Genomic DNA, 57,671 nt, shown 5'->3' on the forward strand with positions numbered 1-57,671 from the left:
TTTTTTTATATTCTACATTTTGGTCACCTCATCCTATAGCTTGTTCTAAATCTGCAATTAAATCGGCTTCATCTTCAATACCAACACTTAATCGAATTAGGGAGTCTACAACCCCTGTTTTTTCACGTTCTTCTTTTGGAATACTCGCATGCGTCATACTTGCCGGATGACCAGCTAAAGACTCAACTCCTCCAAGCGATTCTGCTAATGTAAAAATCTTTAATTTTTCTACAATTCTAATCGCTTCTTCGTAGTTATTTCCTTTGGTTGTAAAAGACACCATACCACCATAATCACTCATCTGAACTTTTGCAATAGCATGATTAGGATGATTTTTAAATCCTGGCCAATACACGTTTTCAATTTTTGGGTGGCTTTCTAAATACTCAGCTACCGCTCTACCATTTTCGCAATGACGTTGCATACGCACATGCAATGTTTTTAGGCCTCTTATAGCTAAAAATGCATCTTGCGGACCACAAATAGCGCCACTCGCATTTTGAATAAAATACAAACGCTCCGCCAAATCCTTATCTTTTACGATTAACGCTCCCATTACCAAATCACTATGTCCACCAAGATATTTGGTTACTGAGTGCATTACAATATCTGCTCCCAAATCTAATGGTCGTTGTAAATACGGAGTTGCAAAGGTATTATCTACTGCAAGTAACACGTTATGCTTGTTTGCGATTTTGCCAGTCTTTACAATATCGATGATATTTAGCATTGGGTTGGTTGGTGTTTCTACCCAAATTAATTTTGTTTTATCATTTATATAGTCTTCAATCCGCTCTGCATTTTCCATACCTATAAAATGAAATCTAATACCAAAGTCTTCGTAGATCTTGGTGAATAAACGATAGGTTCCTCCATATAAATTATTTGTAGAAATAACCTCATCGCCTTGCTTTAGTAATTTCAGAATGGCATCTATAGCAGCTAGTCCAGATCCGAATGCTAAACCATGTGTTCCATTCTCGACACTTGCAAAAGCGTTCTCTAATGCATGACGTGTTGGATTTGCTGACCGCGCATATTCATAGCCTTTATGTCCACCTGGAGTTGATTGTGCAAAAGTCGAGGTTTGATAAATTGGAGGCATTACAGAACCATAAGCAGCATCTGGTTTTTGACCACCATGTATTGTTTTTGTATTAAATTTCATAATAAAAAAGTTAAACGAAACCCACGAAAAAATTAACAAAATTATCGCGTTTGTATCATAACAAATTTAACCGATAATTCGTTCTATTCAAATCTATACAATACCTTTATTGTTTATTAAACTTAACTCTAAATACTGTGAAACACATAATTCCATTTTTAATATTTGTGATCCTTTTAAATTCATGCAGTTCTGAATTTAAACCTGCAACATTTGACACTATTACAGTTGAAGAACCCTTTGAGGCTGAAATTTCAGCGGTTTATAGCAAGGCAACAGGAAATACGGATCTCAGTAATAGTATAAATACAAACGTCGAAAATGCAATTATTGCAACTTTAAATACATCTGAAAACAAAACCAATTTAAAAACTGTTTTAAAAGCATTTAATGAAGAATATCTTAGTTTTAAAACGGAATATTCTGAAATAGACGAACCTGCTTGGGAGCTTCATATTGAAACAGAACTCGTTTACCAGTCTGAAGCTATAATTACGATAGCCATTAGCACATATGAGTTTAAAGGTGGCGCTCATGGAAACGATAAAATAAAATTATTAAATCTTGATGCTAAAAGTGGAAAAACCCTAGAAATCAATGATTTTATCACAGACCTAACGGGCTTTACAGCATTGGCAGAAACTCAATTTATTCAATCTTTAGAAGAGAACGAAGACCAATTAACTATTGAAAATTTCTTCTTCGGAGAACCATTTCATTTGCCTGAAAACATTGGGTTCAGTGAAGAAGGTTTGGTTTTAATTTACAATGTTTATGAAGTGGCTTCTTACGATCTAGGTTATACAGAATTTATGATTCCTTTTAGTGAAGTACAACCTTATTTAAAGATGAACTAGACTATTTTTTTGGTTAATCGCTTTATAATTGGGCCAACTGTTAATCCTTGTCCAACAATAGAAACAACAACGACAACGTAGGTTATCACTAAGAATAATTCTCGATGCATATCTTTTGTTAGGCTCAATGCCAAAGCAATAGAGATACCGCCGCGTAAGCCACCCCAAGTCATTATTAAATTTGTTTTTGGCACAAAATCCAATCGCTTTTCAAAGAATTTAATGGGTAACCAAAGTGAAATGTAACGACAAACTAATATTAAAGGAATCGCCAATAAGCCGGCATAAATGTATTTTCCATCTAATGTTAACACTAGCATTTCCATACCAATCATTACAAACAAAATAGTGTTTAACAATACATCGACGAGCTCCCAAAATTTATCTACATACAATTCTGTGGTTTCAGACATGGCAGAATTCCTTACCGTATCATTTCCAACAATAAGTCCCGCTGTTACCATGGCTAAAGGTGCTGACAAATGGAACTTATGTGCCAACATGGTACCGCCCATAACGCTTGCTAAGGTTAATATCACTTCTATTTCGTAACTATCAATCGATCGCATCAAACGGTATGTAACCCACCCCAAAAAAAGTCCCAAAATAATACCACCAATCACTTCTTGTCCAAATAAAGTGGCAATATCAGAAAACTCAATAGCAGCATCTGGTTTCGCAGCAATCGCAAAAATGGTTAAGAAGACGACAACTCCTACTCCATCATTAAACAAGGATTCTCCAACAATTTTGGTTTCTAGCTTTTTTGGAGCTCCTGCTTTTTTCAAAATTCCTAAAACAGCAATAGGGTCTGTTGGAGAAATTAAAGCTCCGAATAACAAACAGTAGATAAAATCTACATTTAAACCCATTAACTTTAAGACATAAAACATTGCAATACCAACTAAAAATGTGGACACCAAAACACCGACTGTCGCAAAAGCCATTATTGGCCAGCGCTGCACTTTAAGCTGATTAAAATTGGTATGTAAAGCACCTGCAAATAGCAGAAAACTCAGCATAATATCTAAGAGAACCGTTTCAAAATCTATCAACGCTATAAATTCTCGTTCTTGTACTAATAAGGTATCATCAAATTGAGCAATTCCTACTAAAACCACTGTAAATACAATGGTAATAACCATTAAACCAATAGTGATTGGTAATTTTAAAAACTTCTCGTTTATATAACCAAAGCCCGCAGAAAGAACGATTAAAATAGTAGCAATTGAATAGTAATCCATAGTTATAGTGATTTTCTGAGTGCTAAAATATACCCTAAATGAATACCTTCATGAAAATTATTGAAATCAATGGCTTCTTCAACATTACTTAGCGTGCTTTTTGTAGTCACGGTGTATTGATTATAAGTTTGAAAAATTTTATTATCGTAGTCCTCCTTTGTCTTTTCAATTGTGGAAAACAATAAGCCTTTTATAGTATCTACTTCAGATTGCGACAGATCTCGCTCCGTTTTTGTTCCTTTTTAAAACCTTCTACCATCTCATCAGAAACAACCATTGGCAATCCTGATAATTTGTATACCAATAATTGTTGCGTAACAATAGTATGTGCAATATTCCAAATGATATTATTATGAAATCCTTTTGGCACTTTATTCAACTCTTCTAAAGTGTGATTTTCAATAAAACTTTTTAATAATTTTCTATTTTTCAGTGCGACGTCTAAAACAAAATCCATAAAATCATATTTTTTTTAAAAGTAATAAAATTCATCAGAAATACGGTTTCTTTGCATTTTGAAATTAAACCGTTTTGATTATGAACAAAATATACTATTTAAGTAGCTGTAATACTTGTACTCGTATCATTAATGAGCTTAATCTTCCTGAAGGCTTTCAACTTCAAGATATAAAGACAGAACCTATTACTGAGGAACAGATTGCACAAATGAGAGCACTAACAGATAGCTACGAAAGTCTGTTTAGTAAGCGTGCTAGACTTTATAATGAATTGGGTTTAAAAGAGAAATCACTAACTGAAGACGATTACAAAAACTATATTTTAGAACATTATACGTTTTTAAAACGTCCTGTAATTTTATATAACGATTCTATTTTTATTGGCAATTCTAAGAAAACAGTAGAAGCGGCCAAACTCGCGATACATGAATAGTAGAAAATTCGCCATTTTCGCATTGATTATGGTGCAACTATTATATGGTCTCAATTTCACTATTGCAAAAACGGTAATGAATGAAAACTTCATTAAACCCTTTGGATTTGTTCTAATAAGAGTTGCTGGTGCCACGGTTTTGTTTTGGATTATGAGTCTCTTTTTACCAAAGCAAAAAATTGACAAAAAAGACTATCTAAAACTCTTTGTAGCTGCCATTTTTGGAGTCATGATTAATATGCTTTTCTTTTTTAAAGGCCTAGAATACACCTCTCCAATCCATGCTTCAGCCATTACCATTACAGTACCTATTATCATTTTAATTTTGTCTGCTATAATTTTAAAGGAAAACGTTTCTAAGCTAAAAATAGTTGGAGTTACTTTGGGCTTAATAGGCGCATTGGTTTTAACTATTTATGGTAAATCTGCAAGAGCTGGCGATAATGTGCCATTAGGTAATTTACTCGTGTTTTTAAATGCAATTTCATACAGCATCTATGTGATAATGATTAAAAAACTCACATTAAAATACCATCCATTTACATTTATTAAATGGTTGTTTTTGTTTGGTCTCATTATGTTAATTCCGTTTGGTTATAATGATTTAAAAGCTGTAGAGTGGCACACATTTACACCTAACGCCATTTGGTCTGTTGTATTTGTTGTTGTCGGCGCGACTTTCGGAACGTATTTATTTAACCCATTAGCATTAAACAAACTAAAAGCATCTACTGTAGGCATATTTATTTACCTTCAACCTGTAGTTGCAGGACTCTTTGCTATTTCAATAGGTGCAGATTTTATAGACTCCGTAAAAATCGGAGCCATGTTACTCATATTTTTAGGAGTATTTCTTGTATCTAAAAAACCTAAAAACGCCATTTAATTTGCCTCTAACATCTAAAGTTTTTAAAAGCATTGATACTATTCCACAACCTTATTGGGATAGTGTTAATTGCTGCATAAATATTTATTATTCACCCGAATTCTTAAAAGCTTTTGAACTTGCCAATACAGACATAGAATTTAATTATATTTTTATCCTTAAAGACCAGGAAGCTGTTGCTTTTGCCAATACTCAAATCGTAACCATCGGTGTTGAAACCATTACAAAAAACATTAAAATGTCTGACAAAATAAGACATTGGGTTAATAACATGTTCTGCAACAATCATATTCGTGTGTTGTTCTGTGGAAATGTGTTTTTAAGTGGTGAATATGGTACATTTTTAAAAGATGGTGAAGATAAAATCGACACGTTTAAAGCCATCGCCGAAGGTGTAAAACAGTTATCTAAATCCACAAAAAAACTAAGTGCTATTTTTATAAAAGATTTTAAAAACGAATCCCTTCCTATTACCAATTATTTAGAATCTTACGATTACGCAGCCATGCAAGTTGAGCCTAATATGATAATTACGCTACAACCAGAATGGCATTCTTTTGACGATTATACAACGGCTTTAAAATCTAAATACCGTGTAAAAGCAAATAGAGCCGATGCTAAAAGTGCCGATTTAAATGCTAAATTATTTTCTGAAGACGATATAGAAATACACAAAGATGCACTTCAAGAATTATACCAAAATACGATTGATAATGCTGATTTTAATGCCCAAATATTAAACCTCGATACTTATATTCATCTTAAAAGAACCTTTAAAGATTTATTTATAGTAAAGGGCTATTTTCTAGAAGAAAAATTAGTTGGCTTTTTATCTGCCATGCAAAACGACTCACATCTCGATGCGCATTTTATTGGTATCGATTATTCTCAAAATAAAGAATTTGCTATCTATCCCAGAATACTAAATGATTACGTAAGACTCGGAATTGAAACACAATCAACACAGATTAACCTAGGTAGAACAGCTTCTGAAATTAAAAGCACACTCGGTGCAGAACCAGAAGCGCTAACCTGTTATTGTAAGCACAAACGATACATACCAAATCAGATTTTAAAGCCGTTTATAAAAAACGTGGAGATAAAATCTTTTAAGCAACACTCGGTTTTTAAGTAAAATTATAACTTCATAGGTTTTGGTCGCACGCCATGCTTACGCGTATCCTCTTTTGTCAATACCTTAAAACTTTCAGACTTCGGGAATTTATGAGCCAATTCTAATAATGGTTCTGGTAGACTCGTTAATTTTCTTGCTTTAAGATCTATCCAACCACCTTGCATTTCGCAATACGCTAAATTTTCACCTTTATGATTGTAAAAATTATGCTCAAACATAAACAACATACCATCTTCACTTAAGCCAGACACTTCAATAGTTACCGTAATTGGAGTTCCTAGAAATGATTCCTTAAAATAATACATGTGTTCGTAAAACACGACAGGACCAACATTGTATTTCATTATTTCTGGCATTGAAAAACCTTGCTCAGTAAAGAATGCCATACGTGCATGACTCATAAAATTGGTATAAGCAGAATTAGCTAAATGACCATTAGCATCCACATCACTCCAGCGAATTTCAAACTGTTTTTTATACATAAATTTTCTTTCATTTTAGGTTTACAAAGTTATAAAAGTCTGATTAGAGAACATGACGCTTTCTAAACTATTTAAAACCATTCAATTTTGTACCTTTGCGCAACTTTAATTGTAATGATTTAATGATACAATCCATGACAGGTTATGGGAAATCTGTGCTACAGCTCCCAACTAAAAAAATATCTATAGAATTAAAATCTCTAAATAGCAAAAGCTTAGACCTCAACGCTCGTATGCCTTCTATGTATAGAGCAAAGGAATTAGACATAAGAAAACTTATTGCTAGAAACCTTGTTAGAGGAAAAGTAGATTTCTCACTATTTGTAGAAATTACAGGAGAAGACACCAGTTCTAAAATTAACAAGACAGTCGTAAAAGAATACATTAAACAGCTTAAAGAGGTTGTAGATGGCGATGCTATTGAGTTATTAAAAATGGCGATTCGTATGCCAGATGCTATAACTACAGAACGTGATGATATCGATGAAGAAGAATGGTCATTAATCAGTGAGGAAATAGATAAAGCCATAGCAAATATTGTAATCTATAGAGAAGATGAAGGAGCGACACTAAAGCAAGATTTTGAAGATAGAATTAGCACTTTAAGGCGTTTATTAAACGAAGTTATTACGATGGATCCTGAACGTATTGACGGCGTAAGAGCGCGTTTAGAAAAGGGCATTTCTGATATTAAAGAAAAAGTAGATGAAAACCGTTTTGAGCAAGAATTGGTTTATTACATAGAGAAATTTGATATTACTGAAGAAAAAGTAAGACTAGAAAATCACTTAGATTATTTCACAAAAGCTTTAGATTCTGAAGATTCTAACGGAAAGAAATTAGGTTTTATTTCTCAGGAAATCGGAAGAGAAATCAATACTATTGGTTCAAAATCTAATTATGCACCAATGCAAAAATTAGTAGTTCAGATGAAGGATGAACTTGAAAAAATTAAGGAACAATTATTAAACGTACTTTAATTAGTAAGCAGTAAAACATACATTTTGTCAGAAATTAAAAACGAAGTCCAAGGCAAACTCATTGTGTTTTCAGCACCATCTGGTTCTGGAAAAACAACCATAGTTCGCCACCTATTAAAACAGCAAGAACTCAATCTAGAATTTTCTATCTCTGCAACATCGCGCGACAAACGTGGTAATGAGGTTAATGGAAGAGATTACTATTACCTATCGCTTAAAGAATTTAAAAACCGAATTAAAAACGATGAGTTTTTAGAATGGGAAGAGGTCTATAGAGATAATTTTTATGGGACGCTAAAAACTGAAATTGAACGTATTTGGGCAAAAGGAAAGCATGTTATTTTTGATATTGATGTATCAGGAGGCTTACGTATCAAACGAAAATTTCCAGAGCAAACTATCGCAATTTTTGTAAAACCACCAGATTTAAATGAGTTGGTAAGACGACTAAAAGATCGCGGTGAAGAAAGTCCCGAAAAAATAAGCATGCGTGTGGCAAAAGCACCAGCAGAACTAGCTACAGCTCCACTTTTTGATGAAATTGTAGTTAATTCTGACTTAGACAAAGCTTTAAATGATGCTTATAAATTGGTTTCAGATTTTATAAAAGAGTAGACACTGAAATAAATTCAGCATAAAATGAAAATAGGATTGTATTTTGGCACGTTTAACCCCATTCACGTTGGACATTTAACTATTGCCAATCATTTGGCTGAGCATAGTGATTTAGACCAGGTTTGGTTTGTGGTCACTCCGCTAAGTCCTTTTAAAAAGAAAAGCAGTTTACTAGACAATTATCACCGTTTAGAAATGGTTCATCTGGCGACAAAAGACTATGATAAACTGAGGCCAAGCGATATTGAATTCGGGTTAAAACAACCCAACTACACCATTGATACGCTAACTTATCTCTTTGAGAAATATCCAAATTATGAGTTTGCCTTAATTATGGGAGAAGACAATTTAAAAAGTCTCCATAAATGGAAAAACTATGAACTCATTCTAGAAAATCATAGTATTTATGTTTATCCTAGACTATCTGAAGGTAAAATAGACACTCAATTTAACGCTCATTCTAAAATTATAAAAATTGATGCACCAATTATGGAGCTCTCTTCAACCTTTATTAGAAAGGAAATTAAAGACGGAAAAAATGTGCGTCCGATCTTGCCAGAACATGTATGGCAATTTATTGATGAGATGAATTTTTATAGGTAACACATTCTTGTGAAGGCAGGAATCTCTTTTAGTAATCACTTAACAGTTTGAATGTATAGTTTTTTAAATTCATGAGATACCCACTTTCGTGAGTATTAAAAATGATAAAAAGCATTCTCATAATGAGTCAATTGCTCTGTCTTCTTATTTTTTAAAACAGCAATAATATCAAAACGAGTTTCTAAATCAATATCATTTTCAATTATAAAAGCATCCATAGCTTTCACTAATAATTTGATTTTATTAGGCGTAACAAACTCTTGCGGATCACCAAAAAAATCAGAATTTCGTGTTTTTACCTCTACACAAATCATTTCATTATTATGTTTGGCTATGATATCTATTTCAGCTTTTTGAAATATATAATTACGAACAATGATTTCATACCCTTTTTTTATGAGTAATTCTGTTGCGAGTTGCTCACCTAGTTTGCCAAGTTCGTTGTGTTGTGCCATTTTTCAGTCTTCAGTTTACCGTTTTCTCTCAAAAAAGTTAGAAATACTTTAGAGTTAACTTCAATATACAAAATTGCAGCATCTTAAAAGCAAAATGAAACAATCTGAGTCAAAGCATCTTTGTTTAAAGCACATAAAATCTTACAATTAGCCATATCTTTGTAATGCTTTAAAACACGCGAAATGGCTAGTCATATTAAATGCCCAAATTGTGGTCTCTATAATACAAATCAAGACTATTGCACCAATTGCAATACGCTATTATCTTATAAAAAAAGACGAGAATTAACGTTTGCTCAAGATGAAAAAGAGCGTCGTGAACGCGAGCGTATTCAAAAAGAAGCCTCTCCATCGTTTTATGAAAAGCATAAAGATCACCGGTTTTTAATAGTGCGTGTTTTTGTTAAAGTTATACACTCTATTTGGATGGGATTTGTAGCCATCGGAATGTTTATTGCTTGGCTAATAACTGCTATTGCAGCATGAGCATTTTAAAGCACCCTATTTTCTATATCAGTATATTAGTCGCTTCTGCATTATACATTGCAAATCGTTTTGAAGTACCACTTCCTAATTGGATGTATTTTTACATCAATGACTTTTTATGTATGCCTATTGTGTTAAGTACAAGTTTAGCAACTCTAAGAATCATCAAGAAAACTGAAACACTTTACGTACCAGTTACCGTCGTTTTAGCCTTAACGCTGTATTTTTCCTTATATTTTGAATGGCTAATGCCACAAATTAACACACGTTATACGAGTGATTTAATTGACGTTGGACTCTACTTTTTAGGAGCCATTTTGTTTTTCAAGTTTCAAAAGCAATTATTCTGAAAATTTTAAAGTCGATTGCGCTTTACCAACTTTTAACTCTATAGTTCGTCCCAAAACCAACGCACGGTTGTCTTTTTCGTGTCCTGCAGGCATATTGAAGGTAATTGGAAAATCGTAATCTTCTAATGCATCTAAAATCAATTGCTCTATCGAAGTACCCCAAAGTGTCGTATTCTTTCGCATTCTAGACATATCACCAACCACAAGCCCATTCAAATTATCAAAATAACCGGCGCGTTTCATACTTTGCAACATACGGTCAATATGATATTTATATTCACCAATTTCTTCAATAAAAAGAATTTTTCCAGAGGTATCTATACTCTCTCTAGAACCCAACATGGTATGTAACATCGTTAGATTTCCTCCGACTAATTCTCCTGAAGTTTCTCCTACTCTATTATAGTTTGAGCCTTTTAAAGTATAGTTTTCAGGATTTCCGAAAATAGCCGATTTAAACGTTTCAACAGATTCCTTTATATCATTCAAATCTTTGGTTAAACTCACACACATTATAGCATGTAAGGACTGAAACCCTTCATTATGAACCTGATTGTGCAATGCTGTAATATCGCTATAACCAATAATCCATTTCGGATTTTTCTTAAATTTAGTATAATTCAATTTATCCAAAATCCTAACCGTTCCGTAACCACCTCGCGCACACCAAATCGCGCTAATTTTAGGATCGTCCATAGCGTTTTGCAAATCTTCGCAACGTTCGGCATCTGTACCAGCAAAATGATTAGATTGGTTAAAAACATGTTTACCAACAATAGCATGCAAACCCCAACTTTCTAGAAGTTTTACAGCGTCTTGCACTTCTCCTACTCTACTTTTTAAAATCCCAGAAGGCGCAACAATAGCCACAGTATCTCCTGCTTTTAAATAGGGTGGTTGTATTAATTGTGAAGCCATTTTGGTAGGTTTATTAGTTTCTATCTGCGCTTGTACTTCGGATTGTGAAATAAAAATCAAAACGAAAACAAGATACATAAAGTGATGTCTAAAAGTCATAAATAGTGCTTTTGGTAAAAGTACATTTTTTTTCTAAATCCCTTATATATTACGTACTTTTGTGGCTTTCAAAAAAATGAAAACCATGTCGAAAAGATATACCATAACAGCAGCATTACCATATACAAACGGCCCAATTCATATTGGACATTTAGCTGGTGTTTATGTGCCTGCAGATATTTATTCTAGATACTTAAGATTAACGGGCAATGACGTTGCTTTTATTTGCGGAAGTGATGAGCACGGTGTGCCGATTACCATCAAAGCGAAAAAAGAAGGGGTCACTCCACAAGATATTGTGGATAAATATCATGCCATTATCAAACAGTCTTTTATTGACTTTGGTATTACTTTCGATAACTACTCACGTACTACAGCAAAAATCCATCACGATACGGCTCAAGAATTTTTCAAAACCCTTTACGACAAAAACGAGTTTGTAGAAGAGGTTACTGAACAATTATATGACGAAGAAGCGAATCAGTTTTTAGCTGACCGTTTTGTAACAGGAACCTGTCCTAAATGTGGCAACGAAGAAGCTTATGGAGATCAGTGTGAAAGCTGTGGATCGAGTTTAAATGCTACAGATTTAATAAACCCTAAATCGGCAATAACAGGAAATGTACCTTCTTTAAAAGAAACCAAACACTGGTTTTTACCTTTAAATAAACATGAAGATTTTCTACGCGAATGGATTTTAAAAGGCCACAAAAAAGATTGGAAACCTAATGTTTACGGTCAGGTGAAATCTTGGATTGATGATGGACTAAGACCAAGAGCGGTAACCAGAGATTTAGACTGGGGAATTCCGGTACCTGTTGAAGGTGGCGAAGGTAAAGTCCTTTACGTTTGGTTTGATGCCCCTATTGGTTATATCTCTTCTACAAAAGAATGGGCTGCACGCGAAGGTAAAAATTGGGAAGATTATTGGAAAGATGAAGACACTAAACTGGTTCATTTTATAGGAAAAGATAACATTGTCTTTCACTGTATCATTTTCCCATCGATGTTAAAAGCAGAAGGTTCTTATATTTTACCAGAAAACGTTCCTGCTAACGAATTTTTAAACTTAGAAGGTCAGAAATTATCGACTTCTAAAAACTGGGCCGTTTGGTTACCTGATTATTTAATAGACTTTCCTAATCAACAAGATGTGTTGCGTTACGCTTTAACGGCAAATGCACCAGAATCTAAGGATAACGATTTTACGTGGAAAGATTTTCAAGCGAGAAACAATAATGAATTGGTAGCTATCTTCGGAAACTTTATCAATCGTGTGGTGGTTTTAACGAATAAATATTACGACGGTATTATCCCGACACCATCGGACTATTCTACTATTGACGAAGAAACTTTAGCAGCTGTAAAAGCCTATCCTGCTGTGATTTCGAGCTCTATTGAACGTTACCGTTTTAGAGAAGCGAGTCAGGAATTGATGAACTTAGCACGACTAGGAAATAAGTATTTAGCTGATGAAGAGCCATGGAAAACGTTTAAAACAGATGAAGCACGTACTAAAACCGTAATGTTTGTGGCTTTACAAATTGCGTCTGCCTTAGCTGTTTTATCAGAACCGTTCTTACCATTTACCTCAACCAAGTTAAAAGGTATTTTAAATTCGAATGATAACGGATGGGAAGACGTTTCAACAAAAGACATTTTAATTCCCGCATCACATCAAATTGGAAAAGGAGAATTATTATTCTCTAAAATTGAAGATTCTGAAATTCAAATACAACTCGATAAATTAGAAGCAAGCAAAAAAGCTAATGAAGCTGAAAAGAAGGCAACAGAACCTCAAAAGGATGAAATTACGTTTGAAGATTTTACAAAATTAGACTTGCGTGTTGGTACTATTATAGAAGCTGAAAAAATGCCAAAAACCAAAAAGCTTTTAGTCTTAAAAGTAGATACTGGTATTGACACAAGAACGATTGTCTCTGGTATTGCCGAAAGCTTTTCTCCAGAAGACGTCATAGGCAAACGCGTTACCGTTTTAGTGAATTTAGCGCCAAGAGCTTTACGAGGAGTTGAGAGTCAAGGTATGATTTTAATGACGGAAGACGAAACTGGGAAATTGGTATTTGTTAATCCTGATACTTCGACTGCGCTCAGCACAGGTATTGAGGGAGTTAAAAATGGTTTACAGATTAGTTAAGCACTCAATCTTTTCATTTTATATTATACAAAATGGAGCCTATAGTAGGCTCCAATTTTTTTTTTGCTAATGCATCAATAATTTTTTCTTTACAAGCAAGCCACGGACTACCCTTTAAGTAATTTTGAATTCAAACATTACCTAAAGACAATGAAAAAAATAGCACTATTATGTTTAACGGTCTGCTTTTTAGCTTGTGGATCGTCAAAAACCGTTCGTCAATCTAAAAAAACGATAAAAGGAGATTGGACATTAACGTCCATAAAATCTTCAGCGATTGGAGATTTAAAAATTACACTTCTTAACGATGCAGAAAAAGCCTGTTTTGAAAATAGTACATGGCAATTTATACCTAATAACAATACAGGAAACTATACGCTTTCAGGAATGAGTTGTGACACAGAACAACGTTATTTCGCATTCACTATAGACGAAGTTAATGAAGACACTGGCTTATATAATTTCTTATTAAAACCTACAAATGAAAAAGGTAAATCTGAAACTAATGTAGGATTTAGATTAGAACTCACAGCACTTTCTGAAACTACCATGCAATGGCAACAACTAGTGACTTTAGAAGGAAGGCCCATCACCATTACTATGAACTTTACAAAATATTAAATTATGAAACGAGCATGTTCAAAATTTTATCACCTAAAGGGATGATTAAAAGCGAACAGCATGTGACCATTAAAAAACAATAAATAAAAACATATGAAACTATTAAATTATAAATCAAATTTAGCCATAACACTATCATTACTTTTAGTATTAATGACAAGTTGTAAGGCTGTAGACAATGCAAACAATAAACAAAAAGGAGCAGCCATTGGAGCTGCAGGTGGAGCACTACTTGGTGCTATCATTGGAAACAACGTAGGTAAAGGTGGCAAAGGTGAATTAGGAGCGGTTATCGGAGGAGTTGTTGGCGGTGGAGCTGGTGTACTCATTGGAAACAAAATGGATAAACAAGCTCAAGAAATTGAAAGTGAAATTCCTGGCGCAACTGTTGAGCGCGTTGATGATGGTATTGTACTGACCTTCGACGAGCAAAGTGGTGTTTATTTTGATACTGAAAAGTATAATATTAACGCTAAATCTCAAGAAACATTAAACAAATTAGCAAGTGTATTTACGGAATACCCAGACACAAATATTCTTGTTGTTGGCCATACAGATAGTTCTGGTAATGATGCTTACAACTTAACTTTGTCTAAAAACAGAGCAGAAGCTGTAACCAATTATTTAACAGGGAAAGGCTTAGGTACCGCACGCTTTACAACACATTGGTTTGGCGAAGAGCAACCGAAGTACGACAATACAACAGCAGACGGACGTTCTAAAAACAGACGTGTAAACATTGCGATTGTTCCTAATGAAACGATGGTAAATGATGCAAAAGTAGAAGCTGGCTCTAATTAATAACTTTTGCTGAAACTATTCGGCAATTACATCAGAGTTAGATATATTACAGACCTTATAATTTTAAATTTATAAGGTCTTTTTTTATGATGATAAAATATATAGTTCAACACACACAATTAGCAGAAAAAAATATAAAAAGTACGATTCAATTATTGAATGAAGACTGTACTATTCCTTTCATTTCACGCTACAGAAAAGAAGCTACAGGAAATCTAGATGAAGTACAAATTGGAGACATTGTTAAATACAAAGAATTATTTGAAGCTTTAGAGAAACGAAAAATAGCCATTATAAAAGCTTTGGAAGACCAAGACGTTTTAACCGAAGACCTAAAACAAAAGATTGAAAACACTCAAGACGTAACAACGCTTGAAGATCTCTATTTACCTTTCAAGAAAAACGAAAACAAAAGCCGAAACCGCTCGTAAAAATGGTTTGGAACCTTTGGCTAAAATCATAATGAGCCAAAAGGCAAGTGATATTGAATCTATTGCTCTAAAATATACCAAAGGCGATATCGCAACTGTAGAGGATGCTTTAGAAGGAGCCAGACATATCATTGCCGAATGGATTAATGAACGCACTGATATTAGGAATAGTTTACGGAACGAATTAGAACGACATGCTCAAATTACGACCAAAGTAATTAAGTCTAAATCTACAGACGAAAAAGCGCAAAAATTCCGAGACTACTTTGATTGGTCTGAATCTCTATCACGAATTCCTTCACATAGATTATTAGCCATTTTAAGAGCAGAAAGCGAAGGCTTTATCCGTGTGAAAATTGAAGTTGATGCTGTTAGAGTTTTAGAACGTATTGATAATAGAATCATACAAAGCCAAAATGCTTGCGCAGATCAAATAGAATTGGCCATTTCAGATGCCTATAAACGTTTATTATTTCCATCATTAAGTAATGAAGCCCTTCAAAAGGCAAAGGAAAAAGCCGATGAATCTGCGATTACTGTTTTTGCTAAAAATTTAAAGCAATTATTATTAGGCTCACCTATTGGTGAAAAACGGGTTTTAGCCATCGACCCTGGTTTTAGAAGTGGTTGTAAAGTCGTTTGCTTAGATGCACAAGGTGCTTTAAAGTACAATGAAAACATCTATCCACATGCCCCAAAAAATGATAGTATTGGTGCCATAAAAAAGATTTCTTCTTTAGTCGAAGCTTATAAAATTGAAGCGATTGCCATTGGAAATGGAACGGCATCACGAGAAACTGAAGCTTTAATTCGAAAAATTCAATTTAAAAACGATATCCAAGTGTTTGTGGTTAGTGAAGCTGGTGCGAGTATTTATTCGGCTTCAAAAATAGCTAGAGATGAATTTCCAAATTACGATGTTACGGTTCGTGGTTCGGTTTCTATTGGAAGACGTTTACAAGATCCCTTAGCCGAATTGGTAAAAATTGATGCAAAATCTATTGGAGTTGGACAATACCAGCATGATGTGGATCAAACAAAGCTTCAAAAACAACTCGATGTTGTGGTTGAAAATTGTGTGAATGCCGTCGGTGTTAACATTAACACTGCAAGTACACCGCTACTCAGTTCGGTTTCTGGAATTGGACCAAAATTAGCAGAAAATATTTTTAATTACCGAAACGAAAACGGCGCATTTAAATCGAGAAACGATATTAAAAAAGTACCCCGATTAGGTGGAAAAGCTTACGAACAAGCTGCTGGTTTCTTAAGAATTCGCGATGCCAAAAATCCTTTAGACAATTCATCTGTACATCCTGAAACTTATAAAATAGTTGAAAAAATGGCTAAAGATGAAGGAGTTTCACTTCAAGACTTAATTGGAAATAAAACCATTCTTCAAAATATAGATTTAAATAAATATTATACAGAAACGGTTGGTTTGCCCACGCTTCAAGATATTATTAAAGAACTAGAAAAACCTGGATTAGACATTAGAGAACAAGCTAAAGTTTTCACCTTTAATCAAAATATAAAAACCATAACTGATTTACACGAAGGGCAATTGTTACCTGGTATCGTTAATAATATAACCAATTTTGGGTGCTTTGTAGATGTTGGGATTAAAGAAAGTGGACTAATTCATGTTTCAAATTTATCAGATAGTTTTGTAAAGGACGTTAATAAACACGTACACTTACATCAGCAGATTATTGTTAAAGTTTTAGAGGTTGATGTGGCTCGAAAACGGATTCAGTTAAAGCTTCATAAATAAATGCTCAAAATAGCTTTTCATCCCATATATAAACATCCACTTCCTGTAGGACACCGGTTTCCTATGGAAAAATACGAATTATTACCACAGCAACTTTTGCACGAAGGCACCTGTACTCATGCTAATTTCTTTCAACCAGAAAAACCTAATGATAAGTATATTGTTGCCGTTCATGACCCTGAATATTATTATGATTTAATTAATATCACTCTAAATCAGCGCGCCGCCCGAAAAATAGGGTTTCCGTTAAGTAGAGCTTTAGTACACCGTGAAATATTAATTGCAGATGGCACAATTAAAGCTAGTGAATTTGCTTTACAACATGGCATTGCTATGAATATTGCAGGTGGCACACATCATGCATTTACCAATCGTGGTGAAGCATTTTGTTTGCTAAATGACCAAGCCATTGCTGCGCGATATCTTCAAAGTAAAGGGCTCGCTAAAAAGATTTTAATTGTAGATTTAGATGTACATCAAGGTAATGGAACGGCAGAAATTTTTCAGAATGATGATTCCGTTTTCACTTTTTCAATGCATGGTAAAAGCAATTATCCTTTTAAAAAGGAAACCAGTGATTTAGACATCGCTTTAGAAAATGATACTGACGATTCTACCTATTTAAACCTTTTAAAAAACACATTACCAAAACTCATTACACAACAACAGCCCGATTTTATCTATTATTTATGCGGAGTTGATGTGATTAAAACCGATAAATTAGGAAAATTAGGTTTAACCGTTGAAGGCTGTAAAGCTAGAGACCGTTTTGTTTTAGAACAATGTAAATTAAATGAAATTCCTGTAATGTGCAGTATGGGAGGTGGTTATTCTCCCGACATCAAAACAATAGTAAATGCACACGCTAACACGTTTAGACTAGCGCAAGAGGTTTACTTTTAGACCAAAATCAATTTCTCATAATTATTTTACCATCGGATTAACTATTCTTATATTTGTTTAAAACACCACAACTATGTTATCAAAAACTATTGAAGCCGCATTAAATAAGCAAATAAGAATCGAAGCAGAGTCATCTCAGGCCTATTTAGCCATGGCAATTTGGGCTGAAGTAAAAGGATTAGAAGGTATTTCTAACTTTATGTACGATCAGTCGGATGAAGAGCGCACACACATGCTAAAACTTGTGAAATTTGTAAACGAGCGCGGTGGACATGCACATATATCTGAACTAAACGCACCAAGTGTAACGTTTTCATCTTATAAAGAAATGTTTGAAAAACTTTTAGAACATGAAATCTTTGTATCCGAAAGCATTAACGATTTGGTTCACATCTCTCTCCAAGAAAAAGATTATGCTACACACAATTTCTTACAATGGTATGTTTCAGAACAAATAGAAGAAGAAGCTACTGCCAGAACCATCCTTGATAAAGTAAAAATGATTGGAGATGACAAAGGTGGTTTATATTTATTTGATAGAGATATCCAACAACTCACAGTAAACTCAGCAGCTCAAGGTCCTGCTATCTAAATTTTAAAAAGGTGTTTTTGCAAATTAAAACGGTACCGATGCATTATCAAAAACACTTTTTTTTACTTAATATTTTCATAGATTAAAAATATAGCCGAACAAATAATGTTGATTCTCAAAATCGGATTATAAATTAAATCAACTGCTATAAAGACCTATTTACTTACACTATATTTAATACTACGATATCATACTTTAAATATAAAAATAGTGTTTTTATGAAAAAATTATTTCTCTTAAATGTCTTAATTATTGTTATGCTTTGCAATAGCTGTGCTAATAATAATAACACCGAAAAAGACGAAATCACAAATCCCACAACAGAAGTTAAAAAAGATCTTAAAAAGGGAATAAAATTTACTAACGAGCAATTTTATGATGCTGAAGGCCAATTTTTAGAGGAAAAGGCAAAAGACGCTTTAATGGAAATGCTTGCATATCATAATTATCCCATTTTTGATGGTTTGCGTGAAAAAATTTGGCTCACAGATTATAATCAAGGTAACTATGCCGAATTAGGATTAGCATCTATAATGTTCGTAAATAACGAAGAAGACCAATATATGTTAATGGACATCTTTCTTCTACCAGGCCAAATGTTAGGTGAGCATATGCACTTTGCCGCAGAGGGCAACCCTGTAAAAATGGAAGGTTGGTTAGTAAGACATGGAAAAAGCTACATTGTGGGTGTCGGAGAAAATAATCGTGATCAATTTCCACAAGTGGTAGTTCCACAAAACCACTGGGAAGGCAAAGTAACGACCAATCATATTATTGAAGCTAACGAAGGAGATTTTGCTTCACTAGCTGAGGCTGAATCACCTCATTGGCAAATGGCAGGACCAGAAGGAGTTGTTATTACTGAGGTTGGAAATGTACATACAAATTCTGGAGTTCTGAGATCTGATCCTAAAATGAATTAAACAACAATGATGAGCTATCTAGCAGTCAATGTTGCATCTAATTGTTCAATGCACAGCACCTAAATGTTAAATTTTATTTAGATTAAATATAAATAGTTATTTTTGCACTATTGATTTTTTATGCAATGGGCAAAAAGAAGAAAAATAAAAAGCTAAAAAAAGAACGTATTAAAGTTCTTGAGACCTCTGGTTTCGAGACACTTGGGAAAACAAAAACCAAGTGTTGCAAAAAATATAAAAAAGCCGAAAACAAACGTTGTAAAAAATGTCCTTGTTTTGATTTACTAAAAAAGGTCGCTTAACCTCTATTCATCTTGATTTTTATTTAGAGTTTCTTATAATTTATAAATTCTAATTATGATTCAATTATAAAATAAACAGGTTTGTGTTTAAGGAATTATAAAATTTATAGACTAAGTAAATTATATTTACAAATTCTAACATAATTCTTGTCTGATGAGATCACTCTGTTTTCTTAAATTTATCCTTATTTCTCTTAGTATCTCATTGGTTTCTTCCTTATCCATTTACGGACAGACCCAAGAAGCAGACAGGACAATTATTCCCGTAGACTGGGATGTTTGTAAATACCATCCAGTTATAAATGCTAAGACATCATCAATAAAGCCACCGACTAACATACTTCAAAAAATGGCTAGGGGTAGTGAAAATTGCGCAACGTTTATAGTTGACTATATTGGTTTTACTCCAGAAGCTGAAGCGGCTTTTCAGTTTGCAGTAGATATTTGGTCAAATTCTATAGAATCGTCCGTACCCATTAGAGTTTCTGCTAATTTCGGAGAATTAGACGAAGGAGTTCTAGGAGGTGCTGGCCCAACAAGCTTTAGTACTATTTCAGTAGACGGCCTTCCTTCTAATATTGCTTTTCCTATTGCTTTAGCAGAAAAATTAGCTGGAGAAGAATTAACTAATTTTGGAGAAGAAACCTCAACAGACATCCAAGCAACCTTTAGTAGCACAGCAAATTTTTATTTTGGTTTAGATGGTAACACCCCCATCAACCAAGTAGATTTTGTTTCTGTAGTTTTGCATGAGCTTGGCCATGGATTAGGAATATTAGGGTTTGGCAATGTAGATGATCCAGACGATCCAACACAAGGCTTGCTAAGAGTACAAGGGTTTATTGGTGTATGGGATAATTTTATTGAGAACGGTACTCCTACAGCTCTGACCACTTTTGAAGATCCGTCAGCCGAGTTATTATCAGAGATTACAGGTAATAATCTATTTAGTAATGGTCCCATAACTACAGCACAAAATGGAGGTATTAAGCCATCAACATATGCCCCTACAGTTTACAGACGCGGTTCAAGTTATAGTCATTGGGACGAAGGTACATATCCACCTGGACATCCTAATTCATTAATGACTCCTTCTATTGGTCTTGGAGAAGCTATTCATAACCCTGGATTGGTAACACTTGGGTTTATGGAGGATATGGGTTGGGGTATTTGCGGAGGAACACTTTCTGTTGATAGTTTCAAGTTAACCACAATAAAAGTAAGCCCAAATCCTTTTAATTCCACTATAGATATTCTATTAGACGCAAACACCTCAGATACATTTAGTATAGATATTACAGATTTAAACGGTAGACAAATACTAAGAATAACTCAAAAAATTAGTAACGGAAAACTTACAATTTCTAATTTAGATCAACTTGAGGACGCGCTTTATTTCATTAAAATTCGAAATGAAAACACTGGTTCTAGCATTATTAAAAAAGTTATTAAACATTAACTGTATTTACATTTATGAGATTTAAAACAACGACTATTTCGTTGTTCTTTATTTGTCTTTTTTATATTTTATTTAGAACGCTTCATAAATAATTTTCATAATTTGTAATTTTTTGGCTACTTATTAGACTTATTAGTATGACTCACACTTTTAAAGAATTTTCTACAAACGCCATTTTCAATATTGGAAATGAAACTGATTTACGTTCCTTTGAAACAGCTAAACAATGTGAGTTATACACGTTTATTTGGGCAAAATCAGAAGCTATCGATTTAACTATTGACAGCGTTCCTTTTACGGTTCCTTCGTATAGTATATTAGCATTAACACCTATTCAGTATCTGCAATACAATGGTGGTAAAGATGTTATCATTTATCAATTTAATAGTGAGTTTTATTGCATTAAAGATCACGACCAAGAGGTGAGTTGTGTTGGTATTCTCTTTTTTGGAAATACAAACATTCCTATTATTCATTTAGATCATAACGAGCAACAGAAGTTCGATACGCTTCACGAAGTCTTTATAGACGAATTAGAAACCGAAGACAACATACAAGCGGAAATGCTTAGAATGTTAATGGCTAGATTTATTATAAAGAGCACACGTTTATTAAAAGCTAAAGAAGGCATTACAGAATCTCCTAAAAGTTCTAAAGTAGATTTATTACGTGAATTTAATTTTCTAGTAGAACAACATTTCAAAACAGAGCACGGTGTGGCTTTCTACGCAGAAAAACTATTTAAATCACCAAAAACCTTATCTAATAATTTCGCGAAACTGAACAGGAGCCCATTACAAATTATACACAACCGTATTGTATTAGAAACACAACGTCAATTAGTCTACACCGATAAAACAGCAAAAGAAATTGCTTACGATATTGGTTTTGAAGACGCTTCACATTTAAGTCGTTTGTTCAAAAAGAGCACCTCCATGTCACCTTCAGATTACAAAAAACGCTTAAAAACCACTAGTTAGGAAAAATTGACATGCCTTAGGGCAAATTCTTCATTTTATAACACGCTCTTCTACCGCATCTTTGCATTGTAATATTAAAACAATAACAAGATGACACTAAAAAACAAATCCATATTTAATCTCATAGAGATATTCACAAACAGTCGTAAAAAGATAGTTAACACTATTAATACAGAAACGCATTGTGAGCAAAAACATATTCACGATTTCTATTGTGATGCCGAAAAACCATTTGTAAGCTAAAAACACACACAAGGGAAAAAATGACATGTCACAGGGAATAACAAGCATTCTTTAACACTGTGATATAGCGCAACTTTGTACCAACAAAAAATCAAAACAATTACTAATAATAATTCTGTATCAAATCAGAATAAAAAAATTATAAACATGAGCACATTTAATATTTTAAAAAGAGAAGACGTTAGCGCTAATAACCAAGCGATATTCGATAACCTAAATAAGGCATTAGGTTTTGTACCTAACTTATATGCAACCTATGCAAATAGTGACACTGCTTTAGAAAACTATTTAACGTTTGCCAATGCCAAAACCTCATTATCTGCTAAAGAAAAAGAAGTTGTAAACCTTGCTGTTAGTCAGGTAAACGATTGTATTTATTGTCTTTCTGCACATACTGCCATAGGAAAGATGAACGGCTTTACAGATGCACAAATTTTAGAGTTAAGAGCTGGATTTTCTAGTGTAAACGAAAAATTTGATGCTTTAGCTAAACTAGCTAAAAACATCACAGTGAACAGAGGTAAAACAGACCAAGACGTATTAGAAAACTACTTTAACGCTGGTTATACGAAAGGAAATTTAATAGACACCATTTCTTTAGTTGGTGATAAAACCATCTCTAACTACATACACAGCACAACGCAAGTACCAGTAGATTTCCCTGTAGCACCACCTTTAGAATTAGAAACTATTTAATTAATAATAATATCCCATAAAATTTAAAAAAGATGAAAAAAATTGTAGCAATTATCGCGATCGCATTAACCTTTACATTAACAGGAAATGCACAAGACAGCATGACAACTAAAGCGACAACAGTGACTTTAGAACAAACTAAAGGAGTATTTACTCAAAAAGCATTAACCTTAACAGAAGGTGATTATATTTTTGAAATTGCCAATAACAATGTTGGTAAACAAGTTGGTTTTGTATTGGTACCTAAAGGAAAAGACGCTTCTAAACCAGAAAATCATATTAAAACGGCTTATGTCACCAAGGTTGTTGAAAATAACACTAAGGAATTTAGTAATGTAACGACCTTGGCTAAGGGAGAGTATGTGTATTTCTGTCCTTTAAATCACACACCTCAATATACACTGACCGTTGAATAGATTTCATTAAAGTAATCTGTATTTTAACTTAAAAAGAGCAACCCGTTAGGTTGCTCTTTTTTCTTTTATCTAATAAGCACATCACATTATTTACCTAGCATTAAGAGTTCACTACAAACGACTTCTGTAATATAACGTTTCATACCATCTTTATCTTCCCAAGATCGAGAGGTTAGCTTCCCTTCTATAGCCACTTCTTTACCTTTTGTAATAAATTTTTCTACAATCTGAGCTGTTTTTCCCCAAGCTACAACATTATGCCATTGTGTATCCGTAACCTTTTCACCTTGCGCATTTTTATAACTTTCATTCGTTGCGATAGAGAATTTTGCTAAGATTTTTCCGGATTCAAAATTGGTGATTTCTGGGTCTTGTCCTAAGTTACCAATCAACTGTACTTTGTTTTTAAGTGTGTTCATAATTTCTAATTTTAATGGTTAAACAGTTAATACTATCGAGTTCTAATGTTTCGACACTACAAAGATCTGATAGCTTCCAAATATTATTCGGTAGTTACCTACTTACATACATTTGTAATTATTTGTTATCGTTTGTAAATGGATAATTGTTGATGAAACGGGGTTTTATTGTATTTTTATAGTGCTTATATGCGTGAATTGTAACACATTTAAAACCAATCATAAATTGAACAAAAATCATAAATTGGAAATTCTGACATCCGAAAAAATAAAGCGGAATTTTAAGCTGATTAAATCATCTTATTTTTCAGAGATTATTTATGACGAAAATCGCAGATTTTTTGACTTGTATTTTAATGTTGGAACAAAAGGAATTTTAGAAAATCAAACAAAAACATATAATGAACTAATTGAAAACCTGAATGAATATTTGACTAAAATTAGTGAATATCTAAAATCGACTTACACAAACTCTGAAAAGAAGAAAGCGGCTGAACTGAATCAAAAAAAGCTGAATATTAGTGTTGTTCAAATTTCAGATAAAAATAAAGACTTTGATACGGTTATAGTTTGCGAAAAAGAATACAAATATTTCGGAATTTTCACAAAAAATATTGGAATAAGAACCGAAATTAAAAATGGTCGAATAACAACAATGGAAAGAAAAGCGGATACATTAAAAGAAAATCTAAAATAAAAACGCGTCAAAACAAAGTAAAATCGCATTAATTTTTCACTAAAATACTTTTATAATTTACACCATATATTAATCTTGATTTAGCTGTTGCCAAAGCTTGTTCTAGTAGTTTATTACACACAGCAATTAATGATAATTTTTCACGCTTTCCTTTGATATTTAGCAAATGATACGCTAATTAATAATGATACTAACCTGTAGCTTCCATAACACAATGGCGCTTATTATTTAATAATTTCGTAAATATAAGAAGTTGCTAGTTCTCGCCTACTTACAAAAATTATCACGGATTTTCTATTCGATTTGTATTTGCTAAGTTAGTTGCTTAACTTCACAGCGAACATTAAACAAACACTTTAGCATTAATTACATATGAATAACGAGGTCAATAAAGTAAAATCACAAAAAAACGCAGCTATATTATTAATTATAGTTCCTCTAATTATATTAACATCTTATTTAGGGAAAACTGACTTTGATAAATATGGTGTGAACAATTATATAATCAGTGGTGCATTAATAGTTTTGATTATTATTGGTTCCATAGGTCTAAAGAATAGCTTACGTAAACAAAAAAAGCAGAATATTTGAGCCTGATTTCAATGCGCCTTCAGATTTAACCCTAACAAAAGTGAATTTGTGATTACTATGAAACACATACTTTACACCCTAATAATCGTATTACTAGTTGCTTGTAAATCTAAAAAGATAAGCATTGATAATTCCACTAGTCTCATAGCATATATTGAAAATTTATCTACAAAAGGATTTGTCAATGAAGATCCTTTGATAATATTAGATGGTAAACCTTTAAACACAGTTTCTAATTTAGATTTATCTCTACCCATTTATCAAAATATTAATTCTAATTCAATTAGTTATGTAGAAAAAGAATCTAAAAGTTTAAGTAAATTACTAGGGGAGGTTGCATATAATGGAATTGTAATAATAAGAAAATTCACCTATTTACATGCAGGCGACAATTCGCAAGCTATATACATAATTGATGACAAAATAGTTACAGAAGAAGTCTTTAGAAAAATAGATCCTGAAAATATTATCTCATATCAACTCCTAAAGGAAATTAATTTAAATGAAAATATTTTTGATATTTATAAATTAAAACCGTAAAAACATAAAAGAGTACAATTCAGAACTTGCTCAGTATATAACACTGTGTAAAATTATATCCAAGCTTAAACGAAATTTTTTCAGCAAAGGATTCTGATTTCAGCGTTGAATTTACCAAAAACGCGTGTATCTTAGTATGTCGTTGATTTTTTATTCAACTTTTATTTATTAAATTTAAGGTGTAATTGCTAGCCCACTTATCGCGTAGCTAAGAGACTCTTAAAAAGTCTAAATAGAATAGTCTTAAAACGGCATAAACTTTAAAATCATGAAAAAAATAATAGGATTAGTCATTTGTACATTGATGGCCTTTGGAGTTGAAGCTCAAAGTATCGTTGGCGCTTGGGAAAACTACGCAACTGCAGAAAATGGAGACCAATTAAAAACCGTGGTTATTTTTACGGAGGGCTATCAGGTTTTAACAATCTACAATACAACAACAGAAAATTTTATACACACCAATGGTGGATCGTGGAGCCTAGAAGGAGATATGTTAACTAAAAAAATAGAATTCGACACCGTTAATTCGGAACGTGTTGGCACAGAGGTAAGTTCTAAAGTATCTATTACTGAGACTACTATTGAAATCGCTGATAGTGACTCAAAATTTAATAGAATAGATAATGGTGAACCAGGAAAACTGCAAGGAGCTTGGTTAATGTCTGGTAGAGTAAGAGATGGAAAAACCGAAACACGCGACACGAGTAGACCAAGAAAAACAATGAAAATATTGTCTGGCACACGTTTTCAATGGATTGCTTATAACACCGAAACAAAACAATTTATGGGAACAGGAGGCGGAACCTACACCACCATCAACGGCGTGTATACAGAAAGCATAGAATTCTTTTCAAAAGACGATTCTAGAGTCGGCATGTCTTTAGAGTTTAACTTTAAGCTCTTAGATGGAGAATGGATTCACACTGGGTTTTCAAGCAAAGGAGATCCTATACACGAAATTTGGAGCTTACGAGTGTAATTAAACAAAGCAGACAGTTGTTCTATTGCCTTCTCTTCCTTGTGAATTGGCAGAACTAGTATTTATTCTTTAATTTCGTAAACTTTAAATAAATTTTGCATTTCTAAAATAGCACTCATGAAAAATAATTTATCAAACATAAAAACAGAAATAGAAAACTATGCTAGTGCATCTAATTTAACGGAGCTGCAAGTTGTTGAAAAACTTAAAGACTATTACTTTAATAAAAAAGTAAACGACAATTTAAAACTCTATAAAAAAGGAAAGAAAAAAGTAAGTGAGGTTACTAAAGATTTAAAAATATCTCCACGAAAGTTTTATGCCATTCTAGAAAAGAAAAAGATAAACTACACCAAATACAACAAAAATAAAGAGCAGCAGCAGCCTAACATAACCAAATAAACCTACCTTTAGTAACTATGAAGCAACTGCTCAGTTACATTTACCCTGTTACAAAAACCATTGATTCTAAATACAGCGGAACACTAGAAATTACGTGGTACAACGGCAAAAAACATCTCAATTCAGAAAATGCGAATTACAGCTATGGCTCTTTACAGCGAATTTTAAAATATGGATTAGATAAGATTAAACTTTCCAAAGTCAATTCAATCTTAATTTTAGGCATGGGAGGCGGAAGCGTCATAAAAACACTTCGAACAGATTTTAACTATAATAATACTATTGAAGCTGTTGAATTAGACCCTATTATTATAGACATCGCCAAATCAGAATTTGGGATTATTGAAGACCAACATTTAAAAATTCATTGTGCTGATGCTTTTCACTTTGTAAAGGTAAACACAACACCATTTGATCTTATTATCGTGGATCTTTATATAGATCTTTCCGTTCCGGATAAATTTTTAAGTACTGAATTTTGGGATAACGTACTCAATTCAAAATCTTCAAAAGGATCACTGCTTTTTAATGCTTCAGTAAAAGAATCTGACATGGTTAAAGTTGAAAACTTAGTAGACTACCTTAAAACAAAAGTCTATAAAGTAGATATTTACAAAAAAGTAAACAACACTAATACCATTATCATTACCAGTTCTTTATAACGTTATAATTTAGTATATTGTAGGTACTTAATTTGAAGTTATGCGAAAAAAAGTGTCCAGAATGTGGTGACGTCATCGTTGGTCGAGTAGATAAGAAATACTGTAGTGATGGCTGTAGAAATACACAAAATAACAGGTTAAACAAAGATTCTAAAAATCTCATTAGAAACACCAATAACCGATTGCGAAAAAATTACAGAATTCTAGAAGCCCTCAATCCCAACAAAAAAATGAAATGCTCTAGAGCAAAATTAGTAGAGAAAGGTTTCGATTTTAATTATTTTACAAGCACGTATACCACCAAAGCCGGTACCATTTATTATTTTGTGTATGACCAAGGGTATTTACCTCTCGAAGGAGAGTATTATGCTTTGGTAAAACGCGACGATTAATTTGGTGTACGACTTAAGAACCTCTCTTCGTTGTACTATTCCAATTCTCTCCTTTAAGCTCTAAAGCGGCAATTAAAATATCTTTTTGGCTAATTTGCCCAATGAGTTTTCCGTTTTCAACAATAGGAAAACGTCGCCTTTTAGACTGTAAAAACTTGTTAGCTGCATCAAACACATCCATATTACCATCAATTGTTTCAACATCTTTTACCATACGTAACTCAACATTATCATGCTGTAATGGCATATTATAATACCTGCTTTCACTAAGTTGTTTTAAACAATCTCCTTCAGAAATAATGCCAATTAATTCCTGTTTATCATTAACCACAGGCCCTCCAGAAATCTTATTTCTAATTAAAGCCTCAACAACCTCTTGTACGGTTTGCTCTGGTCTAAACGTTATGAGTTTTGTACTCATATAATCCTTCACTTTTAATGGTGTAGGCTCATTAGCATTTTGCTGCTTACGAGCTCCCTGAAAACTTTTTATAGCCATAACGTTTTGATTTTTAAGGTTAGAGTTAATCTTAAAATTACTGAAAATTACCCATTTAAAAAAATCAAAATATAAAAGGCTATATATTCCGTATTTTTAACTTTTATAAATATTTATCTTGAAAACACAAATAAACATCATGGGTTGCGGTTGGCTAGGTCTATCCTTAGCTAAAGAATTAGTTAAAGCGAACTGCACCGTTAATGGTACTACAACTACTAAGGATAAGTTGGAAGTATTAGAAAATCATCATATAAATCCGTTTTTAATTACATTAAATGAAACGGCGATTTCGGGTTCTTATTCTGAATTTTTAACTGGAAGTGATACTCTAATAATTAATATTCCACCCGGACTGAGAAAAGATCCTACTAAAAATCATGTCGCAGAACTACGCCTTTTAATGCATCAAATTGAAGCACATGCTATAAAAAATGTATTATATATAAGTTCTACTTCTGTATTTAAAAACGAAGAAGGCTTCCCTTTAATTACTGCAGAAACAGCTCCAAATACCACATCAAATAGTAGCAAACAACTTATTGAGATTGAACATATGCTTCAAGCTAATTCAAATTTTAATACTACAATTTTACGATTTGGTGGTTTGATAGGTGACGGGCGTCATCCGGCTAAATTTTTATCCGGAAAAACTAATATTTCAGATCCTGAAGCTCCCATTAATTTAATTCATAAAACAGATGCCATCGGCATTATAATGTCTATTATAAAAAATGGGCTTTGGAATGTGGTATTAAACGCTGCGTATCCTGCACATCCAAGCAAAAAAGACTATTATATAAATCAGTGCGAACGCAAGAATTTAACACTACCAAGTTTCAATGTTTCAGAAAAAAGTAAAGGAAAAATTATAGAATCTAAATTAGTGGTACAACTTTTGAAATATACCTTTAAAGTAGCACCATAGAAATTAATAGATTTTTAAGACCATTTCTGTTTAATTTTTATAGATTTAGCACTTTAAAGTTGAAATAATTCAAGAACAATAAACTAAAGAACAAATGAAGACGATTACAATTGCAATTCTTATGTTATTCTCAGTAAGTATGTTTGCACAAACTAATACAGAGTTAAAAAAACATTTTGAAGCGTATTATACCCAAATGAAAAAGCAAGGTGATAAGCAAGGTGTTATTAATGCCATGACGCATCTCAATGTTATAGAACCATCTGTGGCACGTAAAGATACTTTAGCATACATCTACCTTTCTGAAGGACAACATATGCAGGCTTTAAACACTATTGGAGTGGAAAAAAACGCAACCGATTCTGATATGAATGTTGAAGTAAAGGCTTTAGCATTAAAAAATCTTAATCAAACAGAAATGGCTTTAGAACATTTTGAAGTGCTTTACCAACGCGCGCCAAATGCTTATTTAGCTTACGAAATGGCTGACATGAAAATTCAAACTAATGATTTAGCTGGAGCACGATTAAACATTGATTACGCAATGGCTAACACTACAGACGATATGAAGCGTGCTTTCTACGAAAAGCAACAACCATATGAAACGTCTATGAAAGCAGCTTTAACGTACTTAAAAGGACTTTTAAAGTTTACAGAAAACAAAACTGCTAATATTGATGAAGCATTAAAATTAATGAACGAAGCATTAACAATTGATCCTAATTTTAATTTAGCTAAGATTAGTAGAGAAGCTTTAGAGGCTCAAAAAGCGCAACGTGCACAACAAGCTGCAGCTCAGAAAAAAGGTTAAGACACCATATAAATATTATAAAAAATGCAGCTCATTGAGCTGCATTTTAGTTTCATACCTTATTCTGGCTGAATTTTATCGTAAAAATCGCTTTCTAGCTTTTCATTAATCTGATAGTTAAGATTCGAAAAGGACACAAATAGCATTTTAATACTTAACAATTTATCGCTTCTTTTAATGTTGTCTAAGGTTAAATTTTCATTTAACTTTAAAAGTTCTGTTTCCACAATAGCACTCCGAGATACAATTGGATTAACTCTAAATTGATCTGGCATCTGCGTTTTAAACTCTTCGATAAACTTTTTTAAGAGTTCTATATCACCATTAAAAAAAGAAAAATCAGCCTTTTTTAAATAACCAATCTGTGTTGCTAATTCGTGATACCTTTCCCAAGTTACAACAGCACTTTCACTTTCGCTACTCAACGCGTAATCCTTATAATTTAAACTTTCAATAGTTTTAGCTGTAATTTTTCTGTTCTGTTCTGTATCTTCAGTTGTTTCTAATTCTTGGGTGCTATTGGTATCCTCACCACAACTGATAACCAAAACACCACATAAAAATAAAAGGACAAATTTAATCTTCATAAGTATTTACTAATTTGAATGTAAATATACTAAACTATCCTTTTTTAGGCTTTAGTATATGCATTTAGAGCAAAGTTGCGTAATTCATAATAAAAACAGGTTTTTTCTGAAAACTTTAATATTAGAACGCACTAATTCTTATTACTTTTGGCGATAATTTAAAAAGAGCACATGTCTTCAAAAATATTAATCATTGGTGCCTGTGGGCAAATAGGAACCGAACTAACCACCAAGTTACGAGAACTACATGGTGTAGATAACGTTATTGCTAGCGATATTAACACACGTAAGTTAGAATTAGTAAACTCTGGACCCTTTGTAATTTTAGATGCCAAAAACTTTAATGCCATTAAAGATTGCTGCATTAACCACAATATAGATACCATTTACCTTATGGCAGCTTTACTGAGTGCTACAGGGGAAAAATATCCAATGGAAGCATGGGATTTAAACATGAATTCGTTATTTCATGTACTTAATCTAGCCAAATCTGGACAAATTAAAAAAGTATTCTGGCCAAGTAGTATTGCTGTGTTTGGACCAACCACTCCTAGAGAAAACACTCCACAACATACCATCTGCGAACCGACAACCGTTTACGGTATTACCAAACAAGTTGGAGAACGTTGGTGCCAATATTACCATGATAAGTATGGTGTAGATGTAAGAAGCATTCGTTATCCTGGTATTATTAGCCATAAAGCCATGCCAGGCGGAGGTACTACAGATTATGCTGTAGAAATTTATCACGAAGCTATAAAAGAAGGTAAATACGAAAGCTTTTTATCGGAAGACACCAATTTACCTATGATGTTTATGGACGATGCTATTAACGCGACGACTCAAATTATGGCAGCTCCTGCTGAGGACTTAACCATAAGGTCGTCTTATAATTTATCGGCAATTAGTTTTACTCCAGAAGAAATTGCAGATAGTATTAAAGCCGAAATGCCTGAGTTTAAAATGACCTATAAACCAGACTTCAGACAAGCCATTGCAGACAGCTGGCCGTCATCTATTGATGATAGCGTAGCTCGTAAAGACTGGAACTGGTCGCACGATTTTGATCTTAAAAAAATGACTTCTGAAATGTTAACGCAGTTGAAGAAAAAGTATCAATCGTAAAATTTACTCTTTTCGAAATCACATAAAAAAATCCTATCGCTTGATAGGATTTTTTATTTGTTAGATACCACAATTATACAGATATAAAAAAAGCAAGAGAAACCGAACTCTTGCTTTTTTACTATAAAAGATTTAATAATTAGTATTATTAATCAGCACTATCACTATTTAGCATACTCTTATAAACAATCCCCTTGGAGGATTCTAACTCAGCCCCAAGCAAATACGCTGATAATGCTGGAATATCTTCCATTTGGATTTCAGGAAAAACTATTCCTTTTTTAAAATCAGGTCCAAAAGCTACAAAACCCGTTTGAATATTTTTAGTGTCTGGAAATTGACCATGCTTGCCACCATGCGCACTTTTAATTAACTCTCCACCTCTATCATTATTAAAACTAAAGCCATCGTTTGCAGTTAAAGCTAATACGGCATCTGGATTGGCTCCTCTAGAAGTCATTTCATCTCTAGAAATAATTCTAAAGGCTTTTTTGATACTTAAAGGTAAACTTTCGAGTTTATTTACAATTTTATCTAATGTTTTTTTATCGTTTTTATCCTTCAAATGCAAGAATGCTGAACCACCTGTACTTAAAAAGAATGTGTCTTTATCCAACAGGCCTAACTCTTTTAACCATAGGTTCGGAGCCATACTAGAATGTACAGTATAAAAGCCATGATCACCAGTTATGATAATATTGGTTTGTTCTAAAATATTCGCTTTTTTTAAGGCATCAATTATAGTACTCACAGCTTGGTCTGCACCTGCAATTGCTTTTTTAACTTCAATACCATCACGTCCATTTCTGTGTTGTGCACCGTCGGTATTTGGTAAGTGAATCGTTAATAAATTTGGAGTATAGGTTCTAATTATATAGCCTGCTATTCTGGCTAAATTTTGATCCATACTCAACGAACTTAAGTTATAATCGTCTATCTCTAAATTCCCTGTAGCATTCGCTATGGCATCCTCAAACAAACCTTCAGGTGTTGCATATTTTTGAGTAGCACCACGGCGATCTCTCGGGTTATCAAACGACCATATTTCTGGTATGTTATAATCTATGAATGGTGCATTTACCGTTATGGGCCATGACACTGAGGCTGTTTTTAATCCTGCGTTTTTCGCAGCTTCCCATAAGGTTTTAGCTTTTACAGACTTAAAATCATAGTACCAGTTTCCTGGTGTGCCTTCTTCCGAAACTTTAGTGTTATAATAAATGCCATGCTCGTCTGGACCTACACCTGTAATTAAAGTGGTATGCGATGGATAAGTCACCGTTGGAAAAATACCGTTTACACCTTGAGAAGCAATGCCATTAGTAGCTAAATCCTTAATGTTAGGAGTTGGCCATTGGTCTTCCAAATAGAAGTCTGGCCTAAAACCATCGATACTAATTATAACCAAGTGCTTTGCCTCTTGTGCAGCGATTAGGTTTAATCCAAAACACGTTAACATTACACAATAAATATATCTAAGTTGCTTTTTCATTTTTAGAATTAATTAAAAGGTAATACATGATTCGAAGTTTTATTCGCTACCAATACACGGTTCATATCATATAAGATAGTCACATTTCCTATAGCCGCATCTACAGTAAAATCGTCTAAACCTAAATTTAAAGGAATGAAACTAGGTATAGTAGGCTGTGTAAATTCATCTGAAATATTAGAATTGTTTAATTGCTCGGTTTGAGAAACAGGAAACTTAATTCCTAAATCGTTAGAACGTCTACCTTCACTAATAAAAATTTCTTGACGCATTAAGTAAATAAGGTATAATACATCATCTGCATTTGTTGTAGCATCAATATCTTGATTTGTGATACTTGTGCCAGAAACGGAATATACAGGTATTAAACCAGCTTGTCTATCTAAGATATACCCTGATTTAGATTCTTGGCCACTTTCAAAACTGACATCAACAGCTGTTGTTGGATAATCTTGTCTGTTGGTTCCATTTCTTAATTCCTCGCTATCATCTAAATACATCACAGGTCTCGCGCTTACCACATTATCTATTAAATTAGTTAATGTAGATTTAGCCAATTCTAAATTATTTTCAGCCGTATACACTTCCGCTAAAATTAAATAGGCTTCTTCTACTTTAGCTAAAGACAATGGTTTTTGATCCTCTGAAGCCGTTCCTAAATCAAAGAATTTAGGATCTAAAAAATCTAACCTTGGCAGTGGCGCAAATCTATTTTCGCTAGCCGTAAAAGTGGCATTTTGAATTTCATTAGGAACACCATTGGTTCCATCAAATTCTACAGTAAATAATAAGCTATTATTACTAATCGCTGCTAAAGCAGAGGATTTCGCATTATCTACATCTCCTAAACCACGGTACACTCTAGACTTTAATAATTGGTAAGCTAAAATGGTTTCAGAATCACTTTCATTGTCAATAGCAAGATCTAAATGGTCTAAGCTAGCTTCTAATAACTCGGTTGCCGTATAAGCTTCACCATTACTGTTCATTGGTAGACCTGTGAAATTTTCACCAGATAAAATTAAGGCATAAGCTTTTGCAAAATGAGCGTAAGACCATTCTTGAGTTGTAGCGTCTGGATCGTTTGGAAGTACTGTTTCTAAAGCATACTCTGCCATCTCTCTTAAAGCTCCAATTTCTACTTGCATACTGTTCCCATCGATGTCGGTGTAATCAATTTGCGGAATATCGTATACTTTATTATAAAGCGTATAATTGTTGAAATAATTATCTGAAACCATTTCAGAGTTGATGACGATAGCGTTCATGGTTATGGCAAGTTGCCTTTTAACACCTGTAATCCAACTCGTAGCAGAATTGTTGTTGTCCAAGAAATCCTCTTCAGTAACATTTGGGTTATCGACACAAGCGGTGAGTGTCAGAAACAAAACGGTTATGTATATATAAATTGTTTTCATGTTTTTTGTTATTAGAAGTTTATTTTTAATGAGGTTAAAAATTCTCTAGGCGCAGAGTACGTAGCATAAGATATACCACCCGTAGAAGCACCACCTTGGCCAGTTGCCGAACCACTAATAGTTGCTTCCGGATCGAATGAAGATGCTGTAAAACTAAGCGGGTTATTAACATTAAACCCAATTAATACTGATTTAATAGTACTGTTATTTTTAGGTACTAAATTATAGCTGATACCTATAGTTCTTATTTTTATAAAATCTGTTTTTTCTGTAAATAAATTCGTGAAGTTTAACCAATTTGATGTCCCATTAGCTTCAACTTCTGCAGCAGGAACTATATCATCTGAAGCGCCGTAAAGGAATCTAAACTGTTGGTCAAAACTATTCGCGTAGGCTCCTTTTTGGTAGTTACCGTTTGCAAAGAGACTGAAGTTTTTATAGGAGAAGTTCATTCCTAAGTTACCAAACAAATCTGGAATCGTAGTTCCTAAATACGATTGGGCTGTTGTGGACTCTAAAACACCATTCTCATCAAAGGTTCCATAGTTTCCTCTAATATATCCAATAGGATACCCTTCTTCTACTACAGTTTGAATGGTTCTGGCACTAAATCCATTAATATTAAATGGAGCGACACCACCTGAGTCTACCACTAAGTTGTCTAAAGTGTTTATAGATACATTAAGTGATAAGGTTACATTTTCGGTTTGTATCGGAATAAAGCTGGCATTTATTTCCCAACCCTTATTCTCTATTTCACCAATATTGTATAATTGACTATTGGCATATCCACTAGATGGTGTTGGCGGCACATAGAATAAAGCATCTTTTGTATTTGCATTATAGTAACCCACAGAAAGATTTACCCTATTATTAAACAATGCGGCATCGACACCTACTTCAAAAGTTTTCGTTTTTTCAGGCTTTAAATCCGGATTACCAGATTGTCCAAAAAAGGCAGCTTGTTCTCCTAAAAAGCCATCAAAATCTATGGTTCTTTCGTTTACAAAAGCAGGAGGTAAATTACCCGCTACACCGTAGTTTCCTCGTAATCTTAAAGAATTTATAGCAGTTGAATTTTCTAACCAAGGTTCTGAGCTTAATAGATATGAAACACCTGCTTTAGGATAGTACTGCGTCCCAATATTATCTCCAAAAGAGGGGTTACGATCTCCTCTAATACCGAGGTCAAAGAACAACTTATCTTTAAAGCCAATATTTTCTTGAAAATAGAAACCATAGTTGAGCACTTCTGCCAAATATTCTTCACTTGTTTTTATAGCGGCATCGCTTATTGTTTCGGCTCCGTCTCTAATATTAGTACCTGTGAATTGTATTTGATGATCTGAGTTTCTAAACAACTGACCTCCCACGGTAGAGATAAATGAAAATTGACCTGTTTCAAATTTATGTTGCGCACTTAACTCTAGAGTAATACCAAAGTATTTACGTTCTAAGTTATTTATACTTCCTTCGTCTGTAACGTTAGTTTGCGTTGTATGCGTTAGGTATTCGTTGGTTTGGATCGCCTTGTCATTCTGAACTCTATAATCAATACCTCCAACAAATTTAGCTTCAAAATTATTCACCGGTTTGTAAGCAAAACTTTGAGACGTTGTAAATCTATTAATTGAGATTTCGTTGTCTTGTAGTTCTTCTGCTGTTTTCACAAAATCATTAATTTCACTAAACTCGGCTGCACTAAGGTCGTCTAGTCTATTGTTAAACCCTTTTAAGGCGGAAGCACCACTTTCTGCAAACCATAAACCTGTATAACCCCCTTGGTTACCATTTCGGTTTCTGTTGTAGACATTATTCACGTAAATAAAAGAACTATTATACGTTACTTTTTCTCCTAATTTAGCTTTAAAACCCGTGCTAAAATCTATTTTTTTATTGGCATTATTATCCGCTATTTGAGCTCCTGTATTCTCTAAAAAATTTCCAGAAAAACTGTAGCCAAAACCTTCAGAGTTACCACCACTGATACTTAAGTTATATTTTTGGTAAGTTCCTGTTTCAAATAATAAGTCTTTAGAGCGATCAAAATACAGAAAATCTGTAGTTGGTGCTATAATTCCCATTTGAGTTGAAGCCGTAATTTGCGTACCTCTCGAGCTTCCTTTTTTGGTGAAAATTTGAATCACCCCGTTCGCTGCATCTGAACCGTATAAAGTTGTTGCGGCTCCACCATTAATGTATTCGATACGCTCTATATTATCCATTGGAATATCGGCAATAGAACTCATCGCTGCACCTTGTGCACTACCTCCACCTAAAGCGCTCGTGGTATTTAAGTTATCCATACGCACACCATCTATATAAAAAACTGGTGTTGAACTTAGGAAAGCCGAATTAATACCTCGAGATCTGATTAAAGTTGTTGCACCTGACTGACCTCCTGTAAAATTAATCTGTGTATTAGGCAATTTCGTTGCAATCAACTGGTCTATACGTTGTGACGGTAATCCAGCTAAATCTTCGGATTTAAGAACTTCTACATTACTAGACAATCTTTTTCGTTGTACACTTGCCCCTTGTCCTGTAATGACCACTTCGTTAAGAGCAGCAAAATGAGGCGTTAAATTAATTGTAATTTCTAATTGCCCTTCTAAAGGATAATCTACATCTTCGTATCCGATATAAGTAATTTTTAACGTCTTAGTATCGGCCGGAACAGTAATTGTAAACTGGCCATCATAGTCGGTTACAGCACCAATATTATAGGCTGTAGCGTAAATATTAGCTCCAAGTACAGGGGTAGTAGTCTCGTCATACACAATACCCTTAATAGTGATATTCTCTTGATTAATTTTAGAAACAGTTTGGGGTATAGGTTTAACGAGTATACCATTATTGGTGATTTTAAAATCGATTGGTGACTTTTGTTTTAAGGTCTTCAAAACAGCCTCTAAAGGTTGATTATTTATACTTAAATCAATTTTAGTGTTTTGGTAAATCTCGTTAGAAATATAAATAAATTTTAAATCGGTTTGTTTTTCAATTAAATTAAACACCTGAATTAAAGATGCTTTTTTTAGCTGTAAATTAATGGTTTTACTATAACTAGTTGTGCTATGATTTACCGAATGTATACTGCCGTAAACATTAAATAAACTTGCCAGGATTATGACAGTACTTAATATGAATTTTTGATATTTCATAAAGTTGTTTTTTTTAGGATTAGTTGTTATTGTGAAAATTTTTCGGGATTAAAAGCATGGGTTAACGAGTAGTTGTATTTACAAGACGTCTCACTTAAACTTATTTATATTTACACTAATATGCTTAAGGGCTAACCCAATATGATTCTCTACGGTTTTAGGGGTTATGTCTAGTAGTTCTGAAATTTCTTTGTATTTAAATCCGTCAATTCTACTCATTTCAAAAATTTGACGTGTGCGTTTTGGTATGGATTCTAAAACATTTTTAATGACATTTTTATTGATTTCTTTTTGTTCGTTAGCTATAATTTCTTCTTCGATACTTGGATAAAGACTGCTATCAATTAGGTGGTCTTCATTTTGTAGTGGTCTGACTTCGTAATTCTTCTTAACTCTTAGGAGATCGTTTTTTAATATGGCATAGATATATGATTTTGGATTTTTAATTTTATGAAGTTGGTCTCTATTAGACCATAATGTGATGAAAACATCATCTACATTTTCTTCTATAATATGACTATTGGCTTCGAATAAAACACCAAATCTGCAAAGCTTTTGATAGTATTTTTTAAAGAATAGATCGAGGGCTTTGGTATCACCTTCTTGCATTTGTTCAAATAGAAAAAGGTCGTCGTTTGTAATGACTGAATGACGAATGCTTTTAATCTTCATGGTTTTGAGCTATTAGATATTCGTTAGTATTCACCTTCTTTATTTTAACATCAGCAATGAATTCTATAGAGTTAATAAATTCATCAAGGTCTTGTTCTTTAAAAGCACCTGTTATCTTTTTTTGATTGATGTCTTCATCAGTAATCTTGAAGCGTACTCCGTAAAAATTATTTATTTTATATAAGGCGTGTTTGAATATTAAATTATCGAGAATTAACATGTTATCTTTCCAGGCTAAAGCCTTGGTGATATTGAAGTTTCTTTTAGTAACATCCGAAGTTTTGATGTTATAAATAAGCTCTTCCTTTGGTAATAAATTGAGGCTGTTCTGGGACTTCTTAATTAACACATTTACTTTACCGCGTTCTAACGAAACAGACTTATTATCTAAAACTGTATTAACATTAAAAGCGGTTCCTAAAACGGTAATGTTTAAGTCTTCGGTATGGACTATAAAGGGAATATTTTCATTATGAGTAACATCAAAATAGGCCTCTCCTTTTACATAAACATTGCGTTGATTTTTAAAGTCTGAGTTATATTGAATTTCGCTTAAGGCATTTAAAATAACTAAACTACTATCAGGAAGGTATAATGTTTGCCGCTGACCTTTGTTTGTAGTAATCTGATTTGTATAGCTTAACTCATTTGAAGGTGAAAAATAACCATAGGCTATAAATATTAAAGTAATTGCGGCCAGACTAAATGTTACGCGATTGATTACTTCTCTTTTTCGGTTTATATTTCTATGGACAGTCTTAGATTTTAATTGTATTTCTTTTTGCTCATCAAACTCCTTTAAACTATCAGGATAGTTATCCCAAATTAATTTATAGGTGTCATACGTTGTTTTTAATTCATTATCTAAAGTCAGTTCTATTTCAAATACAGCTCTAGCGGCTGTAGATAATTCATGTGTTAAATACCGAACGCATTTTCTCTCATTTTTGGTCATATTAATCATGGAGTACTCCTTTTACTACTATGAGTAGAAAATTATAAAATACCCCCAGTGATTGATATCAAGAGATTGACAAGGAATTATTAAGTAAATGTTAATTGTACTGTTAGAAGGCTTGTTGCGCTATATTAATAGGTTTAAATTGTCTTACTAAAGACACTTTTAAAATGAAAGATAAAAGGGAAGTTTAAAAAGATTGCATTAGATAGGGCTAGTTAAATGAAAACGATCTCAAAAACACGTTTTCTTAAATCTTAATGGATTAAGATTAATGGTTGATTAGAAATTCTGGAAGACTAAGTTTAAGAAGCTTTAGATAATGGTTCAAAATCTTTTTTTGCAAAAACCCGAAAAGTACAGCTAATTCACACACTACTTTTGAGATTGATTCATAATAAATCTAAAAGTAAGGCATAAACAAAACACATTAAAACACAAAAAAGCCACTACTTTCGTAATGGCTTTGTATGCTCCTCTTCTTAGGCTCGAACTAAGGACCCTCTGATTAACAGTCAGATGCTCTAACCAACTGAGCTAAAGAGGAATAAAATTCCTTTTTTTAGTGTGTTTTAGAAGGCACTAAACTTCTCTCTTCTTAGATTCTACTTAATCTCAAAAAGCTTTCGAGGCTCAATTAAGAATCAATCGCTCTAGCTATTTGGTTATTATTAGCAGAACTAAAGTGTGTATGTTTTCGCGTTAGCGAGCGCAAATATATACAGTATTTTCATTACTACAAAACGAAATAATATTTTTTTGTAAAAACTTTAAAAAATTAATTAGTGATGGCTTTAAAAATGTCATTACCGTTGGCAAACAGCACTAAAGCGATTAAAATAAAGAACCCTATAAGTTGTGCACGCTCTAAAAACTTTTCGCTTGGTTTCTTACCAGATATCATTTCGAACAATAAAAACACCACGTGTCCACCATCTAAAGCTGGGATTGGTAATAAATTAAGTATAGCCAACATAATAGACAAAAATGCGGTTAAACTCCAGAAATCTACCCAAATCCATTGGTCAGGGAACACATCGAAAATCGCTTTAAATCCTCCAACGCCTTTATAAGCACCTGTACTCGGTGTAAAAATCTTTCCTAATTGATCAAAATACCCAGAAACCTGTTCCTTAAACTTATCGACTCCTCCACCAAAACTTTCTAAGAAGGTATAATCTTTATGTATGATATTGAAATACCCTAACTCTGCAAACCTTGAATTGTGTGATGCCGGGAAAATTCCAACTTTACCTTCAGCATTTACTTGTAAGCTTGTATTTATTTTTCTTCCCCTCTTAAAAACGTTGCTTCTACAGATTGGTTTTTATATGCTAACATTCTTGACTCTACCTCATCAAAGTAGCGTAGATCATTTCCATTGATGGATAACAATATATCTCCCTTTTCTAAGTTCACTCCTTTATTTAATGATGAATCTGGCACACTACCAACCATAAACGGAATTCGTAGTTTAAAGGTCCCATTCTTTCGCTCTGCAGAAGATAACTGCCCCAAAAAATCTTTTGGAAGTACAATCTCTTTATTTTCACCATCTCTAACTATAGAGTACTTTTCGCCATTTACTAAGTTTTTTCTAACGTCATAATAGGTGTCAACTTTTTCGTCATTAATGGCTAATATTTTATCTCCGTTTTTAAAACCAACATCTAAAAGCAAATTGTTTTCTATCCAGAAACCATCTTTCATACTGTCGGTAGTCACATCTGTATCTCCATATGTAAAAGAAAGCGCGACGTAAATAAAGTAGGCCAAAATAAAGTTTACGGTTACACCACCAAGCATTATAATTAAACGTTGCCATGCTGGCTTAGAGCGAAATTCCCATGGTTGTGGTGGCAATGCCATTTGCTCCTTATCCATGCTCTCGTCAATCATTCCTGCGATTTTCACATAACCTCCAAGTGGTAACCAACCAATACCATATTCGGTATCTCCAATTTTCTTTTTAAAGAGTGAAAACTTCACATCAAAAAAGAGGTAAAATTTTTCAACTTTAGTTTTAAAAAGCTTTGCGGGTATAAAATGCCCAAGCTCATGTAAGACTATAAGCAAGGATAAACTGAGTAAAAATTGAGATATTTTTATAATAAATTCCATGTAATTTTTTTCAAATTTCGATTTGCAAAAGTAAGGTATTTATATCAAACGTATATTTAAAAAAATCTTAGCAATACGTTAAAACAACACCTTAGTTATATTTTTATAAGTCTTTTATTAATCACCCCATCCTCTGTTTGAATCTGCACAAACAACAAGCCTGATGCTAATGTGCTTATATCGACTTGAGGTGTCCAATTTTGTTCTAATAATAATTGTCCTAAGCTATTGTAAATTTTGATGGTTTCAATCTCTATATGTTCAGGTTTTACGATATGAATTACAGATGCTGCTGGACTCGGATATATTATTATTTGATGGTTTAAATCAAAATCAGATATACTTAAACTTGACGAATTATTTTTGGAAATTAAATGATAATCCGGATCAATTAACACCTCTTGAACTGTAAAATTCACGGCTTCTAAAAATTGTTCATTATTAGTACTGTTGTCTAAAACTAGGTCTAAGGATTCTCCTAAAGTTCCCAGAACCCTAATTGGCACACCTGCTTCAAAAAAAGAAACTGACGCATCACTTTGGGTTTGTGACACCATAAGTTGCAACTGATTATCATCTTGATTCCAATTCACCGAATAACTTGGATAGCCTTGGTTATAGATCCAATCGTTAAAAAACTCACCTAAACCTAGTCCTGTAGTTGATTCCATAATAGCAATAAAATCTTGTGTTTTAGCGTAATCGTAGGCCAAGCTTGGTGTATCTAAATAATTCTGTAATCCCTGATAGAAGTCAGTATCTCCTAATTTACGTCTTAACATGTGCAATACCATAGCCCCCTTATTATAAGTTAAGCGGCTACTAAAAATTCTATTGACGCTTGTAGTATCTTGATCTGTGAGATATACCGCTCCGTTAGATTGAGATGTGATACTAGCCGTGGTTTGTTGCCTCCACGATTTAAAATTAGCCTCCCCATCTAAATCTTCAATTACCAATCCGGATAAGTAAGTCGCAAAACCTTCGTTTAACCAAATATCTTTCCAACTGCCACAGGTTATTTTATTACCAAACCATTGATGCGCCAACTCGTGTGCAATAAGTCCTCTGTTAAAAGACCCCATAAAAGACACTGTAGTATGCTCCATGCCACCTCCCCAACCAAATTGGGCATGACCATATTTTTCGTCTGCAAAAGGATATTCTTCAAATAAATCTGTAAAAAGATTCATAATATCTACCGTGATTTCTGTATTTGCCTGAGCATAATTAAGATCTTCAGGATAGACATAATTTACAATATCAAAAGGATTTCCATTATTGGGTACTTCATGTGAATACACTTCATAATTAGTAACAGCTACGGCAATTAAATAAGCCGGTATGGGATGACCATGCTTAAAATGCGTGGTCTTCTCAGAACCCACAACTACTTGGCTTTGCTCTAAACCATTAGAAACGGCCACATAAGTTTTGTTTAATGGATTTAGTACTGGCGTGGTAATATAAACATCTATATTCTCTATTTTATCTATTAAATCTTGTTTGCATGGCCACCAACCTTTAGCACCATAAGGTTCAGAAAGCGTCCAAATAACAGGATCATTGTCGGCACCATGAGTGGTCTGCTCAAAAGAACCAAAACCAGAACTTACAGGGTTACCAGCATAACTAACTGTTAGCGAATCTAAAACTCCTTGTGCTTGTGTGATAGGTAGCGTAATGACCAATTCATCATCCGAATTTTGAATATAACTTAAACTATTGCCACGTTGCAGTACTTGAGAAACAACCATATTATCCGACAAATCAAAAGTAATCTCTGTCATTGCTTCTTTAGCTTCAAAATAGGTAGTAACATCACCAGAAATTGTCGCTATAGACGGATCAATGTTTAATTCTAACCGATGGTATTTTACATCGTAATTTCCTGTATTAGCATTTTGAGCATTCATCATTTGGCGTAATGCTGTATTCGCTTCAGCAGAACGAATAGCGTTTAATGTGTCATTATAATCCTGTGCATTTATTTGCATAGCAAATGCTAAGATTAGGCATCCAAAGAATCGTCTCATAGAACTAGTTTTAACGTTAAAAATAAAGCTTTTCTTGACATTCAGTCGTATTTTTGCCCTTCAACTATCTTTAATACATTCTTAATGTCATTTCTTTCATTTTTTAAAGGCTATAAAAACTTCGGAATCTTTTTTTCAATACTTTGTGTCATCATCATCGCAATAATATACAATGTATTAAATGTAAAACATACACTTCCTATTTATCAGCCTGGTATGGTAAGTGAAGAGCTTGTAGATAGCACTATTCAACACCAACTAAAATATCATAAAATAGCAGATTTTAGTTTAACCAATCAAAATGGAGAAACAATAACACAAGATAATTATAAGGATAAAATTTATGTGGCAGATTTCTTTTTTACGACGTGTCAAACTATTTGTCCGATAATGACTAAGAACATGGAACAAATACAGAAGGCAATTATTAATGATAATGACATTATGTTGCTTTCTCACTCTGTGACTCCAAAAATTGATAGCGTTGCTCAACTAAAAAAATATGCGCTTGAAAAAGGGGTTATTGATAGAAAATGGAATTTAGTAACTGGAGATAAAAAACAAATCTACGAACTTGCTAGGAAAAGTTACTTAGCCGTAAAAACGGATGGTAATGGCGATCAATTTGATATGATACATACCGAAAACTTTATGTTGATTGATAAAAAGCGTCAAATTAGAGGTTTTTATGATGGTACAAATCCCGAAGATATTGATCAACTTTTACAAGATATTGAGACTTTAAAGTATTTTGGTGGATCATAAAATAGGTTAAAGCCTACAAATAACTATTGTCTTACTTTTTACACTAACAAATTTCTATTACATTTGCTTCTTTATAACAATTCTAAATAAGGAGAGGTTGACATTAGCAGAATTAAAACGGGGACAGCAAGGCATTATCACAGACGTGTCTTCTGTTCATATTCCATTAAAATTGCTCGAAATGGGCTGTTTACCTGGTAATTTGGTAGAGCTTGTGCAAGTTGCACCTTTCGCAGACCCAATGTATCTTAACATTAATGGTACACATTTAGCAATACGAAAAGAAACTGCTATTCATATTATAATTGAAACTGCGCATGAGTAAGCAAATCAATGTTGCGTTAATTGGAAATCCCAATACAGGTAAAACGTCTGTTTTTAATGCCCTAACAGGATTAAATCAGAAAGTTGGTAATTATCCTGGTATTACCGTAGAAAAAAAAGAAGGTATCTGCAAACTACCACGAGGAGTAAAAGCGCATATTATTGATTTACCTGGAACGTATAGTTTAAACGCATCGTCCTTAGATGAAAACGTTGTTATAGAATTACTACTAAACAAAAACGATAAAGATTATCCAGATCTTGCTGTTGTAGTTAGTGATGTAGAGAATTTAAAGCGAAATCTTCTTCTTTTTACTCAAATCAAAGATTTAAAAATTCCTACAATTCTAGTCATTAACATGTCTGATAGAATGGCTTACAAAGGCATTTCTTTAGATATCGATTATTTAGAACAAGAATTAAAAACCAAAATTGCCCTAATAAGCACCAGAAAAAACAAAGGGATTAACGAGCTTAAGGAATTAATAACACACTATAAAGAACTTTCTACGGAACCTTGCCTAGATGCCTCTTCCATAGATGAATCCTATTTTGAAAACTTACGAAAAGCATTTCCAAATCAGTTATTATACAAACTTTGGTTAGTAATTACCCAAGATGTCAACTTCGGAAAAACAGATAGAAAAACATATGATGCTGTAGAAGATTTTAAAACAAAATCCAAAACAGATTTAAAACGACTTCAACAAAAAGAAACCATAAAGCGGTATCAGTTTATAAATGAAACGCTTAAAAAAGGACAAACTATTGACCTTAATTCGGCAAAAGATTTACGTATTAAATTAGATAGAATTCTAACTCATAAAGTTTGGGGTTATTTAATTTTCGGTGCCATTTTATTAACGATTTTTCAAGCTATTTATGATTGGTCTAGTATTCCAATGGATTTCATAGATAGTTCGTTTGCCTCTCTAAGTGAGTGGACAAAAAACACATTGCCAGAAGGTGCCTTTACAAATCTTTTAGCTGAAGGTATTATTTCAGGACTCGGAGGCATCGTTATATTCATTCCTCAGATTGCCTTCCTATTTCTGTTTATTTCAATATTGGAAGAAAGCGGTTATATGAGTCGTGTTGTGTTTTTAATGGATCGTATTATGCGACGTTTTGGGCTTAGCGGAAAAAGTGTTGTACCTCTAATTTCAGGAACAGCTTGTGCGATTCCGGCAATTATGGCAACACGTAATATTGAAAGTTGGAAAGAGCGTTTAATCACCATTTTAGTAACACCTTTTACGACGTGTTCGGCAAGATTGCCTGTATACCTTATTATTATTGCTTTAGTTATACCTGAAGGACGAATTTTAGGATTAAGCTATCAAGCCTTAACTTTAATGTTATTATATCTTATTGGCTTTGGAGCCGCTGTTGGTTCGGCATGGATTCTTAATAAGATATTAAAAATAAAAAGCAAGAGTTTCTTTGTGGTAGAAATGCCAAATTACAAATTACCTTTATTTAAAAATGTCGCTTTAACGGTTTTAGAAAAAACAAAAGCTTTTGTATTTGGAGCTGGTAAAATTATACTTGCAATTTCTATCGTATTGTGGTTTTTAGCATCTTATGGACCAGGAGACAACTTTAATAATGCAGATACTATTGTAACCGAACAATATGCTTCAGAAAATTTGACTGAAGATGAACTACATCAAAAAATAGAATCTCACAAACTAGAACATTCCTTTATTGGTATTGCTGGCCATGCCATCGAACCAGCTATTAGACCTTTAGGTTACGATTGGAAAATTGGTATTGCAATAGTAAGTTCTTTTGCTGCGCGTGAAGTTTTTGTTGGGACCCTAGCCACTATTTATAGTGTTGGTAGTGATGAAGAAGAAACCATTAAAAACAGAATGGCCGGAGAAGTAAACCCTATTCTCGGTGGTCCATTATTTAACTTTGCTTCTGGTATTTCTTTGCTTCTTTTTTATGCCTTTGCTATGCAATGTATGAGTACACTTGCTGTTGTTAAAAAAGAAACTAATTCATGGAAATGGCCGATGTATCAATTAGTAATTATGAGTGGATTTGCTTATATTGTAGCATTAGTCGCTTATCAAGTATTAAAATAGACCTAGCAGGTTTTAAAAACCTATCAAGTCTTTAAAAATGAATTTATGAACACAATAATTCAAAATATATTAGTTTTTTCTGCATTAGGATTGGCCTTACTTTTTCTAGTACGGAAATACATTTGGTCACCTAAGAAAAAATCTACCAAAGCTTGTGGAGGCGATGATGGCTGTGGATGTCATTAAATCCCTTTAAAATCCAAGATTCACGAATTCCATAGTATTAAAATAAAGTCAATGAGTAAAAAAGGGATAACATTAATTATAACTTGTCAATTTTAATCATCTTATAAGCATACATTTTCGATTACAAATCTAACAAAATAACATTTCTAAAAGACCTCATCAGTGGTATTCTTATATGTATTGGTCTTTTTATTTCGGCACTAGTCTTTATTGAGCTGTTTAACCTAACTATCGTTCACGGTATTTTCTGTGTGAGTATAGAAATTATTCTCCTGTTTGCCTTAAAAGCTTTTATACAGAGCAATAGTAGTAAGTAAATTGATCCTATTTTTCTATAAAATCTGCAGGAATAGAAAATGTATCAGCATCTGGGGTCACAAACTTTACATTGTTGATAAGCGTATTACCAATCACTTTACCTAAACCAGCATCTTTAGACCACTCATAAAATTCCCAGTTATGTGCAATTGGTACACCATCAATCATTTTATAATTAGAGTAACCTATAGCATGCGGATCTGATTCCGCTGCTTCTGTAGATTTATTAACGGTAACAATGTAAGCTACATAATCCATCATATTGGTTTTTGGATCACTGTAAACAATATACCAATCATCTGGTGCATCGCCTGTATTAGCTTCAAACGTTAAATGTTGCGAATTGTATGTTTTATCATTAAGCTTTGCACTTTCTACATCAGACCATATAGTCCCTTGGTCGCTCAACTTAGTAGGAAACAATAAAAAATACATCCATGTGTAAGCATCAAATCGCGCTGCTTTACCATTCGTAAGATTTGGAGAATGGAATACTTTTTCACCATCATAATAAATAAAAGTACCATCTTTCAATTCAATTTTTCCTTTTGTTGAATTGGTTAAAAATGTCATTTTTCCATTAAGGCGTTCGCTACCACCAAAACTAATCACCATATCTAACTCAATAGCTTGGTTAGATAAAAATACATCTTTGTTATAGGCCTTTTCAATAGTTTCTACGGGTGTGAGAACCTTATTTTCTACTATCGGTTCTGAAACTTCTACTTCAATAGTTTCTTTCTTGTCACTTTTACAACTTGTAGCAAGTATTACAAGCAAAACACAAACGATACTAGACTTAAACATATGAGACATATTATAGAATTTTATTAAATGAGAATGACTTCAAAATTATAGTGTAAAATGAACACTGACGCTCAGACTTAGCTATTTTAAGATAAATTTAGCTTTTTTAAACGAAATTTCTATCTAAAGCGGAATTAAATCTTCTTTAAGTATAAATTTTTAGCCACACTTTGAGAGACTACAATTTCCGAATTTTCTAAAGCTATTTTTATAGAATTATCAAAAGGCTCTTTGTGCTTCACCGTAATTATAGTGCCTAGCGCAATATGATTGCTGTCTAGATATTTTAAAAAATTAGAAGAGGTATCATCAACGCCAACACATTTATAAGTAGAACCAACTTCGGCTTTAGCCAAAACTATTTTTTCAATATGCTTAAAATTACCTTCCTTATCTGGAATTGGATCTCCATGAGGATCATACGTAGGAAACTCTAAGAACGCATCTAGCTCATCAATCAATTTATCAGATTTAATATGCTCTAAATGTTCTGCAACTTCGTGAACTTCATCCCAAGAAAAATTTAGCTTTTCAACTAAAAACACTTCCCACAGGCGATGTTTACGAATAATGTTTACAGCAACACGTTTACCATCGTCAGTTAAGGTAACACCTTGGTATTTTTTATAATCCGCGTAATTCTTTTCAGATAATTTTTTAATCATATCTGTAACAGAAGATGCTTTAGTCTGCATGGCAGAAGCAATAGCATTTGTATTCACCGTTTTTTCGCCATTACTGCTTAAATAGTAAATGGCTTTAATATAATTTTCTTCTGTTAGTGTAATCATAGTTTTATCCTGTACAGCAAATATAGAAAAAGTAAACTTCTTAAAATATTTTTAGACTAATCTAAAAATATATTTATATTTGCTTAAAAAATAATAAAGATGAGACTAATAATACTTTTGCTTTTTGCTTCAGCCACTTGTATAAATGCCCAAAACACCTATGAAATTACTGGTCGAGTAACTTCGGAAGGACAACCATTACCTTTTGCTAATATTTATATTGAAGACAATTCAAAAGGAACACTATCCGATAACAATGGAAATTTTATTATAAAAGACTTAAAAGCAGGAACCTATATTATTGTCGCGTCTTTTACAGGCATTAAAACGGAAACAAAACGCGTTTCTATCACAACCGATAATGTGTATGTCACGTTCGATTTGGTCAATAAAAATAATTTAGACGAAGTGGTCATTACAGGAACACGTACAGAAAAACGCCGTACAGATTCTCCCGTCATCGTTAATTTAATTAATAGCGAAACTTTAGAACAAGTTGTAGCCACTGATCTTTCTGAAGGCTTGCGTTTTCAACCAGGACTGCGCGTTGAGATGGATTGCCAAACTTGTAATTATAGTCAAATTCGTATGAACGGACTTCAAGGTGGTTATTCTCAAATTCTTATTAACGGACGTCCTATTTTTAGCCCATTAACTGGCTTATATGGTTTAGAACAAATTCCGGTTAATATGATAGAACGTATCGAAGTGGTTCGTGGCGGAGTCTCAGCACTCTATGGATCTAGTGCCATCGGAGGAACCGTAAACGTAATTACCAAAATCCCCAAACAAGATGGTTATAACTTTAGCTATGCATATCAGAACATCAACGGAGGCGCTGACCAAAATTTAATCAATGGAAATGCCACTGTAGTTAGCAATGATTATAAATCTGGCGCGACTTTTTTTGTAAGTAACCGAACCCGAACAGCCTACGACGCCAATGACGATAACTTTTCTGAATTACCTGAACTAAAAAATACCTCTTTTGGTGTGAATGCTTTTTTTCTACCTACAGAAAATTCTAAATTAGAAGTCAATTTAAGCAAGCTTTTCGAATACCGTTTCGGAGGCGAAATGGTGGATAAACCAGCTTATTTAACACAACAGTCCGAAGAGCGCGATCACCATGTACTTATGGCGAGTTTAGATTATCAAATTAACTTTAACGACGATAAAAATTCATTGATTTTATATTATGGAGGTCAGCGTACAGATCGTGATCATTACACCGGAATTATTCCGGATGATGCTGATGAACAAACCGCCTTTTTCGCAGATCCACCTTACGGAATTTCGGAAGTAACCACGCATCAAGGAGGTGTTCAATTAAATAATAGATTCGATGATTTTTTAGGAGGCACAACTGTATTAACCGCTGGTGTAGAATATGTCTATGATGATGTTATGGATGAGATCACCTCGTACAATTACCTCATCGATCAGACCACAAAAAATTATGGTGTATTTGTTCAGAATGATTGGGAAGTCACCGAAGACATCAATTTTCTAGCAGGCTTCAGATTAGATGATCATAATTTGGTAGATAATGTTGTTTTCAGCCCACGGTTATCTTTGCTCTATAAACTAAAAGAAACCACACAATTCCGTTTAGGTTGGGGAACTGGCTTTAGAGCACCACAGGCTTTTGATACCGATTTACATATTGCTTTTGCTGGTGGTGGCATCTCTAGAATTTCACTTTCAGAAGATTTAATCGAAGAACGCTCTAACAGTTTTACCGCTTCCATGAATTACGACAAAGCCACCGAACATGTTATCGCGGGCTTTACAGTTGAAGGGTTTTACACTCATTTGGAGGATGCCTTTTTTCAATTTCCACTAGGAGAAGATGAGTTTGGAGAACGTTTTGAAAAGCGAAATGGTAGTGGTGCAACCGTAAAAGGATTCACTTTAGAAGCACGCGCTAATTTTGATTATGTTTTTGAAGTTGAAGCTGGATTCACCATTCAGTCTAGCCGATTTGATGATGCGGTTGAAAACATTGAAGGTTTAGAAACTAAACGCGAATTCTTAAGAACACCTAACGATTATGGTTATGCCACGTTAACTTATAAACCAACAAAACAGTTGACAGCTAGTGCTAACTTAATTTACACAGGTCAAATGGATATTACCCATTTTGCAGGAGAAGGCACAGGACAAACCGTTGATGAATATGATACAACAGATACGTTTACGGAATTGAGTTTACGTTTGGGTTACACATTCAACCTACCAAAAGTAAGCACAGACTTAGAGCTTTACGGAGGCGTTAAAAATATTTCAAATAGCTATCAAAATGATTTTGATACTGGTAAAAATCGCGATAGCAATTATATTTATGGTTCTGCAGCACCACGAACCTTTTTTCTAGGACTTTCTATCAGCTCGCTTTAATCAGTAAAAAAGCAATGAAAATTTGTCTCAATTTAGTAATGTTAGTCATGGTCAGCACAGTCTTTTCACAAACAGAAAAGGCTGTGAATTGGCTTAATTTTGAACAATTAGAAGATTCCATTCTAATACAACCTAAAAAAGTATTCATTGATTTTTATGCCAACTGGTGTTCACCTTGTATAAAAATGCAAAAGGAAGTTTTTACAGACACCTTAATTATTGATTTACTTAACCAGAACTATTACGCCGTGAAAATGAATGTTGAGACACAGGACACTATATCTTTCGGCAATCAGGTTTTCATCAACAAACGTTTAAACAAAAGAAATCCTGTTCATCAAATACCATTATTAATGGCGAGGCAAAAAAACAAACCATTTTCATTGCCTGCATTAGTATTCTTAGACGAAAAATTTCAAGCCACAGCACGTTACTTTCAGTACCTCAATGTTAAACAACTTTCTATAATACTTTCAGATCAATAAAAAACAGATTTGAATCCTACTAAAAACAGATTAACTCTTCTCATTTTTTAGTACCTTCGTAATAAATATTTAGATATATGAAAAAAATAATTTTCTTCTTAGCTATCACGCTCATTTTTACGGCGTGTAAGGACGAATCTAAAGACAACGGAAAACTCAATATTGTAACCACTACAACCATGATTACTGATTTAGTTCAGAATATTGGCGGAGATATGATTAATATACAGGGCTTAATGGGTTCTGGGGTCGATCCGCACCTTTACAAAGCCAGCGAAGGTGATGTTTCTAAATTAGTCAATGCCGATATCATATTCTATAGTGGCTTACATTTAGAAGGAAAACTTGTGGAAGTCCTAGAAAAAATGGAGAGTTCTCAAAAAATAACGATAGCACTCTCAGATGCTCTAGATGAAAACACACTTATAGGTTCTAAATATTTTGCTTCAAATTACGATCCACACGTTTGGTTCGATATTAATTATTTTCAGCAATTTGCAAAAAAAGTAGCGAATGTCTTATCTAAAAAGGATCCTGAAAACGCCCAAAAATACGAAGCCAACAAAAATGCTTATATTGTTAAATTAGAAACCCTTCAGAATAACATAAAGCAGACTATAGAAACACTTCCAAAGGGAAAAAGAATATTAGTAACTGCCCATGATGCGTTTAACTATTTTGGAAAAGCCTACGGATTTGAAGTCGTTGGTTTACAAGGTATATCAACAGCAACTGAAGCCGGTGTACAAGATGTTCAAAAATTGGCTACATTTATTATCGAGAAAAACATTAAAGCCATATTTATAGAAAGTTCAGTACCAAAACGAACGATTGAAGCTCTGCAGGCTTCTGTAAAATCTAAAGGACATGATGTCGAAATTGGAGGCACTTTATATTCTGATGCTTTAGGAAGTGCTGGAACAGTTGAAGGTACTTACATTGGGATGTTTGAGTACAATGTGAATACGATAGTGAATGCCTTGAAATAATATTCCTGCGAAAGCAGGAATCTCATGAAACTTAGTTCAATTCTAAAATGAAAAAAGACTCAAAGGAAAATATAAAACATAGTAGTCCTAGTGACAAGACTCCTGCTTCCGCAGGAGTAATTGCCGTAAAAGTAGACGATCTTACCGTTGCCTACAACTACAAACCTGTACTTTGGGACATCGATTTAGAAATCCCAGAAGGAGTTTTAATGGCTATTGTTGGTCCGAATGGAGCAGGAAAATCCACACTTATAAAATCTATTTTAGGAATTTTAAAACCCATTGCAGGAAGTGTCACTATCTACGGAAAACCTTATAAAAAGCAAAGACAACTCGTAGCCTACGTGCCTCAAAAAGGAAGTGTAGATTGGGATTTCCCTACCACAGCATTAGATGTGGTGATGATGGGAACCTATGGAAGTTTGGGCTGGATAAAACGTCCTGGACAAAAAGAGAAAAAAGCGTCACTAGAAGCTTTAGAAAAAGTAGGGATGTTAGCGTTTAAAAGTCGACAGATTAGTCAACTTTCGGGAGGACAACAACAACGTATTTTCTTAGCACGTGCTTTGGTACAAAATGCTTCTATCTATTTTATGGATGAACCATTTCAAGGAGTCGATGCCACCACTGAAATTGCCATCATTAACATCTTAAAAGAATTACGAAAAGCAGGTAAAACGGTTATTGTAGTCCATCACGATTTACAAACTGTACCCGAATATTTTGATTGGGTTACCTTTTTAAATGTGAAGAAAATTGCCACAGGACCTGTAAAGGATATCTTTAATGACGATAACTTAACGAAGACCTATGGTATTAATTATAAAGTGAGTATACAGGAGTAGAAACATAGTTGATAGTGTTCAGTTGGCGGTTGACAGTGCTTACTCTAATGAGAACTAAGAAAGCAATAAAAAACATGAAATACGCATACACCATTTTATATGTCGAAGATGTTGAAAAGACAATGTCATTCTACGAAAACGCTTTTGGGTTTCAAAAAAAATTCATCACACCAGAGCATGATTATGGTGAGCTACTTTCTGGAGAAACCACCATCGCTTTTGCGTCTCATTCCTTAGGAAATTCAAACTTTAAAAAAGGCTTTAAACAACTTTCTATAAACGAAAAGCCGAACGGAATTGAAATGGCTTTTACAACTGAAAATATTAAAGATGATTTTAATAAAGCGATAAAAGCTGGAGCCATAGAATATGAACCTATAATTGAAAAACCTTGGGGACAAAAAGTGGGGTACTTAAGAGATATTAATGGGTTTCTTATCGAAATTTGTACACCAATTAAGAATTAAAATAGATACAGACCTCACAAGTTTTAGAAACCTTTGAGGCCTATAAACTAAACGAAAAAAATATTAAAAAGTAGGATGAGATTCCTGCTTTCGCAAGAATTGTGGATATAACAGAATACATAAAACTAGTCTTCACAGACTACACGCTACGAACCATCACTCTAGGAACAGCCATTTTAGGAGCTGTTACCGGAATGTTAGGAAGTTTCGCGGTACTCAGAAAACAGAGTTTATTGGGTGACGCTATTTCGCATGCGGCTTTACCAGGTATTGCCATAGCGTTTTTAATTACTGGAGCTAAAGACAGTAACACATTATTAATCGGAGCATTAATTAGTGGTTTAATCGGTACGTTTTGGATAAGAGGCATTGTCACAAAAACCCACTTAAAATCTGATACCGCTTTAGGTTTAATTCTGTCTTTATTTTTTGGATTCGGAATGTTGCTACTCACCTTTATTCAAAAACAACCTAATGCTAATCAAGCCGGATTAGACAAATACCTCTTCGGACAAGCAGCAACTTTAGTAGAAAGTGATGTGTGGCTAATGGCTATTGTAACCGGAATATGTTTAATTGTAATGCTCACCTTCTGGAAAGAATTTAAAATCCTATTATTTGATGCCGACTACACCCAAACACTCGGGTTCAATACTAAATTTATAGATATTCTTATTACAACATTTATTGTTTTGGCTATTGTGTTAGGGCTTCAAACGGTTGGTGTCGTTTTAATGAGCGCTATGCTTTTGGCACCTGCAGCTGCTGCTAGGCAATGGACAAACAGTTTATCTGTAATGGTGTTTTTAGCTGCTATTTTTGGCGCATTTTCAGGAGTATTCGGGACTGCAATTAGCGCAAGTCAGAATAACTTATCTACTGGCCCTGTTATTGTTTTAGTGGCTGGAGTTTTTGTGATATTCTCTTTTATATTTTCCCCAAGTCGTGGTTTATTGTTTAAACAAATCCGATTTATTAAAAATCGCCGCGATTTAGAATTGCATAAAACTTTAGCATTTATGCATCATATTGCCGAAACACACGAAGATATTTCACATCCTCACGCCATAAAACTTTTAAATAATTTTCAAGGGTATACACGTTCTACACTTCAGAAATTGGTCGATAAAGACTATGTGGAACTTAATGGAAATATGTGGAGTTTAACTAAAACAGGCTTTGAAACCGCAGCGAATTTGTACACTAAACAATCCACCGAAGATGAGTAATGCACAAATAGAAATACAGCTTATAGCAAGTATAGTCGCCGTTGCTTGTGCCATTCCTGGGACATTTTTAGTCCTTAGAAAAATGGCTATGATTAGCGATGCTATTAGTCATTCCATTTTACCAGGTATCGTCATTGGTTTTTTTGTGACACAAGATTTAAATTCCCCTTTACTGATTCTTCTTGCTGCTTTAACAGGAATTATAACGGTTGTTTTAGTAGAATACATTCAAAAAACAGGATTAGTAAAAGAAGATACAGCTATAGGATTGGTGTTTCCTGCCATGTTTAGTATTGGAGTCATCCTAATTGCTAAAAATGCCAACGACATCCATTTAGATGTTGATGCTGTTTTATTAGGTGAATTAGCCTTTGCACCTTTTGACAGATTACTAATTGCAGGAACTGATGTGGGTCCAAAATCACTTTGGGTCGTTGGCACCATTCTACTAATCACAATTACACTTTTAATTCTATTTTTTAAAGAATTGAAAATAAGCACTTTCGACAAAGGTTTGGCGGCATCCTTAGGGTTTTCTCCAGCAATTATTCATTACGGATTAATGTCTGTGGCTTCAGTTACTACTGTTGGATCTTTTGATGCTGTTGGTGCCATTTTGGTTGTCGCTTTAATGATTGCACCTGCTGCTGCTGCCTATTTGTTAACCACAGATCTAAAGAAAATGTTGGCTCTAGCCATAGGTTTCGGAATTTTTAGTGCCATTTTCGGCTACTGGGTAGCACATTGGCTAGACGCTTCTATCGCTGGTTCCATTACAACCGTTCTTGGTTTAGTATTTTTGTTAGTCTATTTATTTGCTCCTTTAAAAGGAGTGATTGCGGTGATGTACAGAGAAAAACAGCAACGTACCGAAGTGTCTTTACTCACATTTTTATTACACTTAAAGAATCATGATGAGCTTGAAGAACGCCATGTTAATCACCTAAGAGAACATATTAATTGGCAAAAAGTCCGAGCAAAAACTGTTCTCGACTTAGCCAAAAAAACAATATGATTCATATTGAAAAAAACATCGTGTCCTTAACTAAAAAGGGAGATGAATTTACATCTAAAGCCATCGATTATATTATGACTAATGAAGATGCGCAGATTGAAGATATGAAAGATGATTTCTTTTTGTTTAGAGGATAGATTTGATGTATTTATTGACACTACAATTGAAAGCTTCAGCGCTTAACAACGACAGACCCTAATATTTTAAACCTCATGAGCCTATTAAATTATTTCACCGGTAAAAACGGATTACTCATCATAGGATTTATTGTCCTGTGTGTTTTCATTTATAATAAGTATAAAACACAACGCTACTTTAAATACATCGAAAAACGACTGAAAGAAAAAGAAAGGAAAAAATAAACTTTTATAATATCATAGTGTCATCTAACAACTAAGCACAAACAACCATCAACTATAGGCTTATTTAAACCCACGTTCCTTCTGAATATGCTCATAAGCCTCTTGCACTTGTCTAAACTTAGCCTCAGCACCTTCCCGATGTTCCTTACCTAAATGACCGACACGATCTGGATGGTATTTTTTAGCCATACCACGATATGCTTTTTTAACCTCAGTATCTGGCACTGATTTATCTATCTCTAAAATTTTATAAGCATTATCACTACTGTTATAAAACATGGCTTTAATACTCTCAAAATCTCTGTTACTAATTCCTAAATAACCCGTTATGGTATAAATCTGTCGTAATTCGTCCTCAGTAACTAAACCATCTGCTTTTGCAATTCCGAATAAAAAATGAAGCAATTGTAATCGCGATGCATGATCCATCATTTGCTTAATCTGCAAACAAACTTGGCGTGTAGATATATTTTGTTTGGTAATGCGTTTAAACAATTCAAAAGCCTTATTCGCTCTATCTTTACCATACATATTGGTAAATTGCTGACGTACAAAATCGAGTTCGCGTTGATCTTGCTTACCATCTGCTTTAATAACAATAGACGCTAAAATTAAGAGGCTAACTTCAAAATCA

At 33.6% G+C, this 57,671-nt stretch carries 58 protein-coding genes, 1 tRNA gene and 3 pseudogenes (1 of these 62 running past the window's edge); 41 read left to right on the forward strand and 21 right to left on the reverse strand.

Annotated elements, in window-relative coordinates; translation table 11 throughout:
* Positions 1 to 28: 28 nt before the first annotated feature.
* Positions 29 to 1,168: a cystathionine gamma-synthase gene (locus tag ADIWIN_RS12700; RefSeq protein WP_020895026.1), complete on the reverse strand. Its 1,140-nt coding sequence runs from the start codon at positions 1,166 to 1,168 to the stop codon at positions 29 to 31.
* Positions 1,169 to 1,305: 137 nt separating this feature from the next.
* On the opposite strand from ADIWIN_RS12700, the gene ADIWIN_RS12705 reads away from it, so the two are divergent.
* Complete coding sequence (locus tag ADIWIN_RS12705) at positions 1,306 to 2,025, forward strand: DUF3298 and DUF4163 domain-containing protein (protein ID WP_081669580.1); 720 nt, start codon at positions 1,306 to 1,308, stop codon at positions 2,023 to 2,025.
* Here the strand turns inward: ADIWIN_RS12705 and ADIWIN_RS12710 are convergent.
* From ADIWIN_RS12710 to ADIWIN_RS21950, 3 genes are read right to left on the reverse strand one after another with little or no spacing between them, the layout of a single operon-like run.
* Positions 2,022 to 3,269: a cation:proton antiporter gene (locus ADIWIN_RS12710; protein WP_020895028.1), complete on the reverse strand. Its 1,248-nt coding sequence runs from the start codon at positions 3,267 to 3,269 to the stop codon at positions 2,022 to 2,024. The genes ADIWIN_RS12705 and ADIWIN_RS12710 overlap by 4 nt on opposite strands.
* 2 nt (positions 3,270 to 3,271) lie before the next feature.
* Positions 3,272 to 3,451, reverse strand: a complete 180-nt coding sequence (locus ADIWIN_RS21945; protein WP_020895029.1) for a hypothetical protein — start codon at positions 3,449 to 3,451, stop codon at positions 3,272 to 3,274.
* A gap of 17 nt (positions 3,452 to 3,468) precedes the next feature.
* A complete protein-coding gene (locus ADIWIN_RS21950; protein ID WP_020895030.1) occupies positions 3,469 to 3,726 on the reverse strand; it encodes a DinB family protein in 258 nt (85 codons plus the stop codon).
* Positions 3,727 to 3,806: 80 nt separating this feature from the next.
* Between ADIWIN_RS21950 and ADIWIN_RS12720 the strand changes: the two genes are divergently transcribed.
* From ADIWIN_RS12720 to ADIWIN_RS12730, 3 genes are read left to right on the forward strand one after another with little or no spacing between them, the layout of a single operon-like run.
* A complete protein-coding gene (locus ADIWIN_RS12720) occupies positions 3,807 to 4,160 on the forward strand; it encodes an arsenate reductase family protein (RefSeq protein ID WP_020895031.1) in 354 nt (117 codons plus the stop codon).
* Positions 4,153 to 5,046: a DMT family transporter gene (locus tag ADIWIN_RS12725; RefSeq protein WP_040757302.1), complete on the forward strand. Its 894-nt coding sequence runs from the start codon at positions 4,153 to 4,155 to the stop codon at positions 5,044 to 5,046. Before ADIWIN_RS12720 ends, ADIWIN_RS12725 begins: the two co-directional genes overlap by 8 nt.
* Position 5,047: 1 nt before the next feature.
* A complete protein-coding gene (locus ADIWIN_RS12730) occupies positions 5,048 to 6,181 on the forward strand; it encodes a peptidogalycan biosysnthesis protein (RefSeq protein WP_020895033.1) in 1,134 nt (377 codons plus the stop codon).
* Between the two features lie 2 nt (positions 6,182 to 6,183).
* On the opposite strand, the gene ADIWIN_RS12735 is transcribed toward ADIWIN_RS12730, so the two are convergent.
* Positions 6,184 to 6,663 carry an acyl-CoA thioesterase gene (locus ADIWIN_RS12735; RefSeq protein WP_020895034.1) on the reverse strand — a complete coding sequence of 160 codons (480 nt, stop codon included), beginning with the start codon at positions 6,661 to 6,663 and terminating at the stop codon, positions 6,184 to 6,186.
* A 122-nt stretch (positions 6,664 to 6,785) separates the two neighbouring features.
* Here ADIWIN_RS12735 and ADIWIN_RS12740 point away from each other — a divergent pair, with 122 nt between their 5' ends.
* From ADIWIN_RS12740 to nadD, 3 genes are read left to right on the forward strand one after another with little or no spacing between them, the layout of a single operon-like run.
* Entirely contained in the window at positions 6,786 to 7,643 is an 858-nt protein-coding gene (locus tag ADIWIN_RS12740; RefSeq protein WP_040757304.1) for a YicC/YloC family endoribonuclease, read from the forward strand.
* A gap of 24 nt (positions 7,644 to 7,667) precedes the next feature.
* On the forward strand, positions 7,668 to 8,258 hold the full coding sequence (gmk, locus tag ADIWIN_RS12745; protein WP_020895036.1) for a guanylate kinase: 591 nt from the start codon (positions 7,668 to 7,670) through the stop codon (positions 8,256 to 8,258).
* Positions 8,259 to 8,282: 24 nt separating this feature from the next.
* On the forward strand, positions 8,283 to 8,861 hold the full coding sequence (nadD, locus tag ADIWIN_RS12750; protein ID WP_020895037.1) for a nicotinate (nicotinamide) nucleotide adenylyltransferase: 579 nt from the start codon (positions 8,283 to 8,285) through the stop codon (positions 8,859 to 8,861).
* Positions 8,862 to 8,956: 95 nt separating this feature from the next.
* Here the strand turns inward: nadD and ADIWIN_RS12755 are convergent, their stop codons facing one another.
* Entirely contained in the window at positions 8,957 to 9,316 is a 360-nt protein-coding gene (locus tag ADIWIN_RS12755) for a YraN family protein (protein WP_020895038.1), read from the reverse strand.
* Positions 9,317 to 9,499: 183 nt separating this feature from the next.
* On the opposite strand from ADIWIN_RS12755, the gene ADIWIN_RS12760 reads away from it, so the two are divergent.
* Both ADIWIN_RS12760 and ADIWIN_RS12765 read left to right on the forward strand, forming a co-directional pair.
* Complete coding sequence (locus ADIWIN_RS12760; protein ID WP_020895039.1) at positions 9,500 to 9,802, forward strand: hypothetical protein; 303 nt, start codon at positions 9,500 to 9,502, stop codon at positions 9,800 to 9,802.
* Complete coding sequence (locus ADIWIN_RS12765; protein WP_020895040.1) at positions 9,799 to 10,152, forward strand: hypothetical protein; 354 nt, start codon at positions 9,799 to 9,801, stop codon at positions 10,150 to 10,152. Before ADIWIN_RS12760 ends, ADIWIN_RS12765 begins: the two co-directional genes overlap by 4 nt.
* Here ADIWIN_RS12765 and ADIWIN_RS12770 read toward each other — a convergent pair.
* Entirely contained in the window at positions 10,144 to 11,070 is a 927-nt protein-coding gene (locus tag ADIWIN_RS12770; RefSeq protein WP_040757330.1) for a S66 peptidase family protein, read from the reverse strand. The two genes, ADIWIN_RS12765 and ADIWIN_RS12770, sit on opposite strands and share 9 nt — an antisense overlap.
* Positions 11,071 to 11,245: 175 nt before the next feature.
* Here ADIWIN_RS12770 and metG point away from each other — a divergent pair, with 175 nt between their 5' ends.
* From metG to ADIWIN_RS12825, 12 genes and pseudogenes are all read left to right on the forward strand, one after another.
* Positions 11,246 to 13,327, forward strand: coding sequence for a methionine--tRNA ligase (metG, locus tag ADIWIN_RS12775; RefSeq protein ID WP_020895042.1), 2,082 nt, complete (start codon positions 11,246 to 11,248; stop codon positions 13,325 to 13,327).
* 150 nt (positions 13,328 to 13,477) lie between these two features.
* The gene (locus tag ADIWIN_RS12780; protein ID WP_020895043.1) at positions 13,478 to 13,948 is read left to right on the forward strand and encodes a lipocalin family protein; all 471 of its coding nucleotides are present in this window, start codon (positions 13,478 to 13,480) and stop codon (positions 13,946 to 13,948) included.
* 93 nt (positions 13,949 to 14,041) lie between these two features.
* A complete protein-coding gene (locus tag ADIWIN_RS12785) occupies positions 14,042 to 14,749 on the forward strand; it encodes a YiaD family glycine zipper/OmpA-like lipoprotein (protein WP_020895044.1) in 708 nt (235 codons plus the stop codon).
* 89 nt (positions 14,750 to 14,838) lie between these two features.
* A pseudogene (locus tag ADIWIN_RS12790) lies at positions 14,839 to 16,954 on the forward strand (Tex family protein).
* The gene (locus ADIWIN_RS12795) at positions 16,955 to 17,857 is read left to right on the forward strand and encodes a histone deacetylase family protein (RefSeq protein WP_020895047.1); all 903 of its coding nucleotides are present in this window, start codon (positions 16,955 to 16,957) and stop codon (positions 17,855 to 17,857) included. It begins immediately after the preceding pseudogene.
* A gap of 73 nt (positions 17,858 to 17,930) precedes the next feature.
* Positions 17,931 to 18,449 (forward strand): ferritin, encoded by a 519-nt coding sequence (locus tag ADIWIN_RS12800; protein WP_020895048.1) that lies wholly within the window; start codon positions 17,931 to 17,933, stop codon positions 18,447 to 18,449.
* A 218-nt stretch (positions 18,450 to 18,667) separates the two neighbouring features.
* On the forward strand, positions 18,668 to 19,372 hold the full coding sequence (locus tag ADIWIN_RS12805; RefSeq protein WP_020895049.1) for a cupin domain-containing protein: 705 nt from the start codon (positions 18,668 to 18,670) through the stop codon (positions 19,370 to 19,372).
* A 456-nt stretch (positions 19,373 to 19,828) separates the two neighbouring features.
* On the forward strand, positions 19,829 to 21,133 hold the full coding sequence (locus ADIWIN_RS12810; RefSeq protein WP_081669582.1) for a T9SS type A sorting domain-containing protein: 1,305 nt from the start codon (positions 19,829 to 19,831) through the stop codon (positions 21,131 to 21,133).
* 137 nt (positions 21,134 to 21,270) lie between these two features.
* The gene (locus tag ADIWIN_RS12815; protein WP_020895052.1) at positions 21,271 to 22,113 is read left to right on the forward strand and encodes a helix-turn-helix domain-containing protein; all 843 of its coding nucleotides are present in this window, start codon (positions 21,271 to 21,273) and stop codon (positions 22,111 to 22,113) included.
* 90 nt (positions 22,114 to 22,203) lie between these two features.
* On the forward strand, positions 22,204 to 22,356 hold the full coding sequence (locus tag ADIWIN_RS20555; protein WP_020895053.1) for a hypothetical protein: 153 nt from the start codon (positions 22,204 to 22,206) through the stop codon (positions 22,354 to 22,356).
* 147 nt (positions 22,357 to 22,503) lie between these two features.
* Positions 22,504 to 23,052 (forward strand): carboxymuconolactone decarboxylase family protein, encoded by a 549-nt coding sequence (locus tag ADIWIN_RS12820; protein WP_040757331.1) that lies wholly within the window; start codon positions 22,504 to 22,506, stop codon positions 23,050 to 23,052.
* A gap of 32 nt (positions 23,053 to 23,084) precedes the next feature.
* Positions 23,085 to 23,468 (forward strand): cupredoxin domain-containing protein, encoded by a 384-nt coding sequence (locus ADIWIN_RS12825; RefSeq protein ID WP_020895055.1) that lies wholly within the window; start codon positions 23,085 to 23,087, stop codon positions 23,466 to 23,468.
* 86 nt (positions 23,469 to 23,554) lie between these two features.
* On the opposite strand, the gene ADIWIN_RS12830 is transcribed toward ADIWIN_RS12825, so the two are convergent.
* The gene (locus ADIWIN_RS12830; RefSeq protein WP_020895056.1) at positions 23,555 to 23,887 is read right to left on the reverse strand and encodes a single-stranded DNA-binding protein; all 333 of its coding nucleotides are present in this window, start codon (positions 23,885 to 23,887) and stop codon (positions 23,555 to 23,557) included.
* Positions 23,888 to 24,113: 226 nt separating this feature from the next.
* Here ADIWIN_RS12830 and ADIWIN_RS12835 point away from each other — a divergent pair, with 226 nt between their 5' ends.
* The 6 genes from ADIWIN_RS12835 (at position 24,114) to ADIWIN_RS12865 (ending at position 28,150) form a co-directional block, all read left to right on the forward strand.
* On the forward strand, positions 24,114 to 24,584 hold the full coding sequence (locus ADIWIN_RS12835) for a hypothetical protein (protein WP_020895057.1): 471 nt from the start codon (positions 24,114 to 24,116) through the stop codon (positions 24,582 to 24,584).
* A gap of 648 nt (positions 24,585 to 25,232) precedes the next feature.
* A complete protein-coding gene (locus tag ADIWIN_RS12845) occupies positions 25,233 to 25,715 on the forward strand; it encodes a hypothetical protein (protein ID WP_020895060.1) in 483 nt (160 codons plus the stop codon).
* Positions 25,716 to 25,983: 268 nt separating this feature from the next.
* Positions 25,984 to 26,694, forward strand: coding sequence for a DUF4488 domain-containing protein (locus ADIWIN_RS12850; protein ID WP_040757307.1), 711 nt, complete (start codon positions 25,984 to 25,986; stop codon positions 26,692 to 26,694).
* 117 nt (positions 26,695 to 26,811) lie between these two features.
* On the forward strand, positions 26,812 to 27,096 hold the full coding sequence (locus ADIWIN_RS12855) for a hypothetical protein (protein WP_020895062.1): 285 nt from the start codon (positions 26,812 to 26,814) through the stop codon (positions 27,094 to 27,096).
* A 17-nt stretch (positions 27,097 to 27,113) separates the two neighbouring features.
* Positions 27,114 to 27,758, forward strand: coding sequence for a spermidine synthase (locus ADIWIN_RS12860; RefSeq protein ID WP_020895063.1), 645 nt, complete (start codon positions 27,114 to 27,116; stop codon positions 27,756 to 27,758).
* A gap of 32 nt (positions 27,759 to 27,790) precedes the next feature.
* Entirely contained in the window at positions 27,791 to 28,150 is a 360-nt protein-coding gene (locus ADIWIN_RS12865; RefSeq protein ID WP_040757309.1) for a hypothetical protein, read from the forward strand.
* 13 nt (positions 28,151 to 28,163) lie between these two features.
* Here ADIWIN_RS12865 and ADIWIN_RS12870 read toward each other — a convergent pair whose 3' ends face one another.
* Positions 28,164 to 28,649, reverse strand: coding sequence for a CBS domain-containing protein (locus tag ADIWIN_RS12870; RefSeq protein ID WP_020895065.1), 486 nt, complete (start codon positions 28,647 to 28,649; stop codon positions 28,164 to 28,166).
* 118 nt (positions 28,650 to 28,767) lie between these two features.
* Here ADIWIN_RS12870 and ADIWIN_RS12875 point away from each other — a divergent pair, with 118 nt between their 5' ends.
* Entirely contained in the window at positions 28,768 to 29,577 is an 810-nt protein-coding gene (locus tag ADIWIN_RS12875) for a Rossmann-fold NAD(P)-binding domain-containing protein (RefSeq protein ID WP_152487261.1), read from the forward strand.
* A 94-nt stretch (positions 29,578 to 29,671) separates the two neighbouring features.
* Complete coding sequence (locus ADIWIN_RS12880) at positions 29,672 to 30,388, forward strand: tetratricopeptide repeat protein (protein WP_020895067.1); 717 nt, start codon at positions 29,672 to 29,674, stop codon at positions 30,386 to 30,388.
* Positions 30,389 to 30,447: 59 nt separating this feature from the next.
* On the opposite strand, the gene ADIWIN_RS12885 is transcribed toward ADIWIN_RS12880, so the two are convergent.
* Positions 30,448 to 30,975 (reverse strand): hypothetical protein, encoded by a 528-nt coding sequence (locus ADIWIN_RS12885; protein ID WP_020895068.1) that lies wholly within the window; start codon positions 30,973 to 30,975, stop codon positions 30,448 to 30,450.
* Positions 30,976 to 31,146: 171 nt separating this feature from the next.
* Between ADIWIN_RS12885 and ADIWIN_RS12890 the strand changes: the two genes are divergently transcribed.
* A complete protein-coding gene (locus ADIWIN_RS12890; RefSeq protein ID WP_020895069.1) occupies positions 31,147 to 32,100 on the forward strand; it encodes an NAD-dependent epimerase/dehydratase family protein in 954 nt (317 codons plus the stop codon).
* A 148-nt stretch (positions 32,101 to 32,248) separates the two neighbouring features.
* On the opposite strand, the gene ADIWIN_RS12895 is transcribed toward ADIWIN_RS12890, so the two are convergent.
* From ADIWIN_RS12895 to ADIWIN_RS12930, 8 genes and pseudogenes are all read right to left on the reverse strand, one after another.
* Complete coding sequence (locus ADIWIN_RS12895) at positions 32,249 to 33,592, reverse strand: alkaline phosphatase family protein (RefSeq protein ID WP_040757312.1); 1,344 nt, start codon at positions 33,590 to 33,592, stop codon at positions 32,249 to 32,251.
* 8 nt (positions 33,593 to 33,600) lie between these two features.
* Complete coding sequence (locus ADIWIN_RS12900) at positions 33,601 to 35,010, reverse strand: hypothetical protein (protein WP_020895071.1); 1,410 nt, start codon at positions 35,008 to 35,010, stop codon at positions 33,601 to 33,603.
* An 11-nt stretch (positions 35,011 to 35,021) separates the two neighbouring features.
* Positions 35,022 to 38,174 carry a TonB-dependent receptor domain-containing protein gene (locus tag ADIWIN_RS12905; protein ID WP_020895072.1) on the reverse strand — a complete coding sequence of 1,051 codons (3,153 nt, stop codon included), beginning with the start codon at positions 38,172 to 38,174 and terminating at the stop codon, positions 35,022 to 35,024.
* Positions 38,175 to 38,264: 90 nt separating this feature from the next.
* Complete coding sequence (locus tag ADIWIN_RS12910; protein ID WP_051155464.1) at positions 38,265 to 38,846, reverse strand: RNA polymerase sigma factor; 582 nt, start codon at positions 38,844 to 38,846, stop codon at positions 38,265 to 38,267.
* On the reverse strand, positions 38,836 to 39,810 hold the full coding sequence (locus tag ADIWIN_RS12915; RefSeq protein ID WP_020895074.1) for a FecR family protein: 975 nt from the start codon (positions 39,808 to 39,810) through the stop codon (positions 38,836 to 38,838). The genes ADIWIN_RS12910 and ADIWIN_RS12915 overlap by 11 nt, the downstream gene beginning before the upstream one ends.
* A gap of 467 nt (positions 39,811 to 40,277) precedes the next feature.
* A tRNA-Asn gene (locus tag ADIWIN_RS12920) sits at positions 40,278 to 40,351 on the reverse strand.
* A 231-nt stretch (positions 40,352 to 40,582) separates the two neighbouring features.
* Positions 40,583 to 41,925: pseudogene (gene rseP / locus ADIWIN_RS12925) on the reverse strand (RIP metalloprotease RseP).
* Between the two features lie 95 nt (positions 41,926 to 42,020).
* Positions 42,021 to 43,961 carry a M1 family metallopeptidase gene (locus tag ADIWIN_RS12930; protein ID WP_020895077.1) on the reverse strand — a complete coding sequence of 647 codons (1,941 nt, stop codon included), beginning with the start codon at positions 43,959 to 43,961 and terminating at the stop codon, positions 42,021 to 42,023.
* Between the two features lie 84 nt (positions 43,962 to 44,045).
* On the opposite strand from ADIWIN_RS12930, the gene ADIWIN_RS12935 reads away from it, so the two are divergent.
* From ADIWIN_RS12935 to ADIWIN_RS20375, 4 genes are all read left to right on the forward strand, one after another.
* Positions 44,046 to 44,726, forward strand: a complete 681-nt coding sequence (locus ADIWIN_RS12935) for an SCO family protein (protein WP_020895078.1) — start codon at positions 44,046 to 44,048, stop codon at positions 44,724 to 44,726.
* A gap of 97 nt (positions 44,727 to 44,823) precedes the next feature.
* Complete coding sequence (locus tag ADIWIN_RS12940; protein WP_200859810.1) at positions 44,824 to 45,051, forward strand: FeoA family protein; 228 nt, start codon at positions 44,824 to 44,826, stop codon at positions 45,049 to 45,051.
* Entirely contained in the window at positions 45,044 to 47,143 is a 2,100-nt protein-coding gene (gene feoB / locus ADIWIN_RS12945) for a ferrous iron transport protein B (RefSeq protein WP_020895080.1), read from the forward strand. Before ADIWIN_RS12940 ends, feoB begins: the two co-directional genes overlap by 8 nt.
* A 45-nt stretch (positions 47,144 to 47,188) precedes the next feature.
* A complete protein-coding gene (locus tag ADIWIN_RS20375; RefSeq protein WP_020895081.1) occupies positions 47,189 to 47,329 on the forward strand; it encodes a FeoB-associated Cys-rich membrane protein in 141 nt (46 codons plus the stop codon).
* A gap of 324 nt (positions 47,330 to 47,653) precedes the next feature.
* Here ADIWIN_RS20375 and ADIWIN_RS12950 read toward each other — a convergent pair whose 3' ends face one another.
* Both ADIWIN_RS12950 and ADIWIN_RS12955 read right to left on the reverse strand, forming a co-directional pair.
* Positions 47,654 to 48,463 carry a DUF6503 family protein gene (locus ADIWIN_RS12950; protein ID WP_020895082.1) on the reverse strand — a complete coding sequence of 270 codons (810 nt, stop codon included), beginning with the start codon at positions 48,461 to 48,463 and terminating at the stop codon, positions 47,654 to 47,656.
* Between the two features lie 125 nt (positions 48,464 to 48,588).
* A complete protein-coding gene (locus tag ADIWIN_RS12955) occupies positions 48,589 to 49,245 on the reverse strand; it encodes a metal-dependent transcriptional regulator (RefSeq protein ID WP_020895083.1) in 657 nt (218 codons plus the stop codon).
* 99 nt (positions 49,246 to 49,344) lie between these two features.
* Between ADIWIN_RS12955 and ADIWIN_RS12960 the strand changes: the two genes are divergently transcribed.
* The 7 genes and pseudogenes from ADIWIN_RS12960 (at position 49,345) to ADIWIN_RS12990 (ending at position 56,812) form a co-directional block, all read left to right on the forward strand.
* Complete coding sequence (locus ADIWIN_RS12960) at positions 49,345 to 51,645, forward strand: TonB-dependent receptor (protein WP_040757317.1); 2,301 nt, start codon at positions 49,345 to 49,347, stop codon at positions 51,643 to 51,645.
* Between the two features lie 14 nt (positions 51,646 to 51,659).
* Positions 51,660 to 52,130 carry a thioredoxin family protein gene (locus tag ADIWIN_RS12965; RefSeq protein WP_020895085.1) on the forward strand — a complete coding sequence of 157 codons (471 nt, stop codon included), beginning with the start codon at positions 51,660 to 51,662 and terminating at the stop codon, positions 52,128 to 52,130.
* Positions 52,131 to 52,207: 77 nt separating this feature from the next.
* Positions 52,208 to 53,119, forward strand: coding sequence for a metal ABC transporter solute-binding protein, Zn/Mn family (locus ADIWIN_RS12970; protein WP_020895086.1), 912 nt, complete (start codon positions 52,208 to 52,210; stop codon positions 53,117 to 53,119).
* A 47-nt stretch (positions 53,120 to 53,166) separates the two neighbouring features.
* Positions 53,167 to 53,964 (forward strand): metal ABC transporter ATP-binding protein, encoded by a 798-nt coding sequence (locus ADIWIN_RS12975; RefSeq protein WP_020895087.1) that lies wholly within the window; start codon positions 53,167 to 53,169, stop codon positions 53,962 to 53,964.
* Positions 53,965 to 54,038: 74 nt separating this feature from the next.
* Positions 54,039 to 54,431 carry a VOC family protein gene (locus tag ADIWIN_RS12980; RefSeq protein ID WP_020895088.1) on the forward strand — a complete coding sequence of 131 codons (393 nt, stop codon included), beginning with the start codon at positions 54,039 to 54,041 and terminating at the stop codon, positions 54,429 to 54,431.
* A gap of 101 nt (positions 54,432 to 54,532) precedes the next feature.
* Positions 54,533 to 55,660, forward strand: a complete 1,128-nt coding sequence (locus ADIWIN_RS12985) for a metal ABC transporter permease (protein ID WP_040757320.1) — start codon at positions 54,533 to 54,535, stop codon at positions 55,658 to 55,660.
* Positions 55,653 to 56,812: pseudogene (locus ADIWIN_RS12990) on the forward strand (metal ABC transporter permease). Before ADIWIN_RS12985 ends, ADIWIN_RS12990 begins: the two are co-directional and overlap by 8 nt.
* 285 nt (positions 56,813 to 57,097) lie before the next feature.
* Here the strand turns inward: ADIWIN_RS12990 and ADIWIN_RS12995 are convergent.
* Positions 57,098 to 57,671, reverse strand: the 3' portion of a protein-coding gene (locus ADIWIN_RS12995) for a TerB family tellurite resistance protein (protein ID WP_020895092.1). 215 nt of this gene lie beyond the right edge of the window; only the last 574 of its 789 coding nucleotides appear in the window; its start codon lies beyond the right edge, outside the window — the gene reads right to left on this strand; it ends in the stop codon at positions 57,098 to 57,100.

The organism is Winogradskyella psychrotolerans RS-3 (assembly GCF_000427335.1).
Taxonomy (GTDB): domain Bacteria; phylum Bacteroidota; class Bacteroidia; order Flavobacteriales; family Flavobacteriaceae; genus Winogradskyella; species Winogradskyella psychrotolerans.

Bases quoted from the DNA above. Each gene is read 5' to 3' on its own strand.
- ADIWIN_RS12700 (WP_020895026.1), bottom strand. From the start codon at position 1,168: ATGAAATTTAATACAAAAACAATACATGGTGGTCAAAAACCAGATGCT.
- ADIWIN_RS12710 (WP_020895028.1), bottom strand. From the start codon at position 3,269: ATGGATTACTATTCAATTGCTACTATTTTAATCGTTCTTTCTGCGGGC.
- ADIWIN_RS21950 (WP_020895030.1), bottom strand. From the start codon at position 3,726: ATGGATTTTGTTTTAGACGTCGCACTGAAAAATAGAAAATTATTAAAA.
- ADIWIN_RS12720 (WP_020895031.1), top strand. From the start codon at position 3,807: ATGAACAAAATATACTATTTAAGTAGCTGTAATACTTGTACTCGTATC.
- ADIWIN_RS12725 (WP_040757302.1), top strand. From the start codon at position 4,153: ATGAATAGTAGAAAATTCGCCATTTTCGCATTGATTATGGTGCAACTA.
- ADIWIN_RS12735 (WP_020895034.1), bottom strand. From the start codon at position 6,663: ATGTATAAAAAACAGTTTGAAATTCGCTGGAGTGATGTGGATGCTAAT.
- ADIWIN_RS12740 (WP_040757304.1), top strand. From the start codon at position 6,786: ATGATACAATCCATGACAGGTTATGGGAAATCTGTGCTACAGCTCCCA.
- nadD (WP_020895037.1), top strand. From the start codon at position 8,283: ATGAAAATAGGATTGTATTTTGGCACGTTTAACCCCATTCACGTTGGA.
- ADIWIN_RS12755 (WP_020895038.1), bottom strand. From the start codon at position 9,316: ATGGCACAACACAACGAACTTGGCAAACTAGGTGAGCAACTCGCAACA.
- ADIWIN_RS12760 (WP_020895039.1), top strand. From the start codon at position 9,500: ATGGCTAGTCATATTAAATGCCCAAATTGTGGTCTCTATAATACAAAT.
- ADIWIN_RS12765 (WP_020895040.1), top strand. From the start codon at position 9,799: ATGAGCATTTTAAAGCACCCTATTTTCTATATCAGTATATTAGTCGCT.
- ADIWIN_RS12770 (WP_040757330.1), bottom strand. From the start codon at position 11,070: ATGGCTTCACAATTAATACAACCACCCTATTTAAAAGCAGGAGATACT.
- metG (WP_020895042.1), top strand. From the start codon at position 11,246: ATGAAAACCATGTCGAAAAGATATACCATAACAGCAGCATTACCATAT.
- ADIWIN_RS12780 (WP_020895043.1), top strand. From the start codon at position 13,478: ATGAAAAAAATAGCACTATTATGTTTAACGGTCTGCTTTTTAGCTTGT.
- ADIWIN_RS12785 (WP_020895044.1), top strand. From the start codon at position 14,042: ATGAAACTATTAAATTATAAATCAAATTTAGCCATAACACTATCATTA.
- ADIWIN_RS12795 (WP_020895047.1), top strand. From the start codon at position 16,955: ATGCTCAAAATAGCTTTTCATCCCATATATAAACATCCACTTCCTGTA.
- ADIWIN_RS12800 (WP_020895048.1), top strand. From the start codon at position 17,931: ATGTTATCAAAAACTATTGAAGCCGCATTAAATAAGCAAATAAGAATC.
- ADIWIN_RS12805 (WP_020895049.1), top strand. From the start codon at position 18,668: ATGAAAAAATTATTTCTCTTAAATGTCTTAATTATTGTTATGCTTTGC.
- ADIWIN_RS12810 (WP_081669582.1), top strand. From the start codon at position 19,829: ATGAGATCACTCTGTTTTCTTAAATTTATCCTTATTTCTCTTAGTATC.
- ADIWIN_RS12815 (WP_020895052.1), top strand. From the start codon at position 21,271: ATGACTCACACTTTTAAAGAATTTTCTACAAACGCCATTTTCAATATT.
- ADIWIN_RS20555 (WP_020895053.1), top strand. From the start codon at position 22,204: ATGACACTAAAAAACAAATCCATATTTAATCTCATAGAGATATTCACA.
- ADIWIN_RS12820 (WP_040757331.1), top strand. From the start codon at position 22,504: ATGAGCACATTTAATATTTTAAAAAGAGAAGACGTTAGCGCTAATAAC.
- ADIWIN_RS12825 (WP_020895055.1), top strand. From the start codon at position 23,085: ATGAAAAAAATTGTAGCAATTATCGCGATCGCATTAACCTTTACATTA.
- ADIWIN_RS12830 (WP_020895056.1), bottom strand. From the start codon at position 23,887: ATGAACACACTTAAAAACAAAGTACAGTTGATTGGTAACTTAGGACAA.
- ADIWIN_RS12845 (WP_020895060.1), top strand. From the start codon at position 25,233: ATGAAACACATACTTTACACCCTAATAATCGTATTACTAGTTGCTTGT.
- ADIWIN_RS12850 (WP_040757307.1), top strand. From the start codon at position 25,984: ATGAAAAAAATAATAGGATTAGTCATTTGTACATTGATGGCCTTTGGA.
- ADIWIN_RS12855 (WP_020895062.1), top strand. From the start codon at position 26,812: ATGAAAAATAATTTATCAAACATAAAAACAGAAATAGAAAACTATGCT.
- ADIWIN_RS12860 (WP_020895063.1), top strand. From the start codon at position 27,114: ATGAAGCAACTGCTCAGTTACATTTACCCTGTTACAAAAACCATTGAT.
- ADIWIN_RS12870 (WP_020895065.1), bottom strand. From the start codon at position 28,649: ATGGCTATAAAAAGTTTTCAGGGAGCTCGTAAGCAGCAAAATGCTAAT.
- ADIWIN_RS12880 (WP_020895067.1), top strand. From the start codon at position 29,672: ATGAAGACGATTACAATTGCAATTCTTATGTTATTCTCAGTAAGTATG.
- ADIWIN_RS12885 (WP_020895068.1), bottom strand. From the start codon at position 30,975: ATGAAGATTAAATTTGTCCTTTTATTTTTATGTGGTGTTTTGGTTATC.
- ADIWIN_RS12890 (WP_020895069.1), top strand. From the start codon at position 31,147: ATGTCTTCAAAAATATTAATCATTGGTGCCTGTGGGCAAATAGGAACC.
- ADIWIN_RS12895 (WP_040757312.1), bottom strand. From the start codon at position 33,592: ATGAAAAAGCAACTTAGATATATTTATTGTGTAATGTTAACGTGTTTT.
- ADIWIN_RS12900 (WP_020895071.1), bottom strand. From the start codon at position 35,010: ATGAAAACAATTTATATATACATAACCGTTTTGTTTCTGACACTCACC.
- ADIWIN_RS12905 (WP_020895072.1), bottom strand. From the start codon at position 38,174: ATGAAATATCAAAAATTCATATTAAGTACTGTCATAATCCTGGCAAGT.
- ADIWIN_RS12910 (WP_051155464.1), bottom strand. From the start codon at position 38,846: ATGAAGATTAAAAGCATTCGTCATTCAGTCATTACAAACGACGACCTT.
- ADIWIN_RS12915 (WP_020895074.1), bottom strand. From the start codon at position 39,810: ATGATTAATATGACCAAAAATGAGAGAAAATGCGTTCGGTATTTAACA.
- ADIWIN_RS12930 (WP_020895077.1), bottom strand. From the start codon at position 43,961: ATGAGACGATTCTTTGGATGCCTAATCTTAGCATTTGCTATGCAAATA.
- ADIWIN_RS12935 (WP_020895078.1), top strand. From the start codon at position 44,046: ATGTCATTTCTTTCATTTTTTAAAGGCTATAAAAACTTCGGAATCTTT.
- feoB (WP_020895080.1), top strand. From the start codon at position 45,044: ATGAGTAAGCAAATCAATGTTGCGTTAATTGGAAATCCCAATACAGGT.
- ADIWIN_RS20375 (WP_020895081.1), top strand. From the start codon at position 47,189: ATGAACACAATAATTCAAAATATATTAGTTTTTTCTGCATTAGGATTG.
- ADIWIN_RS12950 (WP_020895082.1), bottom strand. From the start codon at position 48,463: ATGTCTCATATGTTTAAGTCTAGTATCGTTTGTGTTTTGCTTGTAATA.
- ADIWIN_RS12955 (WP_020895083.1), bottom strand. From the start codon at position 49,245: ATGATTACACTAACAGAAGAAAATTATATTAAAGCCATTTACTATTTA.
- ADIWIN_RS12960 (WP_040757317.1), top strand. From the start codon at position 49,345: ATGAGACTAATAATACTTTTGCTTTTTGCTTCAGCCACTTGTATAAAT.
- ADIWIN_RS12965 (WP_020895085.1), top strand. From the start codon at position 51,660: ATGAAAATTTGTCTCAATTTAGTAATGTTAGTCATGGTCAGCACAGTC.
- ADIWIN_RS12970 (WP_020895086.1), top strand. From the start codon at position 52,208: ATGAAAAAAATAATTTTCTTCTTAGCTATCACGCTCATTTTTACGGCG.
- ADIWIN_RS12975 (WP_020895087.1), top strand. From the start codon at position 53,167: ATGAAAAAAGACTCAAAGGAAAATATAAAACATAGTAGTCCTAGTGAC.
- ADIWIN_RS12980 (WP_020895088.1), top strand. From the start codon at position 54,039: ATGAAATACGCATACACCATTTTATATGTCGAAGATGTTGAAAAGACA.